Source organism: Castellaniella sp. FW104-7C03 (genome assembly GCF_040276085.1).
Lineage (GTDB): Bacteria > Pseudomonadota > Gammaproteobacteria > Burkholderiales > Burkholderiaceae_B > Castellaniella.
Genome location: NZ_JBELOK010000011.1, coordinates 1 through 57,671 on the forward strand (window position 1 = coordinate 1; position 57,671 = coordinate 57,671).

52 protein-coding genes and 1 tRNA gene (1 of these 53 running past the window's edge) are annotated in these 57,671 nt (G+C 58.3%); 37 read left to right on the forward strand and 16 right to left on the reverse strand.

Translation table 11 applies throughout. From position 1 onward, the window contains the following. Window positions 1–123: 123 nt before the first annotated feature. Together argG and ABS758_RS12885 are read right to left on the reverse strand one after the other, a co-directional pair. The gene (gene argG, locus ABS758_RS12880) at window positions 124–1,470 is read right to left on the reverse strand and encodes an argininosuccinate synthase (protein WP_350383511.1); all 1,347 of its coding nucleotides are present in this window, start codon (window positions 1,468–1,470) and stop codon (window positions 124–126) included. Between the two features lie 91 nt (window positions 1,471–1,561). Further along, window positions 1,562–2,791, reverse strand: coding sequence for an alpha/beta hydrolase (locus ABS758_RS12885; protein ID WP_350383509.1), 1,230 nt, complete (start codon window positions 2,789–2,791; stop codon window positions 1,562–1,564). Between the two features lie 134 nt (window positions 2,792–2,925). On the opposite strand from ABS758_RS12885, the gene ABS758_RS12890 reads away from it, so the two are divergent. From ABS758_RS12890 to ABS758_RS12905, 4 genes are all read left to right on the forward strand, one after another. Next, a tRNA-Ala gene (locus ABS758_RS12890) sits at window positions 2,926–3,001 on the forward strand. A 132-nt stretch (window positions 3,002–3,133) separates the two neighbouring features. Then, entirely contained in the window at window positions 3,134–3,385 is a 252-nt protein-coding gene (locus ABS758_RS12895) for a hypothetical protein (protein ID WP_350383506.1), read from the forward strand. 268 nt (window positions 3,386–3,653) lie between these two features. Then, window positions 3,654–4,049, forward strand: a complete 396-nt coding sequence (locus ABS758_RS12900) for an aspartate carbamoyltransferase (protein WP_350383505.1) — start codon at window positions 3,654–3,656, stop codon at window positions 4,047–4,049. A 172-nt stretch (window positions 4,050–4,221) separates the two neighbouring features. Further along, window positions 4,222–4,758 carry a Spy/CpxP family protein refolding chaperone gene (locus ABS758_RS12905; RefSeq protein ID WP_350383502.1) on the forward strand — a complete coding sequence of 179 codons (537 nt, stop codon included), beginning with the start codon at window positions 4,222–4,224 and terminating at the stop codon, window positions 4,756–4,758. Between the two features lie 89 nt (window positions 4,759–4,847). On the opposite strand, the gene ABS758_RS12910 is transcribed toward ABS758_RS12905, so the two are convergent. Next, window positions 4,848–5,444 carry a carbonic anhydrase gene (locus ABS758_RS12910; protein ID WP_350389099.1) on the reverse strand — a complete coding sequence of 199 codons (597 nt, stop codon included), beginning with the start codon at window positions 5,442–5,444 and terminating at the stop codon, window positions 4,848–4,850. Window positions 5,445–5,773: 329 nt separating this feature from the next. On the opposite strand from ABS758_RS12910, the gene ABS758_RS12915 reads away from it, so the two are divergent. Beyond that, a complete protein-coding gene (locus ABS758_RS12915; RefSeq protein WP_350383497.1) occupies window positions 5,774–6,613 on the forward strand; it encodes an undecaprenyl-diphosphate phosphatase in 840 nt (279 codons plus the stop codon). Between the two features lie 15 nt (window positions 6,614–6,628). Here the strand turns inward: ABS758_RS12915 and ABS758_RS12920 are convergent, their stop codons facing one another. Continuing rightward, window positions 6,629–7,552, reverse strand: coding sequence for a LysR substrate-binding domain-containing protein (locus ABS758_RS12920; protein WP_350383495.1), 924 nt, complete (start codon window positions 7,550–7,552; stop codon window positions 6,629–6,631). A 127-nt stretch (window positions 7,553–7,679) separates the two neighbouring features. Between ABS758_RS12920 and ABS758_RS12925 the strand changes: the two genes are divergently transcribed. From ABS758_RS12925 to ABS758_RS12940, 4 genes are all read left to right on the forward strand, one after another. Then, window positions 7,680–8,291, forward strand: a complete 612-nt coding sequence (locus ABS758_RS12925) for an FMN-dependent NADH-azoreductase (RefSeq protein WP_350383494.1) — start codon at window positions 7,680–7,682, stop codon at window positions 8,289–8,291. A gap of 304 nt (window positions 8,292–8,595) precedes the next feature. Beyond that, window positions 8,596–10,893: a nitric-oxide reductase large subunit gene (locus ABS758_RS12930; protein WP_350383491.1), complete on the forward strand. Its 2,298-nt coding sequence runs from the start codon at window positions 8,596–8,598 to the stop codon at window positions 10,891–10,893. A 160-nt stretch (window positions 10,894–11,053) separates the two neighbouring features. After that, window positions 11,054–14,128 (forward strand): site-specific DNA-methyltransferase, encoded by a 3,075-nt coding sequence (locus ABS758_RS12935; protein WP_350383489.1) that lies wholly within the window; start codon window positions 11,054–11,056, stop codon window positions 14,126–14,128. A 10-nt stretch (window positions 14,129–14,138) separates the two neighbouring features. Beyond that, window positions 14,139–17,012, forward strand: a complete 2,874-nt coding sequence (locus tag ABS758_RS12940) for a BPTD_3080 family restriction endonuclease (RefSeq protein WP_350383487.1) — start codon at window positions 14,139–14,141, stop codon at window positions 17,010–17,012. A gap of 7 nt (window positions 17,013–17,019) precedes the next feature. Here the strand turns inward: ABS758_RS12940 and ABS758_RS12945 are convergent, their stop codons facing one another. Continuing rightward, window positions 17,020–18,918 carry a sigma-54-dependent Fis family transcriptional regulator gene (locus ABS758_RS12945; protein ID WP_350383484.1) on the reverse strand — a complete coding sequence of 633 codons (1,899 nt, stop codon included), beginning with the start codon at window positions 18,916–18,918 and terminating at the stop codon, window positions 17,020–17,022. 357 nt (window positions 18,919–19,275) lie between these two features. Here ABS758_RS12945 and exaC point away from each other — a divergent pair, with 357 nt between their 5' ends. After that, the gene (gene exaC / locus ABS758_RS12950; RefSeq protein ID WP_350383482.1) at window positions 19,276–20,802 is read left to right on the forward strand and encodes an acetaldehyde dehydrogenase ExaC; all 1,527 of its coding nucleotides are present in this window, start codon (window positions 19,276–19,278) and stop codon (window positions 20,800–20,802) included. A gap of 108 nt (window positions 20,803–20,910) precedes the next feature. Here the strand turns inward: exaC and ABS758_RS12955 are convergent, their stop codons facing one another. Further along, entirely contained in the window at window positions 20,911–21,819 is a 909-nt protein-coding gene (locus ABS758_RS12955; protein WP_350383480.1) for a LysR family transcriptional regulator, read from the reverse strand. A gap of 113 nt (window positions 21,820–21,932) precedes the next feature. Here ABS758_RS12955 and ABS758_RS12960 point away from each other — a divergent pair, with 113 nt between their 5' ends. From ABS758_RS12960 to ABS758_RS12975, 4 genes are all read left to right on the forward strand, one after another. Further along, window positions 21,933–23,294, forward strand: a complete 1,362-nt coding sequence (locus tag ABS758_RS12960; protein WP_350383479.1) for an acyclic terpene utilization AtuA family protein — start codon at window positions 21,933–21,935, stop codon at window positions 23,292–23,294. A 3-nt stretch (window positions 23,295–23,297) separates the two neighbouring features. Next, entirely contained in the window at window positions 23,298–23,651 is a 354-nt protein-coding gene (locus ABS758_RS12965) for an AtuA-related protein (protein WP_350383477.1), read from the forward strand. Window positions 23,652–23,725: 74 nt separating this feature from the next. Beyond that, the gene (locus ABS758_RS12970; RefSeq protein ID WP_350383476.1) at window positions 23,726–24,715 is read left to right on the forward strand and encodes a TAXI family TRAP transporter solute-binding subunit; all 990 of its coding nucleotides are present in this window, start codon (window positions 23,726–23,728) and stop codon (window positions 24,713–24,715) included. 32 nt (window positions 24,716–24,747) lie between these two features. Then, complete coding sequence (locus tag ABS758_RS12975) at window positions 24,748–26,676, forward strand: TRAP transporter permease (RefSeq protein ID WP_350383474.1); 1,929 nt, start codon at window positions 24,748–24,750, stop codon at window positions 26,674–26,676. A gap of 7 nt (window positions 26,677–26,683) precedes the next feature. On the opposite strand, the gene ABS758_RS12980 is transcribed toward ABS758_RS12975, so the two are convergent. Further along, entirely contained in the window at window positions 26,684–27,505 is an 822-nt protein-coding gene (locus ABS758_RS12980; RefSeq protein ID WP_350383472.1) for an SDR family NAD(P)-dependent oxidoreductase, read from the reverse strand. A 274-nt stretch (window positions 27,506–27,779) separates the two neighbouring features. Between ABS758_RS12980 and ABS758_RS12985 the strand changes: the two genes are divergently transcribed. The 5 genes from ABS758_RS12985 (at window position 27,780) to ABS758_RS13005 (ending at window position 33,164) form a co-directional block, all read left to right on the forward strand. Then, window positions 27,780–28,745: a Bug family tripartite tricarboxylate transporter substrate binding protein gene (locus ABS758_RS12985; RefSeq protein ID WP_350383471.1), complete on the forward strand. Its 966-nt coding sequence runs from the start codon at window positions 27,780–27,782 to the stop codon at window positions 28,743–28,745. A gap of 55 nt (window positions 28,746–28,800) precedes the next feature. Then, complete coding sequence (locus ABS758_RS12990) at window positions 28,801–30,324, forward strand: tripartite tricarboxylate transporter permease (RefSeq protein WP_350383469.1); 1,524 nt, start codon at window positions 28,801–28,803, stop codon at window positions 30,322–30,324. A gap of 12 nt (window positions 30,325–30,336) precedes the next feature. Then, window positions 30,337–30,816, forward strand: a complete 480-nt coding sequence (locus tag ABS758_RS12995) for a tripartite tricarboxylate transporter TctB family protein (protein ID WP_350383467.1) — start codon at window positions 30,337–30,339, stop codon at window positions 30,814–30,816. A gap of 21 nt (window positions 30,817–30,837) precedes the next feature. Continuing rightward, window positions 30,838–32,004: a mandelate racemase/muconate lactonizing enzyme family protein gene (locus ABS758_RS13000; protein ID WP_492304518.1), complete on the forward strand. Its 1,167-nt coding sequence runs from the start codon at window positions 30,838–30,840 to the stop codon at window positions 32,002–32,004. Window positions 32,005–32,072: 68 nt separating this feature from the next. Continuing rightward, a complete protein-coding gene (locus ABS758_RS13005; protein WP_350383464.1) occupies window positions 32,073–33,164 on the forward strand; it encodes a tartrate dehydrogenase in 1,092 nt (363 codons plus the stop codon). A gap of 18 nt (window positions 33,165–33,182) precedes the next feature. On the opposite strand, the gene ABS758_RS13010 is transcribed toward ABS758_RS13005, so the two are convergent. Beyond that, window positions 33,183–34,112 (reverse strand): LysR family transcriptional regulator, encoded by a 930-nt coding sequence (locus tag ABS758_RS13010; protein WP_350383463.1) that lies wholly within the window; start codon window positions 34,110–34,112, stop codon window positions 33,183–33,185. A gap of 102 nt (window positions 34,113–34,214) precedes the next feature. On the opposite strand from ABS758_RS13010, the gene ABS758_RS13015 reads away from it, so the two are divergent. The 3 genes from ABS758_RS13015 (at window position 34,215) to ABS758_RS13025 (ending at window position 38,264) form a co-directional block, all read left to right on the forward strand. Next, a complete protein-coding gene (locus ABS758_RS13015) occupies window positions 34,215–35,291 on the forward strand; it encodes a tartrate dehydrogenase (protein WP_350383461.1) in 1,077 nt (358 codons plus the stop codon). Window positions 35,292–35,488: 197 nt separating this feature from the next. After that, complete coding sequence (locus ABS758_RS13020) at window positions 35,489–37,081, forward strand: methyl-accepting chemotaxis protein (protein ID WP_350383460.1); 1,593 nt, start codon at window positions 35,489–35,491, stop codon at window positions 37,079–37,081. Between the two features lie 130 nt (window positions 37,082–37,211). Further along, window positions 37,212–38,264, forward strand: a complete 1,053-nt coding sequence (locus ABS758_RS13025) for a PIG-L family deacetylase (protein ID WP_350383458.1) — start codon at window positions 37,212–37,214, stop codon at window positions 38,262–38,264. Here the strand turns inward: ABS758_RS13025 and trmD are convergent. From trmD to ABS758_RS13060, 7 genes are all read right to left on the reverse strand, one after another. Then, window positions 38,225–39,025, reverse strand: a complete 801-nt coding sequence (gene trmD / locus ABS758_RS13030) for a tRNA (guanosine(37)-N1)-methyltransferase TrmD (protein ID WP_350383456.1) — start codon at window positions 39,023–39,025, stop codon at window positions 38,225–38,227. The genes ABS758_RS13025 and trmD overlap by 40 nt on opposite strands. Before the next feature lie 14 nt (window positions 39,026–39,039). Next, on the reverse strand, window positions 39,040–39,660 hold the full coding sequence (rimM, locus tag ABS758_RS13035) for a ribosome maturation factor RimM (protein WP_350383454.1): 621 nt from the start codon (window positions 39,658–39,660) through the stop codon (window positions 39,040–39,042). A gap of 10 nt (window positions 39,661–39,670) precedes the next feature. Continuing rightward, window positions 39,671–39,931, reverse strand: coding sequence for a 30S ribosomal protein S16 (rpsP, locus tag ABS758_RS13040; protein ID WP_350383452.1), 261 nt, complete (start codon window positions 39,929–39,931; stop codon window positions 39,671–39,673). 127 nt (window positions 39,932–40,058) lie between these two features. Beyond that, the gene (locus ABS758_RS13045) at window positions 40,059–40,307 is read right to left on the reverse strand and encodes a sulfurtransferase TusA family protein (protein ID WP_350383449.1); all 249 of its coding nucleotides are present in this window, start codon (window positions 40,305–40,307) and stop codon (window positions 40,059–40,061) included. Continuing rightward, window positions 40,307–42,931, reverse strand: a complete 2,625-nt coding sequence (gene alaS, locus ABS758_RS13050) for an alanine--tRNA ligase (RefSeq protein WP_350383447.1) — start codon at window positions 42,929–42,931, stop codon at window positions 40,307–40,309. The genes ABS758_RS13045 and alaS overlap by 1 nt, the downstream gene beginning before the upstream one ends. A 69-nt stretch (window positions 42,932–43,000) precedes the next feature. Then, window positions 43,001–43,429, reverse strand: a complete 429-nt coding sequence (locus tag ABS758_RS13055) for a hemerythrin domain-containing protein (RefSeq protein WP_350383444.1) — start codon at window positions 43,427–43,429, stop codon at window positions 43,001–43,003. Window positions 43,430–43,566: 137 nt separating this feature from the next. Beyond that, on the reverse strand, window positions 43,567–44,322 hold the full coding sequence (locus ABS758_RS13060) for an RNA polymerase sigma factor FliA (RefSeq protein WP_350383442.1): 756 nt from the start codon (window positions 44,320–44,322) through the stop codon (window positions 43,567–43,569). Between the two features lie 173 nt (window positions 44,323–44,495). On the opposite strand from ABS758_RS13060, the gene ABS758_RS13065 reads away from it, so the two are divergent. The 6 genes from ABS758_RS13065 to ABS758_RS13090 all read left to right on the forward strand — a co-directional run bounded on the left by ABS758_RS13065 (window position 44,496) and on the right by ABS758_RS13090 (window position 48,839). Continuing rightward, on the forward strand, window positions 44,496–44,897 hold the full coding sequence (locus ABS758_RS13065) for a flagellar protein FlaG (RefSeq protein ID WP_350383441.1): 402 nt from the start codon (window positions 44,496–44,498) through the stop codon (window positions 44,895–44,897). Between the two features lie 80 nt (window positions 44,898–44,977). Continuing rightward, the gene (gene fliD / locus ABS758_RS13070) at window positions 44,978–46,351 is read left to right on the forward strand and encodes a flagellar filament capping protein FliD (RefSeq protein WP_350383438.1); all 1,374 of its coding nucleotides are present in this window, start codon (window positions 44,978–44,980) and stop codon (window positions 46,349–46,351) included. 9 nt (window positions 46,352–46,360) lie between these two features. Further along, window positions 46,361–46,798 (forward strand): flagellar export chaperone FliS, encoded by a 438-nt coding sequence (gene fliS, locus ABS758_RS13075; protein WP_350383520.1) that lies wholly within the window; start codon window positions 46,361–46,363, stop codon window positions 46,796–46,798. Between the two features lie 9 nt (window positions 46,799–46,807). Further along, the gene (locus ABS758_RS13080; protein ID WP_350383437.1) at window positions 46,808–47,143 is read left to right on the forward strand and encodes a flagellar protein FliT; all 336 of its coding nucleotides are present in this window, start codon (window positions 46,808–46,810) and stop codon (window positions 47,141–47,143) included. A gap of 3 nt (window positions 47,144–47,146) precedes the next feature. Then, a complete protein-coding gene (fliK, locus tag ABS758_RS13085) occupies window positions 47,147–48,514 on the forward strand; it encodes a flagellar hook-length control protein FliK (RefSeq protein WP_350383435.1) in 1,368 nt (455 codons plus the stop codon). Beyond that, window positions 48,486–48,839, forward strand: a complete 354-nt coding sequence (locus ABS758_RS13090) for an EscU/YscU/HrcU family type III secretion system export apparatus switch protein (protein ID WP_350389104.1) — start codon at window positions 48,486–48,488, stop codon at window positions 48,837–48,839. The genes fliK and ABS758_RS13090 overlap by 29 nt, the downstream gene beginning before the upstream one ends. Here the strand turns inward: ABS758_RS13090 and fliE are convergent. Continuing rightward, the gene (gene fliE, locus ABS758_RS13095) at window positions 48,836–49,171 is read right to left on the reverse strand and encodes a flagellar hook-basal body complex protein FliE (RefSeq protein WP_417251228.1); all 336 of its coding nucleotides are present in this window, start codon (window positions 49,169–49,171) and stop codon (window positions 48,836–48,838) included. The genes ABS758_RS13090 and fliE overlap by 4 nt on opposite strands. A gap of 314 nt (window positions 49,172–49,485) precedes the next feature. On the opposite strand from fliE, the gene fliF reads away from it, so the two are divergent. From fliF to fliN, 9 genes are all read left to right on the forward strand, one after another. After that, window positions 49,486–51,153: a flagellar basal-body MS-ring/collar protein FliF gene (fliF, locus tag ABS758_RS13100; RefSeq protein ID WP_350383428.1), complete on the forward strand. Its 1,668-nt coding sequence runs from the start codon at window positions 49,486–49,488 to the stop codon at window positions 51,151–51,153. Further along, window positions 51,140–52,141 (forward strand): flagellar motor switch protein FliG, encoded by a 1,002-nt coding sequence (fliG, locus tag ABS758_RS13105; RefSeq protein ID WP_350383427.1) that lies wholly within the window; start codon window positions 51,140–51,142, stop codon window positions 52,139–52,141. The genes fliF and fliG overlap by 14 nt, the downstream gene beginning before the upstream one ends. Next, the gene (locus tag ABS758_RS13110) at window positions 52,134–52,919 is read left to right on the forward strand and encodes a flagellar assembly protein FliH (protein WP_350383425.1); all 786 of its coding nucleotides are present in this window, start codon (window positions 52,134–52,136) and stop codon (window positions 52,917–52,919) included. Before fliG ends, ABS758_RS13110 begins: the two co-directional genes overlap by 8 nt. Beyond that, entirely contained in the window at window positions 52,906–54,369 is a 1,464-nt protein-coding gene (gene fliI / locus ABS758_RS13115) for a flagellar protein export ATPase FliI (RefSeq protein ID WP_350383424.1), read from the forward strand. Before ABS758_RS13110 ends, fliI begins: the two co-directional genes overlap by 14 nt. Continuing rightward, window positions 54,359–54,808, forward strand: coding sequence for a flagellar export protein FliJ (fliJ, locus tag ABS758_RS13120; protein WP_350383422.1), 450 nt, complete (start codon window positions 54,359–54,361; stop codon window positions 54,806–54,808). Before fliI ends, fliJ begins: the two co-directional genes overlap by 11 nt. Further along, the gene (locus ABS758_RS13125) at window positions 54,744–56,075 is read left to right on the forward strand and encodes a flagellar hook-length control protein FliK (protein WP_350383420.1); all 1,332 of its coding nucleotides are present in this window, start codon (window positions 54,744–54,746) and stop codon (window positions 56,073–56,075) included. Before fliJ ends, ABS758_RS13125 begins: the two co-directional genes overlap by 65 nt. Window positions 56,076–56,144: 69 nt before the next feature. Next, window positions 56,145–56,615 carry a flagellar basal body-associated FliL family protein gene (locus ABS758_RS13130; protein WP_350389101.1) on the forward strand — a complete coding sequence of 157 codons (471 nt, stop codon included), beginning with the start codon at window positions 56,145–56,147 and terminating at the stop codon, window positions 56,613–56,615. Further along, window positions 56,615–57,631, forward strand: a complete 1,017-nt coding sequence (gene fliM / locus ABS758_RS13135) for a flagellar motor switch protein FliM (RefSeq protein ID WP_350383415.1) — start codon at window positions 56,615–56,617, stop codon at window positions 57,629–57,631. Before ABS758_RS13130 ends, fliM begins: the two co-directional genes overlap by 1 nt. Continuing rightward, window positions 57,628–57,671, forward strand: partial view of a flagellar motor switch protein FliN gene (gene fliN / locus ABS758_RS13140; RefSeq protein WP_350383414.1) — the 5' end (the start) only. The gene runs 502 nt beyond the window's last position; the window shows 44 of its 546 coding nt (coding positions 1–44); its start codon is at window positions 57,628–57,630; its stop codon lies off the right edge, out of view. The genes fliM and fliN overlap by 4 nt, the downstream gene beginning before the upstream one ends.

Below are 57,671 nucleotides of genomic sequence, written 5' to 3' on the forward strand. Positions count from 1 at the left end.
CCTGAGTCCGGTTCAATACCGAAATCAGGCCTTGGCCACTTAACCCTCGACTGTCCAACTTTTGGGGGTCAGTTCAATACTGGCCTTTATTTATTGTTTTCCTGGTCCATCAACCAGCCTGGTTTACTGCTCTTTGCCTTTATCCTGGCGGATCTGAGGAATATCCGACTGGCCGGTCTTGGCCAGCAAACCCACCTGGGTATACGTAAACAGTTTTGCGCGGGTATCCACAATATCCAGATTGCGCATGGTCAGTTGCCCGATACGATCCAGAGGCGAGAACATGGACTCACCCTTTTCCATCGTCAGGCGATCCGGGTGATAGGTAAGATTGGCTGATTGCGTATTGAGGATCGTGTAATCGTTACCACGACGCAGCTCGAGGGCGACTTCGCCGGTAATGGCTCTAGCTACCCAGCGCTGGGCGGTTTCGCGCAACATGATGGCTTGGGGATCAAACCAACGGCCCTGATACAGCAAACGCCCCAGGCGCAAGCCATTGATGCGGTATTGCTCGATGGTGTCTTCGTTGTGGATGCCGGTTACCAGACGCTCGTAGGCGATGTGCAGCAAGGCCATGCCCGGGGCTTCGTAGATGCCACGGCTCTTGGCCTCGATGATGCGATTTTCGATCTGATCACTCATCCCCAGGCCATGACGCCCACCAATCCGGTTGGCCTCCAGCATGAGCTCAACGGCGTCGGAGTACTCGACGCCGTTGAGCGCCACCGGATGCCCTTCATCGAAGCGCACAGTGACTTCTTCGGCCTTTACCTCAACTTCGGGTTTCCAGAAGGCAAGTCCCATGATGGGCTGCACGATCCGCATGCCCGAATCCAGGTGTTCAAGATCCTTGGCCTCGTGGGTTGCGCCCAGCATGTTTGAATCGGTGGAATACGCTTTCTCGGCCGACATCTTGTAATCAAAGCCGTTTTCCTGCAGATACTGTGACATCTCGGCGCGCCCGCCAAGCTCGTCGATAAATTGCTGATCAAGCCACGGCTTATAGATCTTGAGCTCGGGGTTGGTGAGCAAACCATAGCGATAAAAGCGCTCGATATCGTTGCCCTTGAACGTGCTGCCGTCACCCCAGATATGCACGTCGTCTTCACGCATGGCCGACACCAGCATGGTGCCAGTAACCGCACGGCCAATCGGCGTGGTATTGAAGTAAGTAACGCCACCCGTCGAGATATGAAACGCATTGCACTGCAAGGCGGCAATGCCTTCAGACACCAGTTGCGCCCGGCAATCCACCAGCCGTGCCCCTTTGGCACCATAGCGCAACGCCTTACGAGGGATTTCGTCGTAATCCGGCTCATCGGGCTGGCCGAGGTTTGCCGTGTAGGCAAACGGGATTGCGCCCTTGTTCTTCATCCACAGCAAGGCAGCGCTGGTATCCAGCCCGCCCGAAAAGGCGATGCCGACCTTCTGCCCGACCGGCAGATTTTCGAGAATGGTTGTGCTCATGGGGATCCGGACAAATCAGTAAAAAAGAGACAAACGACCATTATACGGCCAGCCTGATGGTGAACCCGGGCAGCGGCTGCCCGAAACATCTTCAGGAGAATCGCTCGTCCAGCCAATCAAGCGCCACTGCCGCCGAGATCGCCGGGTTGGCATTTTGGCAATGCCCGTCGGCGCCTTCGGCTGCTGTAAAAATATGCGAGGTAGACGGCCCGCCTGTACCCTGCATAAATACACTCAGCTGACGCAGGGGCTCCGCCCCCTCACCTTCGCCGGCAAGCGCAAGACTTGGGCAGGCAATCTGACTCAAGGCCTGGCTATCCACCCGAAACTGGCGCAAATAACGATAGGTGTCTGCAAACCCCTCTTGCCCGAAGCGGCGCATCAAATTACCCGCCATCCCGCGGGTTTGCGCATCCATCACACTATCTGGGATCTGTGGCAGATCCGCCAGGCGAAAATCATCTGCCGCACTGAGCTCAGCAGGATCCACGCCCGCAAAAGACACCATATAGGCATGCAGATCGATAATGGGAGAATTGGCAATCAGGGCACTGAAACGAGGCTCGTGTGCCGCAATACGGGTTGCAAAGTACCCACCAAAGCTGATGCCCATCAGGGCCAATCGGCCTGCGTATGCCCCAGGTACGGCCGTCACGTAATCGGCCACCTGCCGGCCCACCTGTTCAAAATCCGGGGCAAAGTGGCTGCCATCATGAAAACGCCAGGCATCCATCTGTCCCGGCCCGGTAAACAGCAGCAAATCGTAGCCACGCTCGAATGCGGCAGCGCCGTACATGATCCAGGATTCTTCAAGTGTGCCATCAAAGCCACTGACGATTGCAAGCATCCTGGCAGGGGTAACACCCCCCTCTGGCTGATGGATATGGTACGCGGGTAATGCCAGCCCCTGGTAATGAAACCAAAGTTCTGTGCCGTGAATCCCGGCGGCCCGCAAATAAGCCATAAAACAGCGCCGGCTGGATAAGCCCAGCGCCCGGTGCCGGTCGTCTTCGATCGGTGTGTAGTATTCCGCCGCCCGATAACTGTTGCAGGCCTCGAGGTATTGGTCTCGCGCACTGATGGCATGCCCGCGCGCCGCACGGCCCTCTGCATCGGCCTGGTGGCGTTTGCCGGATGCCTCGAAGGCATCCACCCAGGCAGCCGGCCGGGCACTGCCAATTTTCTGAGCCAAGGCCAGGCACTCGCCCACCGACGCCCCGCCATAGCGGGCCGAGCCCAGCTGACGCATCAGCTGGTAATCCATTTCGGGGTTTACAAACCCCTGTACCCGCGTACGTCCACGCTCAAGATTATCAGCCATGGCGTCCATCCCCCAAGGGTTAGAGACAGTGATTGTCGGCCAGTATAACGGCCCTGTTTTCAAGACACTATATTCAATTTGAGGCCTATCCAACGTAGTGACAAGCCACATTTATGCTAGAATTTCCGTCTTTCGGGGACGTAGCTCAGCTGGGAGAGCGTCGCGTTCGCAATGCGAAGGTCGGGAGTTCGATCCTCCTCGTCTCCACCAAGTATTCATGCGGGTTTCCGCGCCATTGGGCCACCTGAACAGGCGGCCCAATTTATTATTTTTGGCACTAATTGGCACAACGACCTATACCCTAACGCAGCCGCCTTGGCTGCTTCCAGTTAGGAGTTTAGGATGGCTACCATCACACCGCGCGGCCCCCACCAATGGCGCTCAGATCCGCCGGAAGGGCTTCCCCGTCCGATCCAAGACCTTCGAGACCTACAAGGAGGCGAAAGCGTGGGCTACACGCGTTCGCTGGCGTCAGTATCCCACCTGGATTTTCAGGAATTCGCGGATGAGCGCCGGGACGAAGACATAGCGCCCTCGACAATCCGGCGGGATCTCTCCGTTATACAAGCCATGCACCAAACCTTGGATGCCTAGGATAGAATCGATTGGGGACATCGGCATTGCTCCATTAAACGTGTTCTTCGTAAAAACAAGTCTAATGAATGTCGCTGTCCCCCGTTCATGATGTAGAGCCCATGAATACCGCCTCGCCCTTAAATCTATGGTGTCATCTATGCGATTTGCCCTCCTCATCCTTCCAGTAACACTGTTATGCGGCCTCAGCGCACCATTTAATTCTTCAGTAGCGAGCGCCGCAGATCCAAGTCGCCAGGCAGAGGTATCGGCACGAGGAGCGGAAGTCATGCCATTCGACCTGAAGGCAACGACCCACCTGTTTACCAAAACCAGTAATGGCGGTGTCCAACAAGTCGTCGCCAAAAATCCGAAGAACCGCACGCAAACCAAACTGATTCGCGAACATTTACATGACATCGCCGATCAGTTCAGAAACGGAGATTTTTCTGCGCCGATGCACATACACGGAATGGGGATGTCAGGATTGGCACAACTTAAAAAAGCCAAGCCAGGGGAAATCAGCATTAATTACAAGGATCTGCCCAACGGCGGTGAAGTTCAATATTCAAGCGCGAATGTATCTTTAGTGTCTGCGCTACATCATTGGTTTGATGCCCAGTTATCCGACCACGGCGCCGACGCAAAGCAGGGTCATGCGCATCATGGAATGGGGCACGAATAATCCTTGCGCGAACAGGACCAAGTCATGGATCAAATGCGTCTGCCATAGCCTGCGACATCTACGCTGCCTATTGTCATTTCGATAAAAACGCTATCAATTTGACGTGCGTCAATAGAGGCAGCACTTTCGAGCGATAGATTGTGAGTTGTATCGCCAAACGAAAGGAAATGACATGAAAAAGTACACAGTGCTTGTTTTTGCCGCGAGTCTGCTGTTGGTCACGTCCGCATGGTCTCAGCCATATAGTGGTCGTGCGGGAATGATGGGTGGGGCTCAAGGTTCTGGTGGTTACGGTGCAGGCATGATGGGTGGGGAACACGGGCCTGGCGGCTATGGCATGGGGCCGGGAATGATGGGCGGCTTCGGAATGGGCCAAGGTATGTTGGGTGGTGGCTATGGTCCGCAAAATTGCAGCATTGACGGGCTCGATCTTACGAGCGAACAGCGCACGAAGATCGAGGCGATCCGTGATGAACTTGGCCGCAAGCAGTGGGACCTCATGGGCAAAATGCGCGAATTAAGCTTAAATTCGAGTAACGCTACTGTGAACGGGAAATTCGATGAACAAGCCGCGCGCAAAAAGTATGACGAGAGGGAGGGTGTGCGTAAACAAATGTTTGAAAGTTCACTTGACTTGCGTAAGCAGATCGAGGCCGTACTCACCGACCAGCAGCGTCAAAAGCTGTGTGATCCCCACCGTAGTCAGTAGATTTATGCAAGGCAGCTGCCGTCTCACGTGAGAGCGGTAAACCGCTTGATTTTTCAGGCGGTTTTTTTCATCTGACGTAAGTGGCGTAATCAGGTGATGGCCTCGACCCGCCCCGTATCCAGGTGATAAAGCCCCCCGACAACCTTGAGCTTCCCGGCCTGCACCGCCCTGTCAAGAATAGGCGTGGCCTCCTGCAGGCGACGCACGTTTTGCCTGATATTTTCGATGGTTGCTGCATGCAGCAAGGTGCCGCCTTTGGGCGTCTGGCTCGCGGCAGCGCGTACGGCGGGCATCAGCTCGGTGACAATGTTCTGGATATGGCCGGGAAATTCGGCCTGCTTCTCGTACGCATCGACCGCCGCACTCACCGCGCCACAACGGGTGTGCCCAAGCACCATGATGGCCGGCACCTTCAAAACCGCAACACCGTACTCCAGGCTCGCCAAAATATCGCTGCTGACGTAGTTGCCGGCTACACGTGACACAAACAGGTCACCTCTTTCTTCATCAAAACAGAACTCCGGGCTCACCCGCGAATCTGCACAGCTCAGGATACTGGCATAAGGATTCTGCCCGCCCGCCAATGCCTGACGTGTTGAGGCGAAGTCCCGGTTTTTGGTCTTGCCCGAGGTGTATCGCTGGTTTCCTTCGAACAAACGCTTGATGGCCTGATCGGGAGAAAGCACGTTTCCCGGCTTTGGAGGGGATTTTGCGTACGCGTGTGCATATCCCGTGGACATGCCCAGCAATGAAAACGCAGCAATTGCGCCAAGGGCAGCACGCCGGGATCGCGATTCTGGTGCCCCATCCACAGAACGACGGCCTGCACATAATTCACACATTTCCATCTCCCCAACCTTTAGATTGATCGCGGTACGTTACTGTCTAGATGCAAATGTGGCAATCGAAATTTGTACCCCCGCCCGACGGCTTACACCTCGTCAAGTACACGCGGCAAAGCGTCATAGAACCACAGTACACTGTTTGCTTTATTGATCAGGGAACGTGCGCCATCATGGGTAGTACAAGCGTCTGGCTGGAAGCCACCATCCTCGGCTTGGTTCAGGGCCTTACCGAGTTTTTGCCGATTTCCTCCAGTGCCCACCTGCGCATCCTGGGGCCGCTACTACCTTCGGGGGGAGACCCAGGCGCCGCTTTTACTGCTATCACACAGATAGGCACCGAAATGGCCGTGCTGCTGTATTTTCGCCATGACATCCTACGCATCCTGAAGGCCTGGCTAGCGTCACTCACCCCCACCGGGCCGCGCGGCAACCCGGATGCCCGCATGGGCTGGCTGATCATCATCGGCACGCTACCCATCGCCGTACTGGGCTTGTTGTTCAAGGATGCGATTGAAGGCAGCCTGCGCAATCTGTACATCACAGGTACGGTGCTTGCCCTGTTTGCGGTGATTCTGGGCATGGCCGATTACATCGGCCGCAAGCAGCGTCCTCTAGATCAACTCAGCTGGGGCCACGGCCTGTTGTTTGGCTTGGCGCAGGCCATGGCGCTGATCCCCGGAGTGTCCCGCTCAGGCGGCACCATCACCGCTGGCTTGCTATTGGGCTACACCCGAGAAGCAGCCGCACGATATTCATTTTTACTGGCTCTGCCAGCCGTCTTTGCAGCCGGTTTCTATCAGCTGTTTCGCAGTTGGGGGCAAGTCGGGCCCATCGGAGCCGGGCCCACCGCCTGGGCCACGTTGGTGGCGTTTTTTGTTGGGTACGGCGTGATCGTGGCCTTTTTGCGATTTATCTCCACTCACAGCTTCATGCCCTTTGTGGTTTATCGCATCGTACTGGGCGCTGCTGTCATAGCGCTGCTTGCAGGCGGCGTTTTAAGCCCGCTATAACGAAGCCTCGGCCACCTATACCAACCCGGCGGGCGCATCGCCCAGATCTTCTACCAGCACCTCGCCCATGTAGTCCAAAAACGAACGCACTGCCGGCGACATGCCACGGCGCGACAGGTACGCAGCATGCACGATGCCAGAGCGAAGCGACCACTCGGGCAGAACCTGCTCCAGACGGCCCTGGGCAATGCCCTCGCGACACATGTAGTCGGGCATAAAACCGACACCAATACCTTCCTCGATGGCATAACGCAGCGTTACCAAGTCGTCTACGATATAGGCCGCAGCGCAATCAATCTCTTGGTGTGCCCCCTGCGGGCCATCCAAAGAAAAATGAATCCTGCCGGCCTGCGCTGACATCCCCACCGCGTCAAAGCGTTTCAGATCGGCGGGCTGCTCGGGACGGCCCACATTTTGAAGCAGTTTGGGGCTTGCTATCAGCCAGGTACTACCCCGACCCAGCCGCTTGATGATTGCGCTACCGCTGTCATCCAGGCTAAGCCGCACACGCAACGCGACGTCCACACGCTCACTAACCAGATCAACCACGCGATTGGTCACCTCCAGATTCAGTTTGACGTGCGGGCAGCGCTTCAGGTACGCCGGGATCAGTGGCCCTACCACTGTCTGTGCAAGCGTCACGGGACAGGACACCCGCAGAACGCCGCGCGGCTCGGCCACGATTCGGGAAATCTCCGCATAGGCTTGGTCGGCGGTGTCTCGCACAGCAATGCAATGGCGGATGAACTGCTCACCCGCCAGCGTCAAGGACAGCTTGCGTGTCGTGCGGTTCAACAGCCGCACGCCCAGTTCGGCCTCGAGCCGTCCAATCCGCCTGGACAGGCGCGAAGTTGGCAGCTCCAGCGCGCGGGCCGCACCTGAAAAGCTGCCACGTTCCACGACTTCAGCAAAGTAGCGCATGTCATTCAAGTCATGCATGGTGGATTCACCTCATAAATAGAATACTGTTTGTTCTTTGAAACGGATTATCAATCATTCAAGCTTAATGGAAAATAGGGCTAATCACATACCGAACCGATATTTTTCATCCATTCAAGGCATCCCAATGAAATTATTGCTGCACATCGACTCCAGTATCACTGGCCCGGAATCCGTCTCCCGCCGCCTGTCTCGCGACATCGTGGCGCAACAACAGGCCTGGCATTCTGGCCTCCAGGTTGATTACCTGGATCTGGCGGCCCAGGCGCCCAACCCGCTGTCGCTGGATGCACTCGGCTTCCGCATGCCCGATTCGGCTGGTACGGTCACCGAGGCCCAGCGCCTCGAAAACGAGGTCTCCGAAGCACTGGTCAGCCAACTGATCGCAGCAGATATCGTCGTCATCGGCGCACCTATGTACAACTTCACCATTCCCGCCCAGCTCAAGGCCTGGCTGGATCGCATCGCCCAGGCTGGGCGCACCTTCAAATACACCGAAACCGGCCCGGTGGGCCTGCTGGGTGACAAAACCGTCATCCTGGCACTGAGCCGCGGCGGCATTTATTCCGCCAATCCCGCCATGGAACACCAGGAAAGCTATCTCAAATCGATATTCGGCTTCATGGGTGTCACCGATATCCGCACGGTACGCGCTGAAGGTATGAACATGGGACAGGAGCACCGCGAACGCGGCCTGGCACAGGCTCAGTCCGACATTCAGGCTTTGATAGCAGCCTGACCCCGATCAAGACAGGCGGGATGCATCAATGGTTATTCAGCCATCCCACCCTCTGCCTTAAACCATCTTGCAAACCTTGATAATTGACACCAAGCGACCAGGAAGCACTATTCTGGATGTTCAGACGGGCTACGATCCATTGGACAAACATGATGGACGATCAGAAATAGGCTTGAAACCGCTCATCTCGTTGTAGCAAGGGTTACAGCTTGCGCCGCCCCAAAGCGTATAGGGCTTATTTGACGCTCCTGTAGACGTACCGAACGCAACGCATAGGATGGACGTCAATCTACAAGGAGCTTGCGTGAGCACAGCGACGGCAGAGTCTTTGGGGGACGATACGAAGCCCCTTTCACCGTGGTGGGTACGGTGGTTCATCATTGTTTTTGTCATTGGGGCAGCGGTACTGGTTGCCATGACCGTGCTGGGCTACAAGCACGCGCCTCCAATCCCGCAATCAGTCGTATCCAGCGACGGCACCGCACTCTTCACCCGCGCCGATATTGAAAACGGGCAAGGTGTGTTTCTGCGTTACGGACTGATGGATAACGGTTCCATCTGGGGCCACGGCGGCTATCTGGGGATTGATTACTCCGCTGAGGCACTGCACCAGATGAGTCTTCAAACCGCCGAAGCACTGGCGCAGCAGCAGTACGACAAGCCTATGGCTGCCCTTGACGCCACCCAACGGGCAGGCGTGCAAGGCCAGGTAGCGCAATTGCTGAAAACCAACCGCTACGACGCCGCTACACAGGTGCTCACCCTCACACCACCAGAAGTGGCCGCATGGAAGGCGCAGCTTGGCTACTGGACCAATTATTTCAAGGATCCCGAGAACAACGGCGGGCTCTCGCCCAACTGGATCACTGACCCGCAGCAGTTGCGTCAGTTCACCGCATTTGTCACTTGGGCTGCATGGGCTTCAGTGGCCAATCGGCCAGGTGAGGGCTATTCCTACACCATGAACTTCCCATACGATCCGTCGGTGGGTAATGTACCGGCGGGCGATGCAACCTTCTGGAGTGCGCTCAGTCTCGTGGTATTCCTGATCGGTCTGGGCGCGGCCCTGCTGGCCTCTGGCCGTTTTGAATACCTGGGCTGGATCAGCGCCGGCAAAATCGAACCGCGCGTCACACCGGGCGTGTCCACCAAAGGGCAACGCGCGCTGGTCAAGTTCTTTGTCATCGTCGCTGCCGTCTGGCTGTTTCAGACGCTGGTGGGTGGCGCTACTGCGCACTATCGCATCGAACCAGGCGGCTTCTACGGCATTCCGCTAGAACGCATCTTTCCAAGCAACCTGATGCGCACCTGGCACCTGCAAAGTGCCGTCATGTGGATTGCCACCTCGTACGTGGCCGCCGCCCTGTTCCTGGGCAGCACGCTGCGCAAGCAGGTACCCGAAGCCCTCACACACTGGGCCAATCTGCTGTTTGCCGCCTTCCTCATCGTCATCGTCGGCAGCCTGGTGGGCGAATGGGCCGGCATGCTGCAATGGTTTGGCAGCTGGTGGTTCTGGCTTGGCAACCAGGGCTGGGAATACCTGGAACTCGGCCGTCTGTGGCAGTACGTTCTGGTGATCGGCCTGGTGGTGTGGTTTGCCGTACTGTGGTGGCTTGCGCGGCCGCGCGACAACGCCTCGGTCGAGGCCAGACCCGTTGTGCGCATGTTCCTGCTGGCAGCGCTGTCAATCCCCTTGTTCTATCTGCCGGCGCTGTTCTACGGTGCGCACACCAACTTCACGGTGGTGGACACCTGGCGCTTCTGGATCATCCACCTGTGGGTCGAAGGCTTCTTCGAGTTCTTCGCCACCACCGTAGTAGCCATCGTGTTCTACCAGCTTGGGCTGGCACGGGTTAACACCGCGCTGCGCGTCATCTACCTGGATGCCATCCTGTTTTTCCTGGGCGGGCTGGTGGGTACCGGCCACCACTGGTACTTTAACGGCCACTCAAGCTTCAACATGGCGGCATCCGCGCTGGTCTCGGTGCTCGAAGTTGTGCCACTTACGCTACTCACCCTGGATGCCTGGGGCTTTATCAAAACCGCACGCGGTGGCGATCAAAATACCCCTCGTGCCAAGATCGCACACGATCACAAGTGGACGCTGTTCTTCCTGATTGCCGTCGGTTTCTGGAACTTCCTCGGTGCCGGTGTGTTCGGCTTCCTCGTCAACCTGCCCATCGTCAGCTATTTCGAGACCGGCACGCAACTGACCCCCAACCATGGTCACGCATCGCTGATGGGTGTATTTGGCATGCTGGCCATTGCGCTGATGGTGTTTGTCTTGCGCCAAACTGCCTCTGACCGCGACTGGCCGGGCATCGAGCGCTGGGTCAAATACACCTTCTGGGGTGCCAATATCGGCCTCATGATGATGGTGGCCTTCAGTCTGTTTCCCAGCGGCCTGCGCCAGGTGTGGGATGTGACACAACACGGCTACTGGCACGCACGCAGCATGGCGTTCATCCACCAGCCAACAGCCCTGATCATCGAGTGGCTGCGCCTGCCGGGCGACCTGGTGTTCATCATCTTCGGCTCCATCCCGCTCACTATCGCGGCATTCAAGGCCTGGGCGGGGGTGCGGCGCCAGGAGGCCGATTGATGGTGATTATCTAGCGGGCACCCTCTAGTAAGGCTTGGGCTGGCACTTCCAATGTGCCAGCCCAAGCCCCGTATAGGGATAGCCATCTGCTAGACTTCACAGGTAACAAAATATGCCGTAAATATCCAAGGGCATAAGCCCTATCAGGAGTCAGCCTGCCGTGCCTGCCAAACCACACGCTTCAGCCAATGCAAAGACCGGTGATCAGGACGATTTTTCGCTGGAAACACAGCAGGTACCCGATACGCCCAGCAAACCACCGAAGCCCATCAGCCGCAAGACAAAATTGGCACCCCGTAATAGCCGGGCTACTGGCGACGACGCCCAGATCCTATCCTACCGGCACGCCGACAAGCGCGTGAACAACCCGGAGGTAGGCATGGTCACACCGGCAACGGATCCCGAAGCAGGCAAAACAAAATGGGCGTACGACCCCCATCTGGATCCTGCCCTGAGTTTTGACCCACAGCGCAGCCAGATTGAAACCCTGATCGATGACGCGCTGGCCTCGGGTGACACAGCCCAGATGCGTGCAGCCTTGGAAGAACTGAAACGCCTGCAAAGCCCTTACCTGAACTGGGCAGGTAAAGCCGAACGCACCAGCTTTGATATCGATATCGTCAGCCTGCACGTGCACGAGCGCATCGACCCAGCCAGTATCCTGACGGCCGTGCGCAAGGCAATGGGCACGAAAACCACAAGCAAACAGGCCACCAAAGCTGTGCAGCCTGGGCTATTTGATGCGCCGTTTGAGAGCCTGCCGTTGCGCGATGCCATCGATTTCTACCGCCACGAGCGCGGCTGGGCCAACCGATTGATCTCCGGCGACAGCCTGTTGGTGATGAACAGCCTGCTGCAAAAGGAAAACATGGCCGGCCGGGTGCAGATGATCTATATCGACCCGCCCTACGGCATCAAGTACGGCAGCAACTTCCAGCCCTTTGTCGGCAAGCGGGATGTCAAGGATCGCAAGGACGAAGACCTGACCCAAGAGCCGGAAATGATCAAAGCCTTCCGGGATACCTGGGAGTTAGGGGTTCACTCGTATTTGACGTACCTGCGGGATCGCCTGTTACTGGCGCGTGAACTATTGAATGAAACAGGCAGCGTGTTCGTGCAGATTTCGGATGAGAACCTGCACCATGTAAGAGAATTAATGGACGAGGTATTCAAACCCGAAAATTTTGTTGCCCAAATAACTGTTCAAAAGACATCTGGTCAAACATCAACCTATTTATCCGGTACCGTTGATTATCTTCTTTGGTATGGACTAGAAAAGAGGGTCACTAAATACAATCCCCCACTTTCTTTAAAAGAAATGGGAGGTGTTGGCGGTAGTATGTACCAATTTATTCAACTATCAAACGGTAGTTGCAGACGCCTCAACTCCTCAGAGATAGAGCACCCAAAATCACTGGAACGAGACAGCCTGATATTTCGACTTGGTGACACAACCTCACAGCGACAAGGCCGAAGCGCCGGCCCTGGTTCAGCCATGTATTTTCCAGTGCACGTGGACGGACAAAACTACTTTCCTCCGATGTCCAGAGGCTGGACTTCCACCGCTGACGGCATGAGTAGGCTTGCAAAGGCGGGGCGCCTCAATCCACAGGGAGAGCGGCTCGCTTATAAGCGATATTTAAACGACTTCCTTGCCTACCCATTGGGTAACAATTGGGTGGACACAGCCGGAGCAACTGATCGACTCTATGTTGTTCAAACTGCAGACAAAGTCATCGAACGATGCCTCCTGATGACCACCGACCCCGGCGATCTGGTGCTGGATCCCACCTGCGGTTCAGGCACCACTGCATTCGTTGCCGAAAAATGGGGCCGCCGCTGGATCACCTGTGATACCTCACGCGTGGCAGTGACGCTGGCCAAACAGCGGCTGATGACGGCCAGCTACGATTACTACGACCTCAAATACCCTCAGGAAGGCCTGAAAGGCGGCTTCATCTACAAGACAGTGCCGCACATCACCTTGAAGTCGATTGCCAACAACCCTGAAATCGATACCATCTACGAACAAAAACACCCGGCTATCGAATCTGCGCTGGAAAAACTGAACCAGGCCCTGCAACATGCCAAGGCCCCTGCTTTTACCGTTACCGAAGGTGGCCGCAAAGGCCAGACACTGGATTTTTCAAAGGGCGACACCCTGCTTGAATGGGAAGTGCCTTTCGACTACCCAAAAAACTGGCCAGCCAACGCGCAGGATGCCCTGGCAGCCTTTCACTCATGCCGGCAGGCGATGCAAACCCAAATGGACACCAGCATCGCCGCACATGCCGACCAGGAAACGCTCTACGACCAACCGGCCATTGCGCGAGACAAACTACGCATCACCGGCCCCTTTACGGTAGAGGCTGTCCCCTTCCCCAGCGTCAAATCGCTGGATGAAGCAGACGGCCCAGCCGAAGCTGACACTAGCATCGCCCGCACGGGCGAATCCGGCCGTCAACATCAATGGCGCGATGAGCTGCTCAAAGCCGGCATTCGCGGCAAAGGCGGCCAAAAACTGAACTTTGCCGATCTGGAACCCCTGCCTACAGACGATGGTATGCAACACCTGCATGCCACCGGCCACCTGGATTCGGGCGAGCGCGTGGTGGTGAGCTTTGGCCCGGAATACGGCGCACTGGAACAGCGCCAGGTAACCAACGCGCTCACCCAGGCGGGCAATCTGTTTCCTTTACCCAAGATGATTGTATTTTGCGCCTTTGCCTTCGATCCGGAGGCCGCCAAGGATATTGATGCCCTGCGCGGCATCACGGCACTAAAAGCACAAATGAATACCGACTTGCTGACTGACGACCTGCGCAAGGCACGGGCCCACAACCAAAGTTTCTGGCTGATGGGCCAGCCCGAAGTGGAAGTACGCAAAACCAAAAACGATCAATACGTGGTGGAGGTTCACGGCTTTGACTACTTTGATACCGTCAAAGGCGAATTGATCTCAGGCGGCAAGAAAAAGATCGCGATGTGGGCACTGGATACGAATTACGACGAGCGCAGCCTGTTTCCACACCAAGTGTTCTTTCCCATGGCTGGGCGAGGCGAAGGCTGGGAGAAACTGAAGAAAAACATCCGGGCAGAACTGGACGAATCCCGGCTGGATGCCTTCCACGGCACGGTCAGCCTGCCTTTCGAGGCCGGAGACAACCGCAAGATCGCGGTCAAGATCGTAGACGACCGCGGCATCGAATCACTGAAAGTTATCCCGTTGGGTTAAGGGAAGAATCGTGGCACAGCCTTCCCTGATCATCAGCTCTCCCTTTGAGGCTCCCACGCATCACTGGGTCCGTGAGTCTGACAACAAGCTCAAGCTAAACACGGGCCGCCGGCCGGCAGGATACGAAATCTTTGATACCCGCAACAACACGGTTCGTGGGGTAGAACTGGATCTGGTCAACCGCATCCGCGAACGCGTAACCGCCTGGCGGCAGGCAGATTACCCCGGTGTGACGGCCATTACCCGCCAATTGCTGGAACACTGGCACGACAACGGCGCGCGGCAATACACGTTTTATTTTTGCCAGCTGGAAGCCATTGAAACACTGATCTGGCACGTCGAAGCGCCGACAGAATACCAACAGGGAATCGCCATCCCCGGAGATGGCGGTGCCTGGGAACGCCTATGCAGCAAGATGGCAACCGGCACAGGCAAAACAACGGTAATGGCCATGATCATCGCTTGGCAGGTGTTAAATGCCCTGGCCTACCCCAAGCGCAATAAAGATTTTTCGCGTGCCATCTTTATTGTGGCACCGGGCCTGACGGTTAAAGAACGGCTGCAGGTACTGCAACCTGGGCACCCAGAAAACTACTACGACCAATTTGCTATCTGCCCCAACGAGGCCTTGCGCCAGAAGCTTAATCAGGCGGTTTTGCTGATCGATAACTGGCACAGCCTGATGCCACTTAAGGATGTCACCCGATCCATCGTAAAAAAGGGCGCCGAAAGCGATGAGGCCTACGTGTGCCGTATCCTGGGGGCCTTGGCGAGCTTCAAGGATATTGCGGTCATCAACGACGAGGCCCATCACGCCTACCGCATCCGGCCCGAGACCAAAGTCAGCAAGAAAGACGCAGAGATGCTGGGCATCAACCTGGACGATGCCACCCGCTGGATTGAAGGGCTTGACCGCATCCACAAAACACGGCGCATCAGCCACTGCTTTGATCTATCTGCCACCCCCTTTGCGCCCACCGGGAAAACCAGCACCGAAACCGCCCTATTTGATTGGGTGGTCTCCGATTTTGGCCTGAACGATGCGATTGAATCGGGATTGGTCAAAACCCCACGCGTCGTCATCCGCGACAACGCCTTGCCCAATGCCAAAACCTACCGCAGCAAGCTATATCATCTGTACCGCGAACCCGAGGTTCAGGAAGATCTGAACCGGCGCGGGGCTGAGCCTCATGAAGCTCTGCCCCAACTGGTGCAACAGGCCTACACATTGCTGGGGGCAGACTGGCGTGAAACCCGAGCCGCGTGGCAAGCGGCTGGCCATGTCTCTCCACCCGTCATACTGACTGTCTGCAACCGCACGGAAACAGCCGCCCGGCTTGAGCACTATTTTCGCCAGGGCGATGCCCACTGGCCCGATCTGCAGGCCCCCACCCGCACGCTAAGGGTGGACTCCAAGGTGCTGAACAAGGCAGAAAGTGGGGAATCGGCCACAGCGGACAAAGCCTACGAAGAAGTTTTGCACGACATCCTTGAAGCCGCCGATATCCCGGAGTTCATCAAAGCACGCCTGCGCCCGCTGAAAAAAGAAGAACTGCTACGCGCAATTATCGATAACGTGGGTAAACGCGGCACAGCGGGTCAGGATCTGCAAAATGTCATTTCCGTAGCCATGCTGTCTGAAGGCTGGGATGCCAAGAACGTCACCCATATCATGGGCCTGCGGGCCTTTACCAGCCAGTTATTATGCGAGCAAGTGATTGGTCGGGGATTGCGGCGTGTGTCATATGACACCGAGCCGGCGCAATGTCCGGACGGCCAGGTGCGCGATCTGTTTCGGCCAGAGTTTGTCAACGTCTTTGGCGTCCCTCTGTCGATTTTCCAGGATGTAGACGACAGCGGCGAGGCTCCGCCGCCACCCAAACCCAGTATTCAGGTCGAATCACTTCCAGATCGTGCAAGTCTGGAGATCAGCTGGCCCAACGTGCTACGTGTGGACACCGTCATCCATCAAGCACTCACACTCGACTGGGACAACCACAGCGCCTTGCGGCTGACCATCGACCCTGTTCGCATTCCTGTCAGCGCCGACCTTGCCCCTGCCCTGGGCGGCGCAACGGATATGTCCAAGATTGTGCCGATCGATCTGGAAAAAATCCCCGAGGGGTTTCGCCAGCAGCGACTGTTATTTATGGCAGCCCGCAAAGCGATGGAAAGCCTGGGCGGTAGATTTTCCGGGGGACGCGAACTGCTGGTTCAGCAATTGGTGCGCCTGGTAGAGCGGTTTTTTAATTCAGATCACCTAAACATTCCATCGCTGTTTCACCAGGAGCCGCTACGTAAACGCATCCTGATTGCGCTTTCCATGGATACGATCGTCCAGCACATAGCGGCTTTGATCGAACAGCACAACAGCCAACAGCTCGAACCTGTGTTCGATCCGGAGTTTCCGATCGGATCTACCCGGCTGATGCGCACCTGGTACACCACCAAGCCATGCCTTGAGACCGTGAAATCGCAGATCAGCCACGCTGTAGCGGACAGTACCTGGGAAGACTATGCTGCCAAGCGCCTGGAGGCCAGCACAGAAGTTTCGGCCTACGCCAAGAATGACCACCTGGGCTTCCAGATCTATTACCTGTGGCGCGGCAGCAAACGCAAATATGTGCCTGACTACCTGGTGCGTCTTGCCAACGGCAAAATGCTGGTACTGGAAATCAAGGGTGAGGATTCCGAGCAAAACCGCAAGAAGCGGCTGGCGCTGGACGCATGGGTCCAAGCCATCAACACACGGGGTGGCTTTGGCGTGTGGTGCTGGGATGTGGTGATGGGCGAGCCCGCACAGATGGACGATGTGATCAACCACCACGCATCCTCGCCCCGTTATTCGGAACCCATAGGAAAGCCCACGAGCCAAAGGCAGTGATAAAGAACTAGCCCTTAAGCTTGCGATACAAGGTGCTGCGATGAATGCCGAGGCGCCGGGCCGCCTCGGTGACATTGCCGGCACAATCGTGCAAGGTTTGGTAAATGGCAGACTGCTCCAGCTCGCTCAACCGGCCAGTTGTGCCAACGGCCCCTGGCACCGGAGACGATGATGGTGATGCAGAGAACGGGATCGGCACGGCGGGAGCATCAGCCTTCATGGCCGGGTCATGCGACGCATCCGCGGCCCAATCACGCGAGGATCGCAGGCACATCGAGGCAACAGCCTGGGGCAGTTGCTGCGGCAGCAACGGGCCATCCTGGGGACACTGGCAACGCAGACGTCGCAACAGGCTGTTTAACTCGCGATAATTGCCCGGCCAGGAATAGCCTGCCAGTATCTCAAGCGTCTGGGTAGCCAAGGCCCCGCCCAGGCCCGCGTACTGATTGGCGATGAAGTGCGATAAATCGGGGCGCTGCCGCAAGGGTGGCAGCGTGATCGGGATGCCTTGCAAGCGATAGTAAAGATCCGCGCGAAACAGCCCCTCGGTCACCCGACTGGGCAAATCCTGGTGGCTGGCGCTAACCAGATTGAAATCAAGTGCAATGCGCTTTTCAGAACCCAACGGCTGCACCTCACGCTCTTGCAGAACGCGCAACAGCCGCGTTTGCAGGCCCAACGGCATATCGCCGATCTCATCCAGAAACAGGGTGCCTTCGTGCGCCTGGCGCAGCAGGCCACGGGCGCCTTCACGCCGCGCACCCGTAAAAGCGCCTGGCTCGTAGCCAAAGAGCTCGGATTCGATCAGGTGCTCGGGTAAGGCGGCGCAATTGACGGCCACGAATGTCCCCGCATGATACTGGCTTCGGGCGTGAATATGCCGTGCCATCACTTCCTTGCCCGTACCGGTTTCGCCATGCAACAAGACGGCCAACTGGCTGTCGACGGCGCGAACCGCTTGCGCAAGCAACGGACGGCTGATGGTATCGGGCTCCGGAAGCGCGTCTGCCGACCGCTGCAAGGCAACTGGTTTGGCCGGCCGCTGTCTGAAGAGGTGACCTGGTTGGATGCCAGACAGCAGACGCCCGGAGAGCATCAGGCCATCGTGGCGATGCAATAAGGTGCCGCCGGAATGCAAGTCACCCTCTATCCATTGGGCACATGGCGTGCCCAGCAGCCGCCAGTCGGTGCCCAGGACATACAGGGCGGCTTCATTGGCACCCGCGATGCACTGCTTATCGTCCAGCAGCAAGATGGCGGTTGACTTGCCTCGGGTGTGTGGCTCGCCCACGTGAAACTCAAGCCGCTGCAACGGGCTCTCAAGCATCATCAGGTTGCTGATGCCGGTAGCAAGCTGCTGCACCAAGGCCAAGGCATAGCCACACAGTACGTTGGCTGGGCTGGAAAGGTCGAGGACACCAAGGATGCTGCCGGTGGCCGAGAGGATGGGGGCCGCATGACAACTGAGTACCTGATTACGGGCAAGAAAATGCTCTGTGCCGTGAATGCGGACGGCACGACCATCGTACAGCGCTGTGCCGATCGCATTTGTGCCGCGCTGGGACTCGGCCCAATTGACGCCAGGCCGCAGGGCAACACGCTGCGCCTTATCGAGAAAATTGGGATTGCCCTGCTCGTGCAGGATGAGGCCATCAGGTGCTGCCAGGATCGCAATGCCATTGTTGGCCTGCGCCAGTGCACCCAATGCGCCCAGGCTGGATTCTGCGTGCCGCAGCAAGGCCTGATTGGCTTCGATCTGAAAGGTGAGATCCGCCCGCGACAATGGGTTGGGATCAGCCAGCAGATACGGATCGAGCTTGGCGCAGCGTGCCCAGGATCGATGGATTAAAGAGGACGCATCAATCTGGGCGCCTGCGGCGAGGGTAAGCGGCATTGAATGCGGCATGACTGTCTCTCCATCCGAGCCTGTGCCGACAACGGTGCAGAATGCAACACGCACGTCGCACAAACCACGGGCAAGTGTCGCAAAATGCGACAGTTCGCTGTTTTTAAACGTATTTTTAAACCAGTATGCCATTGCAACGGCCATAAGAAAAGCTTGGATCCAAAGATGGGAAAACCATAGCGGCCTCCTCTATCGTGGAGGGGAACCACACGTCATGCCGAAGGCGGCCAGACCCGGGCGACGAGCACCTGACGGGCATGTTGGCATCAATATTGCTTGGTACTCCATAAGCATCAACACAGATGCCCTGATGAATCGGCATTTGCCTCAACGATGCCATTACCCAAGGAGACAGCAATGAACATGACCGACCTGAAGCATTTCGGGATAGACCTGGACTTTCCCTATAAGAAGCATTACGAGAACTACATCGGCGGGCGCTGGGTGGCACCTGTCAGCAAACAGTATTTCGACAATCTATCGCCCATCACCGGGCAAGTGTTCTGCGAGGTACCCAGATCCGGGGCCGACGACATCGAGCTGGCCCTGGACGCCGCTCACGCAGCGCGCAAGGCCTGGGGCGAAACCTCGGTGGCTGACCGTGCCGGAGTGCTATTGCGCATGGCCGACCGCATGGAACAGAACCTGGGCCTGCTGGCCGCAGCGGAAACCATCGACAATGGCAAGCCCATCCGTGAAACCCTGAACGCCGATATCCCCCTGGCCATCGACCACCTGCGCTATTTTGCCGGCTGCATCCGCGCCCAGGAAGGCGGGATCTCCGAGATCGACAAGAACACGGTGGCCTATCACTTCCATGAGCCCATGGGCGTAGTGGGACAGATCATCCCCTGGAACTTCCCACTGCTGATGGCCGCCTGGAAGCTTGGCCCCGCCCTAGCTGCCGGTAACTGCGTGGTGCTCAAGCCAGCCGAGCAAACCCCGGCATCGATCCTGGTATTGATGGAGCTGGTGGGTGATCTGCTGCCCCCGGGCGTACTCAATATCGTCAACGGCTTTGGCAAGGAAGCCGGGCAGGCGCTGGCAACCAGCAAACGCATCAACAAGATTGCCTTTACAGGCTCTACCCCCACGGGCCAACACATCCTGCACGCAGCGGCCGACAACCTGATCCCCAGCACAGTAGAGTTGGGTGGCAAGAGCCCGAACATCTTCTTTGCCAGCGTCATGGATCAGGACGACGCATTTTTTGACAAGACACTGGAAGGCTTCAGTATGTTTGCCCTGAACCAGGGCGAGATCTGCACCTGCCCCTCGCGTATTCTGGTGCAGGAATCCATTTACGAACGCTTTATCGAACGGGCAGTCAAGCGAGTGAAAGCCATGAAGACCGGTCACCCGCTGGAAGCATCCACCATGCTGGGCGCCCAGGTGTCTCAGGCACAAATGAACAAGATCCTGGGCTATATCGATATCGGACGCGATGAAGGCGCGCAATGCCTGACAGGCGGCAGCCGCAACGTACCAGGCGCCGGTCTCGACGAGGGCTTTTACGTCAAGCCCACCCTGCTCTTTGGCAACAACAGCATGCGGATCTTTCAAGAGGAGATCTTCGGCCCCGTCGCCTCGGTGACAACCTTTAAAGACGAGGACGAAGCCATCGCGATCGCGAACGACACGTACTACGGCCTGGGGGCGGGAGTCTGGTCGCGCGATGGCTCGCAGGCCTATCGCGTAGGCCGCGAAGTACAGGCCGGACGAGTCTGGACGAACTGCTACAACCTCTACCCCGCCCACGCGGCCTTTGGCGGCTACAAACAATCCGGCATTGGGCGCGAAACCCACAAAATGGCGCTGGGCGCCTACCAGCAAACCAAATGCCTGCTGGTAAGCTATGACCCGAACGCATTGGGTTTCTTCTAACGTCTATGACAATTCAGGCCCGCTAAAGCCCGGGCCTCGCAACGTCAGGCGCGCAAGGGCTTACAGACAAAAACCTGTAAGCCCTTGTTGCCGCGGGCGGGTGCAGCATCACGCAAACTCACCACCCAAAGCCCCTTTGGCAGCGATCAGGGCGGTAATAAAAGCAGCAGCAGCTGGCGACGGCGCCTTTCTTTTGGCCGTAATCAGGCCCAGTTGACGATTAAGATCGGTACTGGCCACGGGCCGGTGCTCAAGATCAGCGCAGGGCGCCGCCGACACGGTGGAAAGCGGCAAAATCGCCACCCCCAGCCCCGCCCGAACCATCCCGATGGCGGTTGATAGATACGCCACCTCACAGACAACCTCGACATCCAAACCAGCGACTTCCAACGCGCGATGCAGCACCTCGCGAACGCTGGTGCCCTGGCCGGTGAGCACATGAGGATACCGGGCAAGTTTCTCCAGCGTTGGGCGCCGAGTGACCTCCAAAGGATGGCCCGCCGGGAAAAAGACGTGCATCCGGTCTTCAAGCAAAGCCTGAAATTGCAAGGCACGATCACGACTCACCCATGGGCCCAGGCCCAGATCGGCTTCTTCGTCCCGCACCAGGGCCTGCAATCGGGTGGCAGGGACATCGGCAATACGGATTTCGATGCCTGGGTGCCGGGCATGAAACGTTCGGATCAAACCCGGCAACCAGGCTGCCGCAATTGAGGGCAATGCAGCGATTGTCAGCCGGCCGCGCTGCAGCCCGGCCAGATCGTGTGCCTGCTCGACCGCGCTCTGGAACTCATCCAGAATTCTTTGCAAAGGCACAATCATATTGCGGCCGGCCGGAGTCAAGGTAACGCGACGGCGGTCCCGGTCGAAGAGCTTGACACCCAACTCTTCTTCGAGCTGCCGGATCTGCACGGTGAGTGCCGGCTGTGACACATGCAGCGTGGTTGCCGCCTGGGTGAAGCTACCCGATTGTGCCGCCTGCAAAAACGCACGAATGTGCCGGAATCCTTGTTTCATTCGATTTTCAAATTACTGAGATACAGAAATTTCAATTCTATTATTAAACAACCCGACCTAAGATGAATCTTCATGCCGCCAAGAATCTATAACAGGCATTGCAGGAGACAACCTTGTATCTGATCGGAAGTGGCGCTGGTTTTTCCGGCGATCGAACCGATGCCGCTCAGGCTGTGGTGGCATCCATCATTGCGTCAGGTCATCCGGGCGCCGTGATCTTTGAGACGCTCGGCGAGCGCACGCTGGCACTGGGGCAAGTGGCCAAGCGCAGCAATAAAGACAAAGGCTACGAGCCTTTACTGGCAGACATCGTCACGCCCATTTTGGCAGATTGCTTGCGTGCGGGCATAGCCATCGTCGGCAACTTTGGCGCGGCCAACCCGCAGGCGGCGGCACGCCTGATCCAGCAGATCGCCCGGGATCAAGGATTCACAGACACCAGGATCGCCGTGATCACGGGCGACGACCTCCTCGACGGGCTCGATCTCACAGGCCTGGAAATCTGGGAGGGCGACACTGCACTGCACAGTGACACCGGGCAGATCGTCTCTGCCAATGTTTACATTGGCGCCCGCTCGATTGCCGACGCCCTGCGCGCCGGCGCCCAGATTGTGGTGGCCGGGCGGGTCGCCGATCCAGCCTTGGTGGTGGGCCCGGCCATGGCTCACTACGGGTGGGCCTGGGATGATTGGGATCGCCTGGCCCAGGCCACGCTGGCCGGCCACCTGCTGGAATGCGGGGCACAAGTAACCGGCGGCTACTTTGCAGATCCCGGTTACAAGGATGTCCCCTCCCCGGCCACCATAGGCTACCCCATTGCGGAAATCCAGGCCGATGCCTCGTTTGTCATCACCAAGGCGGGGAATACCGGCGGGCTGGTCGACCTGCGCACCGTCAAAGAACAGATTCTCTACGAGATCCACGATCCTGCCGCCTACCTGACTCCTGATGTTGTACTGGACATCACAGACGTCACCCTCGAGCCAACCAGCCCCAACCGGGTGGCCGTTCGCGGTGCACACGGCCAGCCTCGTCCGGACACCCTGAAAATGACCGTCGGCTTCACAGGCGACTGGCTGGGCGAAGGAGAAATCTCATATGCGGGCCCCAACGCGATGGCCCGGGCCCGGCTTGCCGCCGAGATCCTTGAAGCACGCCTGCACAACAAGGGCCTGGATGTGCGCCGGCGTTTTGACCTGATTGGTGCGGTCAGCGTGTTTGACAGCGAAGACGGAGCCCTCAGGCAGCAGGCATGCCCGCCGTTTTCAGAAGACATCCGGATGCGGCTTGCGGTCAGTGCGGACACAAAGCACGCGGTTGAGCTGGCGCTGCAAGAAGTATCAGCCCTCTATTGCACCGGCCCGGCAGGCGGTGGCGGCATCCGCACACGAACCCAGAACCGGATCCGCACGGTGTCCTACCTGGTACCGCGCACCAAAGTACACACCAGCCATTATTTTTTGGCGGAGGCCTGAGAGATGCCTAAAACCTTGACGCCATTACACCAGCTTGCCCATGCTCGCGCGGGTGACAAAGGCAATCGTCTGAACATCAGCCTGATTGCCTACAGCCCCGAGATCTGGCCAACGCTGGTAGAGGAAGTCACAGACACTTGCGTGGCCCAGCTGTTTGCAACACGTGGCGTCACGCGCGTGCAACGCTTTCTGCTGCCAAACCTGCACGCCATGAACTTCGTGCTGGACGATGTCCTGGAGGGTGGCGTCAATGGCAGCCTCAACCTCGACACCCATGGCAAGACGCTTTCATTCTGTTTGCTAAGCCACCAGATCTTTGCGCCTGAACACATTCGGGGGGTGCCAGAACCCCGCTGAACCCGCATTGTTCTGGCTGTTGGATCCGCCATTCTTCACTGCCATTGTGGCTACATAATCACAGGAGACATGTCATGAAAGAAACCCACTCTATCCGCCGCCGCACCCTATTAAAAACTGGCGCCGCAGCTGTTTCACTGGGTATGTTCCCTCTGGTCGCAAGTGCCCAGAAAAAGCGGCTGCTGATCGGCACCACTTCATCTTCATCCAGCCAATACGGCTACTTCGTCGCGGTTTCGCAGCTGCTCAACCAGAAAGTCCCCACCCTCGATACTTCGGTAACCGAAACCGGTGCCACGATGGACAACCTGCGCCGCATGGCACGCAATCAGGTGGATTTCGGCCTGGTAACCACAAACGTGATGTATAACGCCAACGCAGGCACCGGCGCCTTCGAGGGCAAGCCTCAAGCCGCACGCCTGCTCTGGATCTACTCGATTGCGCCGCAAAACGTGGTGGTGCGTAAAGATGCCGGCGTCGAAAACCTCCAGGGCCTGAACGGAAAAAAATTCAATACGGGCCTGAAGGGTTCGGCAACAGAAAAAACCGCAGATTCCGTGCTGGCTTTGCTGGGTGTCAAGCCGGAGGTGGTGCGCGGATCCACCGGCGAGATCGTGGATGCGGTCAAGGATAATCGCGTCATCGGCTACGTGAAATCCGGCGCCGGCCTGAAGCTGGATGCCTCTTCACAAGAAATCGCTGCCTTCACACCCATCAATGTGCTTAGCCTGTCTTCGGCCGAACACGACAAAATCGCCCAGGCGATGCCCGAGTTGTCTTTGGTTGACGTACCCGCCGACGAAGCATCGGGTGTGGGTGCCTACACCACCTGGGGCTTTGGCCTGGGTGTTGCGGCAGCCGCCAGCATGAACGAAGAGACGGCCTACAAGATTGTCAAGGCGATCTGCGAGGATAAAACCAAGCAGGCCGCCGCCCTGGCCGACGTGGCAGGCGCAGACATCGCAGCAATGACGCTTAAATATGCATCCTCGCCCCTGCACCCGGGTGCAGTTCGTTACTTCAAAGAACTCGGGCTCGACGTGCCCGCCAAACTGATCGGTTAATCGGGCGTTTCATCCGCCAGGAGAGCAAACCAATGGATACTCTGCGCACCCGAAGTGCCTCGCTGCTAACGCTAGTACTCAGCCTTTTTGTCTTGTGGACAGCAGCATTCGGAGCGCAGAGCTCTCTGGTACAACGCTCGCTTTTTCTGGCACTTGTCATCCTGGTCGCCCTGCTGAAATTTCCCTTGTTCAAGGATTCCCGGTGGCGCCCACTCGGGCAACTGCTGGATATTGTGCTGGGCGTGGCCTCGGCTGGCAGTTGCCTGTGGGTGACGTTCAATGCAGACCGCATCATGAACAGCCTGCCAACCGCAGGCCCGCTCGAAATTGCGCTAACCGCTGTGCTTGTCATCACAGTGCTGGATCTCTCCCGCCGGGCCATCGGCCTGATCTTCCCGACAATCGTACTGATTGGCCTGGCGTATGCCGCCTTCGGGCAATATATTCCGGGATCTCTGGGCCACCGCGGGTTTGATATCTACTTCATGACAGAAGTCCTGCTCCTGGGCGATATCGGTATCTGGGGAACCCTCCTGGGAGTCGCATCCACCATCATCGCCGTGTTTGTGCTGTTTGGCGCATTTCTGTTGCACTCCGGGGGCGGCGCTGCCTTTATGGATATGGCGGTGCGTGTCAGCGGCCGCTCGGTGGGCGGCGCTGCCAAAATTGCCACGGTGGCTTCGGGCCTCTTTGGTATGGTCAGTGGCAGTGCTGTGGGTAACGTAGCCACCACGGGTGCCTTCACAATCCCATTGATGAAACGCCTGGGCTACCCGGCAGCATTGGCAGGTGCCGTCGAGGCCGTCGCCTCAACCGGCGGGCAGCTGGCGCCTCCGATCATGGGCGCGGCCGCCTTCATCATGGCCGAAATCATCGGCAGCAACTACCTCACCATCGCAGCAGCAGCCGTACTGCCTGCTTTCCTTTTTTACTTTGGTGTTTTCGCCACCGTCCATATCACGGCACAACAAGAACACCTGGGCCACGTGCCCGAAGACCAGATCCCGCGATGGTCAGCCATCCTCACCATCGACCGTCTGGCCCCCATCGTGCTCTCGCTGGGTGGGCTTACCCTGGGCATTTTGCGCGGAAATTCCCTGCCAACCGCGGCGTTTTACGGCATTATCGGGGCGATTGTCGGGATGCTGGTGTCCGGGCTCGCCGTGCAGATGCGCGGCGGTAAAAAAGCCAGCAGCGATACGCCTTCAGCTTCGCCCCTGGCCAAAACCATGGTCACACAAATCCGCGCAGCCCTGGATGAAGGCGCCACCGGCCTGATTATCGTGGGAATCTTGCTGGCGGGCGCACAGATCCTGGTCTCCATGATCAACATGACAGGCGTGGGGGTCACCCTTTCGTCCATGATCGTGGGTGATGGCAGTGCATCCCTGCTTTGGATCGGCCTGATTGTGGCCATTGTGTGCATGATTCTGGGAATGGGGATCCCCACGACTGCTGCCTACGTGCTGGTGGCGGCCACCCTGGCTCCCGCCTTGATGGAGGCGGGTGTCTCGGCGATCACTGCACATATGTTTGTCTTCTACTACGCCACCTTGTCGGTGATTACACCACCCGTGTGCGTGGGGGTATTTGTGGCAGCAGGCCTGGCCGGCGAAAAATGGGGGCTGGTTGCAAAACGTGCCGTCATGCTGGGCGCCGTCACCTATGTCATTCCGTTTCTGTTTCTGCTGTACCCCAGCATGCTGACTCCAGGCCTTGAAACCGGTTATCTGGAAGCAGCACTGAGCGGTATGGTGTTTGTGGCAGCCTTTGCCTACCTGTTCGGAGGCGCCCGCGTAACCCCATGGCGTGCAGTGGATACCCTGTGCTGGCTAAGCGTTGCCATCCTGGCCACCATACCCACCTGGGTAGGCCTGGTGGCAGCCACGGCCGGCCTGGCCATCCTGATTCGCCTGCGGCGAGCGCCACCTCAAGCAATGGTGACGGCCGAGGCTACGTAAGTTGGCACTAACGGGTGGCGCAGGTCAGGCCGCCATCCACCACCATCTGTGTGCCGGTGATGTAACGGCTTTGATCAGAAGCCAGAAACAGCACTGCCCAGGCCACATCCCAGGCGTCGCCCATGCGCCCCATGGGCACCTGCTGCTCGCGGGTTTTGACAAAGCCCTTATAGTCTCCGCCAGCGTACTTATCCGCCAGGCGGGAAACCAGGGGCGTATGCATCAAGCCGGGCACAACACAATTGATGCGCACGTTTTCGTGGGCATGGATGACTGCCGTGGTAGCGCTCATTTGCATCAATGCGGCCTTGGCGGCCGCATAGCCCACCTGAGGCTTGCCAATGTAGCGTAGCCCAGCCACCGAAGACACATTCACAATCGCCCCCCCTCCCTGTGCTGCCATCAGGGGGATCACTTTTTTCATGGTGAGAAACGCGGCATTCAGATTAACCTGCAGCTGCCCGGCCCAGACCTCCTCGGACAGCGTCACGGGATCACCGGGTTCAGAGCGCCCGACGTTATTGATCAGCACGTCGATGCGCCCCCAACGAGCCAGGCATGCTTGCACCATGGCGTCCACGTCCTCGGACGAGGTGACATCCCGACGCTCGACATAGGCAACGCCACCCCGCGATTCAATTTCACGCTGGGTCTCGCGCGCCGCCTCCAGATGGAGGTCGACACCAAAAACCTTGGCGCCGCGCTGTGCACACAACGCGGCCGTGGCCTTGCCATTGCCCCACCCTTCACCGATGGAGCCACAGCCTGTCAGGAGCACTACCTTGTCTGTCAGGCTAAGGGGATTTTGTTCAAGAGAGATATCGTTCATGATGATCCATATGAATGAGTCGGCGCAGCTGCGTGTCACAGCCCATTGTAGGCATTGCCGACCAGATTTGCGGCCGCAGGCATTCATCTGCAGTCCTCGCTTTCACTTTTAAGTTTCAGTTAAACAAGCTTTGCATGACAGGCCTAATCATCAACAAACAGTTGATTAGAATGATATGCAGCAGGCTGCTGAAACGGTGACAGCCATGCATATAAAATCGGCCGAAACATCCGGCTCCTCCGGAACCTTTCGGTCCACACGAGGAGACATACAGATGAAGAAACCCATCCGTACCTTTGCCGGTCTCACCCTGGCCATGGCGGCTGTCGGATTCTCCGCCCCCAGTCAGGCCGAATTTCCTGACAAACCCCTAACCTACATCATGGCCTTCAACCCGGGTGGCGAGTCCGACATCACCGCCCGCATTCAAGAGCAGCCCCTAGAGAAAGTGCTCGGTCAGGAAGTCAATATTGTCTACAAAATTGGGGGTGGTGGCTCGGTGGGCTGGTCCGAGCTCATCCACTCAAAACCCGATGGCTACACCTTTGCCGGACACAACCTGCCCCATATTGTGTTGCAACCACTGGAACGCGGCGATGCGGGCTTCAAGACGCTTGATCTAAAAAGCATCTACTTCTTTGAAAGCACTCCCGACCTTCTGGTGGTGCGTCAGGACAGCCCCTTTAAAACGCTGCAGGATCTCATCGATTACGCCAAGAAAAACCCCCCTGGCGTAGTTACAGTGGGAGGCAGCGGTTCATCCAGCGCCAATGATCTGGGCACCGCGATGCTGAACAAAGCCGCCGGCATCAAACTCACCTACATCCCCTTTAGTGGCAGCGGCGCAGCCGTCCCCGCTCTGCTCGGCGGTCACGTCACAGCCCTCATGACATACTCCACCATGGGTGTGCAGTACAAGGACAAGTTCCGCCCGCTGGCGATTGCCTCCGAAGAACGCATGGGGGTTTTGGGTGATGTCCCCACGTTCAAAGAGCTGGGATTCGATGTAGTTGAAGGTGCCTATCGCGGCGTTGCCGCACCTCCGGGCACCCCGGACGACCGCGTCAAGGTGCTGGCCGATGCGTTCGAAAAGGTCATGAAGGACCCTGAAGTCAAACAAAAGATGGATGAAAACGGCTTCAAGATCGAGTACATGGGCCCCGAGGCATCACTCGAACTCGTCAAGAAAAAAATGGTTGAGTACAAGGCGTTGATGAAGGAGCTCGGCCGTCTCAAGTAGGCTTGGCAATCAACAAAACGTCCATATTCCCGCCACTTTCATGCACAGGTGATCCATGACTGAAGCCATCTGGCTAGGCCTCATCCATCTTTTGTCCTTCGAAAACCTTGCACTGATTGTGGCGGGTACTGTGGCCGGCATGGTCATTGGCGCCCTGCCTGGCCTTACCGCTACCATGGCCGTGGCCTTGCTCGTGCCCTTTACCTTTAGCATGGAACCCATTGGCGGCCTGGTTTTGCTGGGCTCCATCTATATGGGGGCCATTTATGGCGGCTGTTTCAGCGCTATCCTGATCAACACCCCGGGCACTCCCAGCTCGATTGGCACCACATTCGACGGTTACCCCATGGCCCGGCAAGGCCGCGGCGAAGAAGCTGTGATCGGTGCCACCGTGGGCTCGGCCATTGGCGGTGTATTTGGTGTTATCTGCCTGATTTTTTTAAGCCCCTTGCTGGCCGATATCGCCCTGCGCTTTGGCCCGGCAGAGTATTTCTGGGTGGGGGTCTTTGGCATCACCATCATTTCAAGCCTGTCCTCGGGTGCGTTTTTAAAAGGCATGACAGGTGCCGCATTTGGTGTTTTGATCTCCACCATCGGCATCGCACCGGTGGGCGGCGATGTGCGCTTTACGTTTGGCTCGCCCGCCATGCAGGCCGGTGTGGACCTAATCGTGATTCTGATCGGGCTGTTTTGTATCCCCGAGCTCCTCAATCTGGTTTTTCATTCTTCGAGTGGTAAAAACAGCATCGATTATCGGCGTGCCAAAGGGGTACTGGGCACAACTGTCCGGCGTGTTTTTGCCATGCCAGGCAATTTGCTGCGGTCTTCCATCATCGGCACGGTCGTGGGCATTTTGCCGGGCGCGGGTGGCAGTATCGCCAATCTGGTGTCCTACAACGAAGCCAAACGGGCTTCCAAAACCCCCGAAGAATTTGGTACCGGCAAGCTTGAGGGGGTGGTGGCCACCGAAACCGCCAACAACGCCGTGGTGGGCGGCGGCCTGATCCCCCTGCTGACGCTCGGTATCCCGGGAGCCCCGCCAGACGCCATTATTTATGGCGCCCTGATGATGCAGGGCCTGCGCCCGGGGCCGCAGCTTTTCTCAGAGCACGCAGACATCACCTACACGTTTATGCTGGGCGTAGGGCTATCAGCATTGGTCATGGTGCCCGTTGGCCTGTACGGCGGCCGGCTGCTGGCACGCTTTGTGTCGCGCCTGCCGGTGCGTTATCTGGTACCTGGCATCGCTATCCTGACCATCGTGGGTTCTTATGCGATTCGCAATAATTTTCTGGATGTCATCCTGATGCTGGGCTTCGGTGTTGCGGGGTACGTCCTGCGCTACTTTGGTTTCAGCGCGGCGCCCATCGTGCTGGGGCTGATTCTGGGCCCGATCATGGAAACCGGGCTGGTTCAAGCCAACCTGATGGGTGCGGGCTACGCACACTCCTGGTATGCGCTCTTTGTGAATCCGCTGTCCTGGATTCTGATTGGCCTGTCGGTATTTTCCTTCTTGTGGCCATATTTTGGCCCCATACGGGCACGGCTGCGCCGGCCCGACACCCGATCTTCCCTCTAAAGAGGCATAATCATGAGCCCACTGCTTCGCGACCGCCTGGGATCACTGCTGATGCTTGCCTTCGTGGCAACGTTATGGGTGCAGCGTGACTACACCAGCCCCTTTGGCGGCATGTTTCCCGACACCATGATGGCCTTCATGGCCTTCTTCATCGCGCTGACCCTGATCCTGTCGTTTACGCCCTGGCCGGCCATGCCAGAGGACCAACCCGGGGCCTCCGAAGTTGATGCCCCCACATCACCCGGCCTGCAGCAGGTATTGGTGGTGATTGTCCTGCTTGCACTCTGGACGGGCTTGTATCGTCCCGCGGGTTTTGCGCTTACCGGCACCCTGGGCTTTGCCGCCATCGCCTGGTACCTGGGCGACCGCCACGCAGGCGCACGGGGCATCATAAGGGCGCTGGGTCTGGGTGCACTGGTCAGTTTCGTCGTATACATGGTGTTCGACTACTTCCTGCTGGTACCCCTGCCCCCTGGTTTCTTGTTCGAATAACCCTACCGGACTCTTGATCTCATGACCATCCGCATCACTGATGTTCGCGAAAGCACTCGCCCCATCTCATCGCCCATTCGTAACGCCTATATCGATTTTTCCGCCATGACCATCAGCCTGGTGGCCATACACACCAGCGTGATACGCGACGGCAAGCCGGTCATCGGCTACGGCTTCAACTCCAACGGCCGTTACGGCCAGGGCGGCCTGATCCGCGATCGCTTCGCTCCACGCCTGTTGGCGGCAGATCCCGCTACGCTGCTCAACGAGGCTGGCGACAATCTCGACCCGCATCGGGCATGGGCGGCGATGATGTCCAACGAAAAGCCCGGTGGCCACGGAGAACGCTCTGTTGCCGTCGGCACACTGGATATGGCGCTTTGGGATGCCTGCGCAAAGATTGCGGGCGAGCCCCTGTTTCACCTGCTGGCCAAAGCACACGGGCTTGAGCCAGACCCCCGCGTTTTTGTGTATGCCGCCGGTGGTTATTACTACCCAGGCAAGAACCTCGACGCCCTGAAGGCGGAGATGCGCAGCTATCTGGATCGCGGCTACACCGTGGTCAAAATGAAAATCGGTGGAGCCTCTCTCGAAGACGACCGGGCCCGCATCGAAGCCGTACTAAAGGAAATTGGCTCAGAAGCCCAGCTGGCGGTGGATGCCAACGGCCGGTTTGATCTCGAAACCGCGATTGCCTACGCACGGATGCTGAGCGACTATCCGCTGTACTGGTACGAAGAAGCCGGTGATCCCCTGGATTACCGCCTGCAGGCGGTACTGGGCCAATACTATCCCGGGCGCATGGCTACCGGCGAAAACCTGTTCAGCCACCAGGATGCCCGCAATCTTCTACGCCATGGCGGGATGCGCCCCGACCGCGACATCCTGCAGTTTGATTGCGCCCTCAGCTACGGCCTGGTCGAATACCTGCGCACCCTGGAGGTCATCAAACAGCACGGCTGGTCCCCCCGCCAATGCATCCCCCACGGAGGCCACCAGATGTCACTGAACATCGCGGCAGGCCTGGGGCTGGGCGGCAATGAGTCCTATCCCGACCTGTTTCAGCCCTACGGTGGATTTCCTGACAGCGTCAGGGTCTCGGAGGGCTACATCACAATGCCAGAGCTGCCAGGCATCGGCTTCGAAGGAAAATCCGATCTCTACCGGGAAATGCAGGCGCTGGCTTAAACATCACGCCTGGTACAGCCGCACAGGCCCTGCCGGGCTACACTGCACCGCATCTCATGGAGACCCAAATGAAACCCTTACGTATTGCCGTCATCCCAGGCGACGGTATCGGCCAGGAAGTGATGCCCGAAGCCCTGCGGGCACTTGATGCACTCTCAAGCAAGCATGGCCTGAACCTGCAGTTTCAGCACTTCGACTGGGCTTGTGCACAATACTGGCAAGCACACGGCACCATGATGCCCGAAGACTGGTTCGAGCAAACCCGCCACTTTGACGCCATCCTGTTTGGTGCGGTGGGTTGGCCAGATACCGTGCCCGATCACGTGTCGCTGTGGGGCTCATTGCTTAAGTTTCGCCGCGGTTTCGATCAATACATCAATTTGCGTCCTGTGCGCCTGATGCCTGGCGTACCCTCACCTCTGGCCGGCAGGGCTCCCGGCGACATCGACTTCATGGTGGTGCGCGAAAACACCGAAGGCGAGTACACCGATCTTGGCGGCCGGATCTACCAGGGTACGGATCGCGAAATCGTCATTCAGGAATCCGTGTTTTCACGCCACGGAATCGACCGCGTACTTCGATTTGCCTTCGAACTCGCAAAAAGGCGCCCACGCCATCACGTCAGCTCGGCCACCAAATCCAATGGCATCGCCATCAGCATGCCTTACTGGGATGAGCGCCTGGCCGCTATGGCTGCCAAGTACCCGGACATCACCTGGGACAAACACCACATCGACATCTTGTGCGCCCGGTTTGTATTGCAGCCCGATCGCTTTGATGTGGTGGTGGCTTCCAATCTGTTTGGCGACATTTTGTCCGACCTCGGGCCCGCCTGCACTGGCACGATTGGCATTGCCCCGTCGGCGAACCTTAATCCGGAGCGTACCTATCCCTCGCTATTCGAGCCCGTCCATGGCTCTGCACCGGACATCTACGGAAAAAATATTGCCAACCCGGTGGGCATGATCTGGTCGGCGGCGATGATGCTGGAGTTTTTCGGCGAGCAGGCACCTGCGTGCCTGGAAGCTGCACAGTCGCTGATGACGGCCATCGAGCATGTCCTGGAAAACGGCCCATGCACACCCGACCTGGGCGGAGCCGCCAACACCACACAGGTTGGCCAGGCAATTGCAGCGCACATCAGCTCTGCCAAGCCCTGACACATCTCTGCAGGCAGATCAGGATGCGCGCACCCCGTGCACCTCGCTTAGCGCAGCCGCCAGATAATCCACAAAGACACGCACACGCGTGGAAAACTGGTGGCGTTGCGCATAAACAGCGTAGATATCTGCGTCGGGTGTGGCGTAATCCGGCAGCACCACACGCAAGCGTCCATCTTGCAGATACTCCTGGATGTCCCATTCTGCCCGCATCAGAATCCCGTGATGATCCAGCGCCCACTTGACGGCAATCTCCCCGTCATTGGTCGCCAGGGGTCCATGGATACGGATAGTTTCGGCCTTGCCGGCCACGGCACGCCGGTTGCTTAACCGCCAGACACCATAGGCTTCATCCCCCTGCCGGATACCAATACAACAATGCCTGGCGAGGTCGCGGGGTGTCTCCGGCACGCCATGCCGGGCCAGATAGGCCGGTGTGGCGCACAGCAGCCGACGATTGGGCGCCAGCCATTTGGCCACCACCCGGCCATCAGGGGGTTCGCCAAACCGGACGCAAACATCGTAGGCATCCTCGGTTAAAAGCGGCGGAGACACTGATAGCTGCAGCTGGACGGACACCTCAGGATAGGCGGTGATAAAGGACGAGATCACTGGCGCCACGTGACTACGCCCAAAACCAAGTGTTGCATTGACCCGCAACAGACCGGTGGGCCGTTGCTGGGCACCACCCAGCAAGTTGCTTAATGTGTCCACTTCCTCAAGGATCCGGCGGGCATGTTGCAGATACACTTCGCCTTCGGGCGTCAGCAACATGCGGCGAGTGGTCCGGGTAACCAATGGCACCCCTGCACGGCGTTCCATCTGCGCCAAGCGTTTGCTGACAGCTGCAGGCGTCAACCCAAGCTCTCGTGCAGCCGCACTGAGGCTGCCCGCACTGGCCAATGCAGAGAAAAAACCAAAATCTGCTGCCTGAACAATTTCACTCATGACCTCACCTATGAATCATAGTTAAGCATGCTATGTAGGAAACCATCATTTATCAACCCATGGTTAGGCAAAAATAGAGACTTTGATATTCAGGAAAGCACCATGAGAAATTACCGTATCGCAACCATCCCAGGGGATGGAATCGGCAAAGAAGTCATCCCCGCGGGCCGTCAGCTGCTACAGGTGCTTGCCGGCGCAGACGGACAGTTCTCTGTTGAGTTCACGGATTTTGACTGGGGGGCGGACTACTACCGGGCGCATGGCGTGATGATGCCCGATGACGGCCTGGAAGCCCTGCGTGACAAGGACGCCATTTTGTTTGGCTCTGCCGGAGACCCCCATATTCCCGACCACATTACCCTATGGGGGCTCAGGCTAAAAATCTGCCAGGGGCTGGACCAATACGCCAATGTTCGCCCGACACGGATACTCCCGGGCATCGATGCACCCCTAAAGCGCTGCACCCCTCAGGATCTGGATTGGGTAATCGTGCGCGAAAACTCGGAGGGCGAATACTCGGGCGTCGGTGGCAGGGTTCACCAGGGGCAAGCACTGGAAATCGCCACCGATCTGTCCATCCTCACACGTGCGGGTGTCGAGCGCATCATGCGTTTCGCATTTCGCCTGGCGCAGTCACGGCCACGCCGACTCCTTACAGTGATCAGCAAAAGCAACGCACAGCGCCATGCCATGGTGATGTGGGATGAGATCGCCCACCAGATCGCACAGGAATTCCCGGAGGTTACCTGGGACAAAGAGCTGGTAGACGCCGCCACCGCACGTATGGTTAACCGCCCTGCCTCATTGGACACCATTGTGGCCACAAACCTTCACGCGGATATTCTCAGCGACCTGGCCGCTGCCCTGGCCGGCAGCCTGGGCATCGCACCCACTGGCAACATTGATCCCGAGCGCCGCTACCCCTCGATGTTTGAACCGATTCACGGCTCAGCCTTTGACATCATGGGCAAAGGCCTGGCCAACCCGATCGGCACGTTCTGGTCTGTGGTGATGCTGCTGGAACACTTGGGCGAGCATCAGGCCGCAGCAAAAACCATGCGGGCCATCGAAACCGTCACGGCCAACCCTGCACTGCACACTCAGGATCTTGGCGGGCACGCCACCACCCGGGAAGTGACAGAAGCCATCTGTCTGCTGGTATCGGCGCCTGTTACTTAAGGTTGACAGTTCAGCAGATAGCACGCGCCTATACAAACCTTTTAAGCCAGGTTTTATGTGTTTTATGCAACATCGCAGGCCCGCGGATGTAATAACTTTATATAGCGATTGGCGCCTTTGTATTTTTACGACACAATGGACACATCGTCATACAAATCAGGCTGTTCGCCGTTATTTGCAATCAAAAGGGCTCTCCCATGCGTGCATTTAAAATCGCTACCCGGCTCGCGTTGGGTTTCAGTCTCGTTCTTTTGCTGTTACTGATTATCGCTGCTGTCAGCATCTGGCGTATGCAGGGCAGCAGCAGCCAAATGCGCAGCATCATCGAGTCTGGTCTAAGCACCGAACGCTACATCGCCGAGTGGGAAAAAAACACGGCAATGAACGCCTTGCGCACCACCACAGTGGCACAAATCACAAACGCCACACTGGCTGACAGCATTAAAAAAGACATGAAGGCCACCAGCGCGAAAATCTCCGTGCTGCAAAAGCAGGTTGAGGCCAACATCAATGATCCCGAAGCCCGTGAGCTGTTCGGCATTGTCCAGGCAAAGCGCTCCGAATACATTACCGCACGCACCGCCGCCATCAAAAACCAGGAATCCGGCAACGAAGCAGCTGCCCGCCAGTTTTACGATCACGATCTGGCCAATTACCTGAGTGCCTACGTAGGCAGTGTCAGCAATTTGCTGACATACCAAAGGCAACTGATTGACCGCCACGCCCAGGAGCTGGATCGCAGCAACCAGCTGGGCATGGTCCTGGCTGCCAGTATTACTTTGCTGGCTTTGGTACTGGGGCTATTGTTTGCATGGCGAGTCACCCGATCCATTACAGGCCCTCTGCGCTCCACTGTGCTGCTGGCACAATCCGTGGCCAACCGGGATCTCAGCCAGCAGATCCAGCCCCAGGGAAAAGACGAAATCACCGAGCTCGAACACGCCTTGCAGCACATGTCTCAAGGGCTGCACAGCACAGTCAGCGAGCTGCGTTCGGGCGCCATGTCTATTGCTACAGCCGCCGCACAAATTTCCAGTGGCAACCTGGATCTGTCGTCCCGTACTGAAGAACAGGCCAGCTCTCTCACAGAAACGGCCTCCACCATGGAGGAGATCACCGCCACGGTACGCCAAAATGCAGACAACGCCCAACAGGCCAATAGTCTGGCCACTTCGGCCACCCAGACAGCCACCCACGGGGGGGCGCTTGTCACAGAGCTCGTGTCCACCATGAGCAAAATCAATGCACAATCACAGCAGATTGTGGACATTATTGGCGTTATTGATTCCATCGCCTTCCAAACCAATATCCTGGCACTGAATGCGGCTGTCGAAGCTGCACGCGCCGGAGAACAGGGGCGTGGCTTTGCGGTGGTGGCCTCCGAAGTCCGTGCACTGGCACAACGTTCTGCTGGCGCAGCCCGCGAAATCAAGTCTCTCATCGATACCTCGGTGGCGGCCATCACCACGGGCAACCAGCAAGCCAGCAATGCCGGGGCCTCCATGCAGGACATCGTCCATGCCATTCATCGCGTCACCGACATCATGAACGAAATCAGTTCAGCCAATCGCGAACAAACTCACGGCATCGAGGAAATCAACACGGCCATCACGCAAATGGATGATGTCACCCGCCAGAACGCCAGCTTGGTAGAACAATCTGCAGCCGCTGCAACCAGCCTGCAAGGACAGGCGGATACCTTGGCCAATCTGGTGGCCACCTTCAGGCTGGCTGCAAACACTGAACCTCGCTCACGTCGGCCACATGTTGCGCTTTTAGCGCAGTCCTGAACACACCTGCCCTGCCGGCCCTCCAATACTTCGGGGGCCAGGCGGCGGCGCCCATACACCTGACAACGATGGCTACACCATCATCACACATCACTATAATTCAGCCTCTCGCCTGAGCAGATCCTTCAACATGAAAGCAATTGCGCGGCGGGCAGCACTCAGGATACCAGGCTGGTTGTGCCTGGTTATTCTTGGCCTGTGCAGCCCGGCATGGGCCATGGCATCAGGTGCCAGGCTGCCCATCCGCCAGCCCCACACCACAGCCCTTCTTCAGCCGGCCTCATCCAGGCCAGTGGCCTGCACACACGGCAAGACTCTCAGCGTCGTGGCCCACCCGGATGATGACTTGCTTTTCATGAACCCGGATCAGAACGACGCCATCCAGCATAAACAGTGCGTGATGGTCCTGTATCTGACAGCGGGCGACCGAGGAGAAGGCCTGCCTTATTTGCAAGCCCGCGAGCGGGGCCTGATGGCCGCTTATGCGGCAATGGCCCGGGTAGCCAACCATTGGCAGACAGACGGCTGGCTGGTCGGTGGGCATACTGTGGTTCGCCACACCCTGAAGGCAACCCCCCGGGTGCAGCTGATCATGTTGCGTATTCCCGACCCCTGGCTGGGGCATGGTTGGGGCAGCCTGACGCCGCTTAGCCAACTGGAGTCTGTGGCACATACAGGCGTACTCACCTATGCCCCGTATCCGACGCACTTTGATCGCAACAGCTTGATTCAGTGGTTATCGGCCGTTATCCAGGCCGTACAACCCAATGACATCCGCCTGATGGACGGCTCGATCACGATCCCCTATACCCAGCTGTGCTGGCGCTGCCGCGGACACGACCACCCCGATCACATTGCCAGTGCACGTCTGGTACAGGCGGCAATACAAGCCATGCCGGGCCCTTATCGGTCACAGCGATACCTGGGCTACCCCAGCCAGGAGCGCCCTGGTAATTTAAACGCCAGCCAAAAGGCTCTTAAAACCGCTGTTTTCTTGCGCTATATGGCTAACGACCCGCGTTACTGCGCCCGCCAATCGAAATGTTCGCGCCCACGCGGCCCCGAGGCTGCATGGGTGTGGCGACAATATCGACTGGATGATGATGCGGCTGGCCCCATGCCCAAACTGCTGCTGGCAAGCCCTCAGACGTCTTTATCGGCGTCGGCCAAATCACCCGACTGAATACGCTTGAGTACAGCCTGATCTGCGCGGGTGAGTTCTCCGCGCTGCTGTGCCGCCTGCAGCAAATCCGGACGGTGCCTGGAAGTAATTGCCAGCGAAGCCTCACGCCGCCAAGCGGCAATATGGGCATGATGGCCAGACAGCAAAACCTCGGGTGTTTCGATCCCACGCCAGAGTTCAGGCCGGGTGTAATGGGGACTATCCAGCAAGCCGCTAAGCGCTGGATTAAAGGAATCCTGCTCAGCCGAGGCAGCATCGTGCAAGACACCAGGCAACAGGCGCACGATACTGTCAATCAGTACCATGGCACCCAGCTCGCCACCCGAGAGCACAAAATCACCCAAAGAGATTTCCTGATCGACATACGCATCAATAAAGCGCTGATCAATGCCTTCGTAGCGGCCGCAAACAAAAATCGCACCGGTACTGGTTGCCATCTGAGAAGCCAAACCTTGCTGATGCACCTGACCAGCCGGAGACAGCAGCACCACTGGCGCCAAAGCGCCAGTATCGGCCTCTGCCTGCTGGCGAGCTGCCCGGACGGCGTCAATGGCCAGTGCCAGAGGCTCGGCCATCATCACCATGCCCGGGCCACCGCCAAACGGACGGTCATCCACAGTCCGGTGGACGTCTTGCGTGAAATCGCGGGGGTTCCAGGTGTGTAACGACCATTGCCCGCGCTGATGAGCGCGGCCACTGACGCCGTACTGGCAAACAGCTGCAAACATGTCCGGAAACAGCGTAATGATGTCAAAGCGCATAACGGCCCGGCGCCTTAAAAATCAAGCGGCCAATTGCTGATCAGCTTGCGGTTGGGGAGATCGACCTGCTGAACATGCGCTGCCACAAAGGGAACCAGCACATGGCGCAAGCGGCCACGGGCATCGTGCGCCGGCTGAAAATCTCCGGCATCATCATAAGCACCACACGCCACTTGCAGCACAGCGTGAGCCGAGTTATCGAAGATTTGGTCGATCTGCCCCATCAGGACAGACTCTCCCGAATCAGACTGCGCGTAAAAGTCACAGCCGATAAGGTCGATCCAGTAGTATTCGTCTGCCTGGGCATCTGGAAACGCCGCACGCGGCACCCAAACAGTGTATCCGCGCAATTGTTCGGCAGCGGTACGGTTGGCCAGGCCAAGCAGCTGTGCCACGCAGTGGTCGCCCTGCTGCCGAAACACTTGTACCTGCCATTGGACAGGACGCGAAAAGGCACCAGACTCGAGTGGCGAGTTTGGTGCCTTTAACCACCAGACCGGTGCATTTTGCAATGCCTGGGCCTGTGGTGAGTAGGGCTGGATATTAACCCAGCCCTGGATGCCGTGTGCCGAAGCCACCCGGCCAACCTCGATGAGGTCCTGGGGGATGGCTGCGTCAGAAGAGGATTCTGGCATGTCGGCCGAATCAGGCGGCCGTGGCCACCTTGGCGGAGTATTCCTTGACCAGGCGATCAACCGTACCCGACAGCTGGGCACCGTTGGACACCCAATGCTGGATGCGATCCAGAGAGATGCGCAGTTTTTCCTGGCCTTCATTGGCTACGGGGTTGTAAAAACCCACGCGCTCGATGAAACGGCCATCGCGGCGATTGCGCGAATCGGCAGCAACGACATTGTAGAAGGGACGCTTCTTCGAGCCGCCGCGGGCCAGACGAATCACAACCATTGATAATCCTTTGATAAACCGGTGTAAAACACAAAATTTTAGCACTATGACACTGAATATCGCAATGAGTCTTTGCGTTCAGGCCCATAGCGGACGATGAAAAACAACAGGCTATGCCTGCAAATGATTAACGCCGCTGCACATAGTGCAGCATGACGGTGTCATCCTGAGCAACCTGAGCCAGCAACGGGTTGCCTGTTTGCTGGCAAAACGCCTGGAAATCCCGGGCAGCATGAGGGTCGGTGGTAAGTACCGCCAACACTTGTCCGCTGGATAAATGTGCCAGCGCCTTTTTGGTGCGCAGGATGGGCAGGGGACAATTGAGCCCCTTGGCATCCACCTGCTGATCAGGCACTGGCAAAGATGTATCAGACATTACGCGGCCTGCAAACGGGAAGCCAGCCACGTTGCCACGCCGGCAACCGCAGCATCCAGTGCGGGCACATCCGTACCCCCACCCATGGCCATATCAGGCCGCCCGCCACCTTTGCCACCCACCTGCTTGGCAACTGCGCCCACCAGATCACCGGCCTTGACACGAGAAGTGAGCTCGGGGCTGACGCCTGCCACCAGGCTGATTTTGTCGTCGGTGACTGCCGCCAGCAAAATCACGGCATTGGAAAGCCGGGACTTGAGCTGATCAACCATGCTGCGCAAGGCCTTGGGATCCACACCATTGAGACGGGTAGCCAGCAATTTGACCCCGGCGACGTCTACCGCCTGGCCTGCCAGATCGGCACCTGCTGCGGATGCCAGCTTATCCTGAAGACGCTCGAGCTCGCGCTCGAGGTGACGGGATTGCTGCTGCAAGGCCTGGATACGCTCGGGCACCGCGCTGGTTTGGGTTTTAAGCAGGCTGGCTGCGTGGCTTAGCACATCTTGCGTATCTTGCACCCAGGCCAGCGCATTGCGGCCGGTGATCGCCTCGACCCGGCGAATCCCCGCCGCCACCCCGCTTTCAGAGGTGATCTTGAACAGGCCAATATCACCAGTGCGTGAAACATGGGTACCCCCGCAAAGCTCGCGAGAAAACCCAATATCCAGTACGCGAACGACATCACCGTATTTTTCACCAAAAAGCGCCATAGCGCCGGCAGCGACGGCTTCGTCGTAGCCCAGCAAACGCGTTTGTACTGCCTGATTGGCCAGAACCTGCGTATTGACGATGGCTTCTACTTGGGCGATTTCGTCGGTGCTCAGTGGCGCATCGTGGGCGAAGTCGAAACGGGTTTTGTCTGGATCCACCAAAGAACCCCGCTGCTGGACGTGCTCACCCAGCACCTGACGCAAGGCCTTGTGCATCAAGTGTGTGGCGGAGTGGTTGCGCATGGTGTCGGCACGGCGCTGGCCATCTACCTGTGTTTGCACGACATCCCCCACGGACAGTGTCCCTTCGAGGACGGTGCCATGGTGACCAAACACAGTACTTTGGATTTTTTGTGTATCTGCGACCTGAAAACGGGCCGCCGCGTTGTGCATGACGCCAGTATCACCCACCTGGCCACCCGACTCGGCATAAAACGGTGTGGCATCCAGCACCACTACGGCATCCTGCCCCTGGGCAATCGAATCGACCAAGGTGCCATCAATATATAAACCAGTGATGGTGGCCTGGCCTTCGAGGTGCTCGTAGCCATCAAAGCGGGTATCCACGCCATCGTAGCTGAGGTCGGTCGCAGCCTTGAACTTGCCTGCGGCACGAGCCTGCTCGCGCTGGTGCGCCATGGCGGTTTCGAAGCCGTCAAGATCCACCTGAATTTTGCGCTCGCGGCAGATATCGGCAGTGAGATCCACCGGAAAACCGTAGGTGTCGTACAAGGTGAACAGCGTTTGACCATCCAGTGCCTGCCCCGGGGGCAGGGCTGAAAGCGCAGACTCGAGAATCCGCATGCCGTTCTCGAGGGTTTCGCCAAAACGTTCTTCTTCCTGGCGCAGCACTTGCTCGACGCGTGCCTGCTGGGCGGAGAGCTCTGGATAAGCAGCACCCATTTGCTCGACCAGATCGGCTACCAGCCGGTGGAAAAACACCCCTTTTTGCCCCAGCTTGTGACCATGACGCAAGGCACGACGGATGATGCGGCGCAGCACGTAGCCTCGCCCCTCGTTGCCCGGAATCACACCATCCACCACCAAAAAGCTGCAGGCACGGATGTGATCGGCAATCACCTTGAGCGAATTGTCGGCAAGATCGCTGGTGCCGGTTTCACGGGCGGCGGCGCGAATCAGGTGCTGAAACAAATCGATGTCGTAGTTGGAATGGACGTGTTGCAGCACCGCTGCAATGCGCTCGAGCCCCATGCCGGTATCTACACAAGGCTTGGGTAGCGGGTGCATGGTGCCCTGGGCGTCACGCTCGAACTGCATGAACACCAGGTTCCAGATTTCGATGTAACGATCACCGTCTTCTTCGGGAGAGCCCGGCGGGCCGCCCCAGATATCGTCGCCATGGTCGTAAAAGATCTCGGAGCACGGCCCACAGGGGCCGGTATCGGCCATCTGCCAGAAATTATCCGAGGCATAGCGCGCGCCTTTGTTGTCGCCAATGCGAATAATGCGCTCGGGGGGAACCCCCACCTGCTGGGCCCAGATATCATAGGCTTCGTCGTCTTCGTGGTAGACAGTGACCCAGAGCTTTTCTTTGGGCAAACCATAGACGTCGGTAAGCAGCGACCATGCGTACCGGATCGCATCCTGCTTGAAATAATCGCCAAAGCTGAAATTGCCCAACATCTCGAAAAAAGTATGGTGACGGGCGGTATACCCGACATTTTCGAGATCGTTGTGCTTGCCACCCGCCCGAACGCAGCGTTGGGCGGTGGTTGCACGATGGTAGGGCCGACTGTCTTTGCCGGTAAAGACGTCCTTGAACTGCACCATACCTGCATTGGTAAACAGCAAGGTTGGGTCGTTGGCCGGCACCAGGGGCGAGGACGGTACGACCTGATGCCCCTTGGATTCAAAAAAGGACAGGAACTTCTGACGGATTTCGGAGGTTTTCATTCGTTAGGCCGCAAGGGGAAACTAGCCGGCCATTATAGAATGGCTTTCCGGGAAACGCTGCGGCAATGCTTATGCGTAGCTATGTTCTTCCATCGCCTCGATTGCTGGATAGAACTCACGGTTTTCGCGCACCATCCGTGTATGGATGTTTTTAAGGACAACATTGGCCTCAGCCTTGAACTCTTCAGGCTTTTTGCTCAGCAGCGTGGCATTGCTCCAGCGACGCGCAAAATTGATGAATGCATTGGCAATGCCCGGCATGTCATTTTGATAGGTGCGGCTCATGTTGGCCATGGCAACGTCGCCGCTACGCTCCAGGGACGGATACAAAATACGGTCTTCGATCGCCAGATGCTGTGTGATCACCTGTGACAGCGCCTTGAGCTCGTGTGCAATATCCACGGCATACTCAGCCACCCCCTGATGTGACAGCTTGCGCAGTACGGCAATACCGCTGAGGATTTCGACGTGATGGCTTTTGAAACGATCAATATTCATGGAAGAACTTCCTTCTGGACGGCTAAGTGTGACTGCTTATTTCATAAGATGTATTTTATATAAATCTTTTGCAGCGCACAAGATAGTCAGTGGCAGAATTCAGGTTTTAATGCTGTCTTTAGCGGTCAGGCATAGTTTCAAAGCAGATTTTCGAGGTCATCCCCGCCGGATTCGGGCTCCCAGGAGTGGCTGGACAGCCAGGCGCGAATCCGAGCAACCGCCTGAGAACGCAACTGCGAGACCCGCCCCTCGGTAACCTGGAGCACTGCTGCAATCTCTTTTTGATTAAGGTCTTGTTCAAATTGCAGCGACAACAGTAATTGCTCGCGTTCTGGCAGGTTTTCGATGGCCGACACCAAGGCACCACGCAGGCCCTCACGCACCAGCCAATGAAGCGGATTGGTATCCGATGCACCGTGCCCGGCCGTATTGATTGCGGCGTCTGTATCCATGCCCTCACGGTGCTGAACGAGGTCTTCGATCATCAACACCTGCATGCCCCGGGCGTCTTCCAGCAGAGCCTGGTAGGCGGCCAAGGTAATGCCCATATGATCAGCGATCTCAGTTTCTGTGGGCGCGCGCAGCAACTGGTGATGCAGTACGTGGATGGCTTCTTCGATGGTTCTGGCCTTGGTGCGCACACTGCGGGGCAGCCAGTCCTGGCTGCGCAACTCGTCCAGCATGGCCCCCCGGATGCGGGTGATCGCATAGGTTTCAAACTGGGCATCCGCCTGTTGCTGGTAACGACGCACGGCATCCAGCAGCCCCATCATGCCTGCTTGCATCAGATCATCAAGCTCTACGTTGGCAGGCAAACGCCCGACAAGCGACAAAGCCTGCCGGCGCACAAGCGGTGCATATTGGGCGATCAGCTGATCCTCAGAGACAGACATCGCGCGTGTAAGGGGCCGTACTCATAATTAATGTAAGTATGCACCAAGTTGGCGCCCTAAACTTTTCGACCATCCTGCCGTTATGCCCTTTGAGAAAGCCTATTCAACTAGCCCCGGGGCCACATAGGGGTATTTGCCTGGTTCAAGTAGACATCTTCCGTAAAGGAACGCACATGATCAATTCCATCGGCAGTCAGTTAACCCCCGCCAGCCTGGGCCTGGCACCTGTGGCCCCCAACCAGATTGCCGGCAAGCCAGCGGTCACCCCCGCTGCCGCCCCCGACAATACCCAATCGTCATCCGGCCACACCAATCAGCAGGATGCCGCGCTAAAAGGCAATCCGCCCGCGCCGCCTTCTTCGCTCGAAAAAGCGCTGGAAGTCGTAAACGACAGCCTCACGGCGTGGTCTACCGGCATGCGTTTTGACGTAGACAAAGATACCCAGCAGTTGGTGATCTCCATCATCGACAGCGCCAGCGGCGACGTCATCAAAAAAATTCCCTCCGAAGCCATGTTGCGCATTGCAAAAATGATTGTGCAACTGCAGGGCTCCGGGGTAGACACCAAAGCCTGAACAAAAACTGAATCTCACCCTTGTCGCTGGTTTTGCCCAGAGCCGAACCAGCGCATAATGGATAAAACGGAGTACTTACCATGGCAACTGTTTCCTCTCTCGGCTTGTCCGGGCTGCCACTTACCGACCTGCTTAACAACCTGCAAAAAAACGAAAACCAGGTGCTGGCGGTTATCAGCGACCGCAAGGCCGTTGCGCAGGCCAGGCTCACAGCCTATGGCAAGCTCAAGGATGCCATCGCGTCGTTTCAAAAATCAGCTGAAACCGTTGGCAAAACTGATACGTTTGGTGCAATCGCTGCCAAATCCAGTTCTGAAGCCATCTCAGTCAGCAGCACCAACAAGGCCATTGCAGGGCAGTATTCCATCCAGGTGTCCCAACTGGCTACCTCCCAAACACTGGTTTTTGCAGGCCAAGCCGATCGCACCAGCGCCATTGGTACGGACGGCACCTTGTCGATCACTCTGCAAGACGGCACCACCAAGTCACTGGATCTCACCGGCCAGGACACCTCGCTCAACGGCCTGGCAAATGCCATCAACAACGATAAAGACATCGGCGTCAACGCCACCGTCATCAACGACGGCAGCGGCACCCCTTATCGCCTGTTACTGACCAGTCGCGAAACCGGTGCGCAAAACGCGGTCAGCAACATCTCGGTTGCCAACAACGCCACCCTCGATAGCTTCCTGCAGTACGCCGGTACCGATGCAGCCAATGTCACCCAGGGCCAGGCGGCCCAGGATGCCCTGCTGAACATCAATGGCGTAGACATCACCAGCGCCACCAACACCGTCGAAAACGTGATCGACGGCGTCACCCTGACACTCAATCAAACCACGACAACCGCAGCCACGGTCTCACTGTCAAAAGACGATTCTGTTGCCAAAAAGGCCATACAGGATTTCGTCAGCTCGTATAACAGCCTGTTGGGTACACTCAAGTCGCTCACGTCCTATAACGTTGATAGCCAGACTTCATCGGCACTGACCGGCGACTCCGTCGCGCGTTCAGTGCAAACCCGCATGCGGGATGCCATTTTGGGCGGCTTTGACGCCTCCCAGGGCACCAACCTGTCTCAGATCGGCATCACCACCGACCCCAAAACCGGCGAGCTCCAGATCGACGACACAAAGCTCAGCGCAGCCCTGGCCGACAACACGTCAGGTGTTACTTCTTTGTTTACCAGCGATACCGGTATTGGCAAGCGGGTCAGCGATACCGCCGATACCTTTACCAAAACCGGTGGCATGCTTAGCAGCGCCCAGGACGGCCTCACCAAAACCGTTGCCGACATCCAGGAGCAATACGAAGCCACCGCCGATCGTATCGAACAACGCATGAGCACCTACCGCACACAATTTACTCAGCTTGATGCGATGGTGTCGCAAATGAACTCCCTCAGCAGCTACCTCACACAACAGCTCAGTGCGCTCGGCACTGCCAAGAAATAAAGCACCATGATGACCTACGCCCCACGATCCCGGTCAGCACGCGCCACCGGGTCTTACGCCACCATCGGACTCGAAACCGAGGTACTCAGTGCCTCACCTGAGAGACTGATTTCGTTGCTGTTCCGGGGGGCACTCACCTCCTTGACGCAGGCCCGCCATTATTTTCAGGCTGGCAACATCGCGGCCCGGGGCAAGGCCATCTCCAAGGCAATTGATATTGTTGACTCGGGCCTGAAGGCAGGGGTGGATACCGAGCGTGGCGGCGAGGTCGCCAAATTATTGATTGCCTCGTACGAAATCATTGTGCGAGACCTGATGCTGGCCAACCTGCACAGCGACACCGAAAAACTTGCATCTGCTGAAAAGCAGCTTGGCGACCTGGCCCAGGCCTGGTACACGGCGGTTGACCCCCAGTTTCAGCCCTCCTCCACTCGCGACCCTCAATAGGCACCCTGATTGAACGCAAGCAAGGATACTCTGCTGGAGCACTATCAGGCCATCGCCGACATCTCGGCGCGGATGCGTACGCTTGCGCAATCCAAGCAATGGGATGATCTTCTCTCCCTGGGCCAGCAGTACCACCAGGCAGTCGACAAGCTCCGGCTTCTAGGGCCCCTAGACACCGAAGACCGCGCAGCACGCCGGGATCTTCTGGTGCGCATCCTCGACGACGACGCACAGATCCGCAAACTGGTTGCCCCCGAGCTCGATCGCCTGGGGCACCTGCTGGGCACCATCAAACGCCAACGGACCGTATTGCAAACTTATTACAGTACTGTCCGTCCTCAATAAGCCATGAGCATCGGGGCTCCCTCCAATCTTGGCACCCTGCTTATCCAGCGCCTGGACGCGGCACTGGGCGCTACGCTTGGGCAGCAAGCCAATGTGGTGTCAGGAGCCGGCCCCCAGGCAGTACCGCAACCCGGCAGCCCCGAAAACCCCAACGCCTTACGCAACACCGTTCAGCGCGACCCCCAACAATCGGTTGATCAAGCCAACGCAGAAGGGCAACGACGCGCAGCCGTGGGCAAAGCCACGCGCGAGATGCAGCTGGACAACCTGCTGGGGCGCGCAACAACATTTCGCGGTGCCACGCAGTCGGCACCCACCACCCTGGGCCACGCGGCCCGTATCATTCTCGCGCTTTTAAACCAGTTTCCCGAAGGCCAGGCAGCCATCCAGGGCAAGGCGCCTCTACTACTGCCCGCCTCCGGCCGGCCGGCCGATGGCGCACCAAGCGCGCCAGCCAATCAAAGCCAGGGGGCACAGGGGGCCGCCAACACATCAGCAAACGCTGCCTCCGCCACTACCCGGCCAGCGGTAAGCGCCAATCAGGTGTGGGCACAACTGGCCACAGCACTAGATCAACCCGGCGCCTTGTCTGCACGGCTGTCTCAGGCATTATCCCAGTCTGTCCAAAACAGTGGCCTGTTTTACGAATCGCACCTGACACAAGTGGCTGCGGGAAAACTGCCCGCACAGCTGCTGCGGCAAGAACCACAAGGGCAAGTCCAGACGCAGGCCCAGCCCAGCTTGTCCCAAGGACAAACAGCTTCGGGGCCAGCCTCTGCGACACCCACATCGCTCAGCGCCCTGGTACAGCAAGCCCAAACATCAGGGCCCTCATCCCAGCAGCCCAACCTGCCCGGCACCCCTATTCCCACAGCGCCACCGGCAGCCCCCGCGTTGCCAAGCCCGGCTGCCGCATCCGCCCATGCATTATTGGCCGCCAGCATCGACCCCCAAGTTCAGCAGATAGTGCGCCAACAACTGGATGTCCTGGCCCAGCAAGCCTTTGCCTGGCGGGGAGAAGCCTGGCCTGGTACCGACATGCACTGGGAAGTTGCCCGGCGCCAGCCAGGCGATGGCCAACAACCCGGCACGGACGCCGAGTTCTGGTCTACCGGGATCACGATACGTCTACCTGTGCTGGGCGAAGTGAAGGCGCGGATCAATCTTTCAGGGGATCAACTGCTGATGCGGTTGACCGCACCGGATTCTGCGCCACGCCTCAGCGAGGCTTTAGAGCTGCTGAGATCCAGGTTATTGGCACACGGCCTGCAAGCCAGCCAGTTGTCTATCCACAGCCAGGATCCTGCCCCGGATGCTTTGCCGCCAGATCCTGTTTTGGATGATGAACCAGATGAAACCCCGGCAATCTGACCTCTCTCAACGGCCCAGCGCTGTTGCTGTGGCCTATGACCCCAAGGACAATGCTCCTCGGGTGGTTGCCAAGGGCTACGGCAATCTGGCAGAAACCATCATCCGTACTGCACGCGACAACGGCCTGTACGTGCACGAGTCTCCCGAGCTTGTGGGGCTTTTAATGCAGGTAGATCTGGATGCACATATCCCGCCCCAGCTTTATGTGGCCATTGCCGAACTGCTGGCATGGCTGTATGCGCTGGATAACGGAGAAGACGGGGTGATCAAAAAAGCCGAGGCAGACGTTGCCCGGCCAGGCCAGGCAGCTGCCTCAGCGCCTTAAATCGCCATATTGGCAATTTCTTTATAGGCTTCTACCAGGCGATTACGTACTTGCACGCTGGCCTGGAAAGACAAACCAGCCTTTTGCAGGTCGATCATGACATTGCTCAGCGACACGCTTGGGTCACCAAGCTCGAAGGCGCGTGCCTGGGCGTTAGCTGCATTTTGCGCATGCGATACCCGATCAAGGGAGCGGGCAAGCTCAGTGGCAAAACCACCTGATGCCTGAGCAGGGCCGGACTGAGGCTGAACGGAAAGCCCCTGGGACGCACGGGCAACTGAGCGCATCTGGGACAAGAGGTTTTCGACGCTGGCCAAAGCTTGGGAATTGATCATGGAAACCAAACCAACAAGGCGCCCACACAAAAGGCAGGCTGTTCAGAGAATGTATCAGCGTTGTAATATACGCGCTTGGAAGTTAAGGATTGCCATCAATAGTGGCCTGTTGTCGGGGTAGTTTGTGCGATTCAGCGTATCAGGCTAACTAAGCCCCAAAATCCACGCTTTTCAGGGCTTGCCCACAAGACGATTAACGCCATAATGGCGGCGGTCCCTTCGATACACTGCCGCATCAGCATGCACATCATCCAGACACATTTCTCCTGGCCCGGGCATCGCCTGATGGCACTCACTGTTACTGTTTTCCGATGAATCCCATTGCCGACTGGACAAGCAAAAGCCCCGTGTTCGCACGGGTAGCAGCATTGCCACGCCCGGTGCTTCTGGGCTTGGGCGCTGCACTACTGGCCCTGGTCGTCGTGGCGTCCATGTGGATGCGTGAGGCAGACTACAAAACACTGTTTTCCAACGTCGAATCGCGAGATGGCGGCGCCATTGTTTCCGTCCTGAACCAACGCAACATCCCCTATAAATTTGCAGACAACGGCGCCACCATTTTGGTGCCGGCCGACCAGGTCTATACGCTGCGCCTGCAATTGGCCGAGCAAGGCCTGCCGCGCGGTGGTAGTGTGGGGTTCGAGCTGCTGGACAAACCCCAGTTTGGGGCCAGCCAATTTACAGAACAAATCACCTATCAGCGGGCCCTCGAAGGAGAACTCGCCCGGTCGGTTGAAGCGCTGCAAAGTGTTAAATCTGCCCGCGTTCACCTGGCCATCCCCCGCCAGTCGCTGTTTGTCCGCGATCGTGAAGCACCCACTGCTTCGGTGCTGGTTACCCTATTCCCCTCACGCAGCCTCAGCGAGTCGCAAGTCTCGGCCATTACCTGGCTGGTGTCCTCCAGCGTCCCCAATCTCAACGCTGAAAACGTCTCAATCGTCGATCAAAACGGCCACCTGCTGTCCAATCCGGGCAACGAGGCGGGCACCGACAGCACACGCCGCAACTTCGTCACTGACATCGAACAACGCACAACCCAGCGAATCCTGACCCTGCTCAATCCGATTGTGGGCCCAGGCAATGTGCGTGCCCAAGTCAGCGCCTCGGTAGACTTCTCCCAGCGCGAACAAACCTCCGAAGTCTATCGACCCAACGAAACACCGGGTACGGCGGCCATTCGCAGCAAGCAAACCAGCGACTCCGCTCAAAACGGCGCGCGCTCGCCGGAAGGCGTACCTGGTGCGCTCAGCAATCAAGCACCTGCCAATGCCACCGCCCCCATCCAGACACCCGCTGCTCCGGGCAACGCGGCAAACCCAGCCGCGCAAACGGCCGGCCAGGCCAATGCCCCGGCCGTGCCCAATGGCACGCCAGTCACAAGTTCCAACCGGGGGTCCGTGCGCAACGATGCTACCATCAACTACGAGGTGGATCGCACGATCAGCCACGTCAAGCACGAACTCGGCACCCTCGAACGCTTGTCTGTGGCAGTGGTTGTCAACTATCGCGACAAGGATGGCAAGCCCGCACCCTTGGACGCCTCCGACATGGACAACATCAACGCCTTGGTCAGACAGGCGATGGGCTACTCGACAGAGCGTGGCGACACACTGAGCGTGGTCAATAGTGAATTCACCAATCAAGAGCCCTCCCTGAAGGTCTGGGAGAACCCGACCTATCAAGCGCTGGCGCTGCAGATCGGCAAGGTGCTGCTGATTCTGGCGTTGCTGTTCTTCCTTTGGCGCTCGGTGGTTCGGCCGATCGTGCAGGGCTACGCTAATGCCCAGGTTGAGCGCGTGAAAGGCGAAGCTCATCTGGAAACCATGCGTGAACAGCGGCGACAAGAAGAGCTGCGCGAATCCGAGCTGAACCGCTACGAAGAAAACCTCGAAACTGCACGCGAACTTGCCCAACGTGACCCGCGTGCTGTTGCCATGGTGATGAGATCCTGGATGAATCCGAAAAATGCCAAATCCTGACGCTGATCTTGACCGTTGCGCAATCCTCATGATGTCTCTGGGTGAGGATGCCGCAGCCGAAGTCTTTAAATACCTGTCCTCGCGTGAAGTACAGCAGGTTGGTTCAGCCATGGCCAATCTCAAACAGGTTACTCGTGCGGATGTCGACAATGTCCTCGAAGATTTCCGGCGCGAGGCTGATCAGTTCATGGCCGTCACCCTGGGGTCGGATGATTACATCCGCTCTGTACTCACCAAGGCCCTGGGCACCGATCGTGCAGCAGGTCTGATCGAGGATATTCTCGAGGCGGGCGAAGGTACCGGCTCAGGTATCGACGCCCTGAACTGGCTGGAGCCTGCCAACGTGGCAGAGCTCATCGCCGACGAACACCCCCAGATCATCGCAACCATCCTGGTACACCTCGAGCGCGATCGCTCATCAGCCATCCTGGCGCTGCTCAACGAACGTTTGCGCAACGATGTGATGATGCGGATCGCTACGTTCGGTGGCGTGCAGCCGGCTGCCCTGCACGAACTCACCGAAGTGCTCAATCAGGTACTCTCCGGCCAGGGGGCCAAGCGCTCGAAGATGGGTGGCGTGCGCACTGCGGCCGAAATCCTGAACTTCATGAACACCACCGAGGAAGAAGCCGTCGTCAGCAGCCTGCGCGAAGTCGACGCCGACCTCGCCCAGCGCATCGTCGACGAAATGTTTGTGTTCGACAACCTGGCCGATGTCGAAGACGCCGCTATCCAGCTGATCCTCAAAGAAATCGACACCGCCTCGCTAACTATTGCACTCAAGGGTGCCGGCGAAGAACTCAGCGCCAAATTCTTCAAGAACATGTCCAACCGGGCTGCTGAAATCCTGCGCGATGATCTCGAGGCACAAGGCCCCGTGCGGATATCGCGCGTGGAGGCCGAGCAAAAAGCCATTCTTATGGTGGCGCGCAAACTGGCCGATGCCGGCCAGATCAACCTGAGCATGGGCAACGACCAATATGTCTGACAAGCCCTCTTCCGATCTCCAGGCGCGTGCCCGCTGGCAGCGCTGGGAGATGGATTCCCTGGAGGCCTTGCGCACGCAACAGAAACGACGTGCCAGCGATGCGCCGCCCGTCCAGGCCGAAGCACTGAAAAGACGTGCACAGGCCTTGGCACAGGCGCGCAAAGAGGGCCTGGAAAAGGGATACCAGGAAGGCTTCGAAAAGGGCCTGGCAGACGGCCACGCACAAGGGCTTGCCGCCGGACACACCGAAGGCCATGCCACCGGGCTGGCCGCTGGCCGCGTCGAAGGCCAGGCTCAAGGCTATGAGTCCGGGCGTACCGAAGGCAGCGCCGTGCTGCAAGAAAACGCCGCGCGGCTGGATGCATTGGCACAAACCTGTGCCCATGCCCTGAATCAGCTCGAAGAAGAAGTCGGCCAGTCTCTGATCCAATTGGCTACGCGGATCGCCGAGCAGGTGCTGCAGGATCAGCTGCGCGAGCACCCTGATCACATCCTGGCTGTCGTACAAGAGGTTTTGCAGGCGCGGCCAGAACCCAGCGCCCCCCTCAATTTGCGTCTGCACCCGGATGACCTTGCCCTGGTCAGCCCCTTTCTGCAGCAAAACCCCGAAATCAGCCACTACCGGCTGATCGCCGACGAGCACCTGACGCGAGGTGGCTGCGTCGCCGAGACCGCCCTGGGTTCAGTGGATGCCACTCTTGAGATGCGCTGGCAACGCATCATTGCATCGCTGGGACAAGCCGCCCCTGCCCAGCCCTCTGGCCATGGTAGCCGCTGACACCCCCCTGGACACACCGGGCGCCCGCTGGCGCGCCCAGCTTGGCGTGTGTCTGGATCGCATCGAAGCACGGCAGGCCACAAGGCGTCAAGGCCGCGTGACGCGGGCCACAGGGCTTGTGCTCGAAGCCACTGGTCTGCAACTGCCCGTAGGGGCTGCCTGCCAGGTGCAGGTATCCCCAGGCCGAAACCTTTGGGCAGACGCCGAGGTTGTTGGCTTCCACTCGGATACCCTGTACCTGATGCCCCAGGGAGACATCACGGGCCTGCGACCCGGCGCACGGGTAGTGCCGGCCGAAACCCTGTTGCTCGATCCCGTCCGCCTGCCCACAACCTATCAAGAAGCCCCCTACGCGCCCGGCGCAGACCAGGCAAGACACCTGCCCGTGGGGCTGGCACTATTGGGCCGGGTACTCGACGGCGCCGGCCGGCCTCTGGATGGCAAGCCTCTGCCAACTGATCTTGATATGGCGCCCCTGAGCGCCATCCAGATCAATCCACTGACGCGGGCCCCTGTAGATACTGTGCTGGATGTGGGAGTGCGGGCCATCAATGGCCTGCTGACGATCGGCCGCGGCCAGCGCATGGGCCTGTTTGCAGGCTCTGGCGTAGGCAAGAGCGTGCTACTGGGCATGATGGCCCGTTACACCCAGGCAGATGTCATCGTGGTGGGGCTTATTGGCGAGCGTGGCCGCGAAGTAAAGGAATTCATCGAACTCAATCTGGGGGCAGAAGGCCTGGCCCGATCTGTGGTGGTGGCAGCGCCCGCCGATGTCTCGCCACTGCTGCGGCTACAAGGTGCGGTGTACGCCACCCGGCTGGCCGAGTTTTTCCGCGACCGTGGCAAGCATGTCTTGCTGATCATGGACTCTCTGACGCGCTACGCCATGGCCCAGCGCGAGATTGCCCTGGCCATCGGAGAGCCACCTGCCACCAAAGGCTACCCACCTTCGGTGTTTGCAAAACTGCCTGCCCTGGTAGAAAGAGCGGGCAATGGCGCACCACAAGACGGCTACGAGGCAGGGTCGATCACGGCTTTTTACACAGTACTCACCGAAGGTGATGACCAGCAGGACCCCATTGCAGACTCCGCCCGGGCAATTCTGGACGGGCATATTGTGCTGTCGCGCACACTGGCCGAATCGGGACACTACCCTGCCATCGACATCGAGGCATCCATCTCTCGTGTGATGTCGGCAATTGTGCCCGCCAGCCAGTTTCGCTGCGTGCATCAATTCAAGCGGATGGTGTCGCGTTACCAGCGCAACCGCGACCTCATCGCAGTAGGTGCCTACACTGCAGGCAACGACCCTGAAATCGACCAGGCCATCGAACGCTATCCCTGGCTGGAGGGTTACCTGCAACAAGGTATCGATACACGGATCGATTACCCCACCGCGGTGGCTGCGCTGGGCGGCGTAATGGGCCAGGAGATTTCGCATGAATCATGAGACTCCGCTGGATGTGCTGATCAACCTCGCACAAGAGAAACTGGAAGATGCCGGGCGCGCACTGGCCAATCTCGGCACACAACGTCGTGAGGCACAAAACCAGCTCAATACGCTGGATCACTATCGCTCCGACTACACCCGGCGTCTGCAGGACACCACCGAAAGCGGTGTAACTGCCTCGAATTACCATAACTTTAGGCACTTTATCACCACATTGGATGAGGCCATTTCGCAGCAAAATAGGATCATTGCCCAGATCGACTCACGAATCGACACCGGGCGTCAGCAGTGGCACCACGAAAAACGCCAATTAAATTCCTACGAAACATTAAAAGCCCGTCAGACCCGGCAACTGCAACTCCGAGAGCAGCGCCGTGACCAGCGAGCCAGCGACGAAGCTGCAGCCAGTCTTTACCGACGGCTACGCCAGACCCACTGAATCCGTCATTGCCATGAACATGCCTGTGCTTCCTGCCATCTCCGCCAGTCCGGCTCCCGCCGACACCGCAGCGCGTCCGGCCGACACCGCCACAAACAACGCGCCCGCGTTCTCCAATGTGCTGTCGGGCCAGCAGCAACGGCACAGCACCAGCACCAAAGAGCAATCCAAGACCACAGAATCACACCAGCCGGGCGCTCACGAAGCTGCCGCTGAGACAGCCAAGCAACACGATGCCCTGGGCCCTGACGAAACCTTGGCGCTGATCCTCGACAGCACGGGCTTGCCCATGATGCAGCTGCCGGTACAGCCTTCTGCGTTGGCGCGATTCAGCAACCAGGGCCACGGAAGCAGCACGGGTACTACTGATACCCCCGCCAAGCGCACCAGCAGCCTGATCACCCCTGCAGGCCTGGCACTGCCAGACGATGCAAGCAACGCCCTTGCGGCCAGCCCCGCAAACAGCCGGCCGGAAACCGCACATGCGGCTTTGCAAGACCCCGACTTCATAAAAGATAAACCGCTGACGGCTCCCAACACGGATGCCCGGCACGCCTCTTCTGGCAAACAAAGTGTAGTGGCCGGCTTGGTTGCACCCGCACAGGCCGCCAATACCGCCAGTATCCGGGCTGCTTCAGCCGACGCCCTCGTTGGCCGCCAATCTGCCAGCCACACCAGCGCCGACACGCTGCTTCGGCACGGGCCAGCGCTTCCGGCAGTATTTTCCGCTTCCCACACCCTGGACACCACAAACGCCCTGGCAGCCGCACAGCCCCCCCTGATGCCCGCGGCCTCTGGCCTGCCCCAGCAAATTACTGTGGCCACTCCTTTCAACAGCCCGCAATGGCCGCAAGACGTAAGCCGGCAGCTGTTCAATCTGGTTCAATCGGGCGTCACAGGCTCGGGTCACACGGTTCAGATGCAACTCAATCCCCCAGAACTCGGCCCCGTGCGCATCACCCTGCACCTCGGAGATGCCGGCACCCAGGCCTCGTTTGTCTCGCCGCACGCCAATGTCCGTCAGGCCCTCGAAAACGCCTTGCCCCAGCTTGCACAACAGATGGCGCAAGCGGGCGTGTCTCTGGGCCAAACCAGCGTCAGCGACCAGCCCAGGCAGCAGTATGCCGAATCTTCTGACAACAACAAACCCAAGGATGGCACCGTGTTCAGCCTGGATGGCAGCAGCGATACCAGTGTTATCACCGGCACCAGCCCCATACCACGCGCCGTGAACCGCCCCAACGCGATCGTCGATACCTTCGCCTGATCGCACGCCACCCGGTACTCACCCATTACAATGCAGCTCTCTACCTCCGCGACCCCATAACCCGGAATCATGCTCAGGCTACTTAAATTTATCCTCCTGCTCATTATTATCATTGGCGCCTCTGTGGGCGGCACCATGCTGTTCATGAACAGAAACAGCCCGAGCACTCCCGCAGCCAACATGGCCGCAACCGTTGTGCCTGCGCCCGCTGCGCCTGTGGTGGTCGCGCCGATCTTCGCAGAGCTCGAACCATTCACTGTCACGCTCTATGGCGAGATGCGAAACCGCATCCTGTATACCGCGATTACCTTGCGACTGGCCGACGAAGCCTCCCGCAAACAGATCGAGGATTACATGCCCGAAGTACGCGACAGAATCCTGAAGGTCTTGTCTTCACAACCGCTGGCCCAGGTGCAAACGCCCGAGGGCAGGCAGGCGCTTAGCAGCGCCCTGAAGGTCGGGCTCTCCAAAACCTTCGCGCCGCAACTGCCGGCGCCACAAATTTCCGACGTGCTCTTCACAGCGTTCGTGGTGCAGTAATGCCTTACCAAAGCATGCTCTCACAGGATGAAGTCGATGCCCTGCTGGCTGGGGTAACCGGCGAGGAATCCTCCTCCCCACAGGCGGCAGCCGAGCCACAGGACGGTGTTCGTCCCTACGACCTCAGCTCTCCCGACCGCGTGGTGCGCCACCGCATGCAAACCCTCGAGCTCATCAACGAGCGATTTGCGCGTCGACTGAGATCCATGTTTTTCGGCTTCATGCGACGCAACGCCGACATCACCGTCAATGCGATCAAGATCCTGAAATATTCAGACTTCGAACGCAATCTGCCGGTTCCCAGCAACCTCAATATGGTGGGACTCAAACCACTGCGTGGTGTGGGGCTGTTTACGTTTGATCCCAACCTGGTATTTCTGGTCATCGACAGCCTGTTTGGTGGGCACGGCCGCTACAACACCCGCATCGAAGGCCGCGATTTCACCAACACCGAGCAGCGGATCATCCGGCGATTGCTCAACCTCACCCTCGACTGCTATGGCGAGGCCTGGGAAAACATCTACCCGATCCAGTCCGAGTACATTCGCTCGGAGATGCACACCAAGTTTGCCAATATTGGTTCGGGCAACGACGTGGTGGTACTCTCGACATTCAACATCGAGCTTGGCTCAACAGGTGGCAAGCTGAATATTTGCCTGCCCTATTCCATGCTTGAACCCATCCGCGACATCCTGACGCGACCCTTGCAGCAATCGGCCACTGACGCCATCGACCAGCGCTGGACACAGCAGCTGTCGCGCGAAGTCCGCAGCGCAGAGGTCGAGCTCAGCGTCGAGTTTGCCCGTATCGAAACCTCCATAGCCAAGCTCCTGCACCTGTCGGTGGGTGATGTTCTGCCTGTCGAAGTCCAACCCAATGTCACGGCCCGTGTCGGCGGTGTTCCGGTGCTCGACTGCACATATGGCACCTTTAACAGCCGTTATGCCCTTCGTGTACACAAGATCCTTGCGGCACCGGGGGATTCCGAAAAACTGCTAGCCCGCACCCAGAAATGAGCGATATCAAAGACGACGACACCCAGGAGCCCCAACAGCC

What these genes read in the sequence shown, in the direction of transcription:
- argG (WP_350383511.1), bottom strand. Translation starts at nt 1,470, where the DNA reads ATGAGCACAACCATTCTCGAAAATCTGCCGGTCGGGCAGAAGGTCGGC.
- ABS758_RS12885 (WP_350383509.1), bottom strand. Translation starts at nt 2,791, where the DNA reads ATGGCTGATAATCTTGAGCGTGGACGTACGCGGGTACAGGGGTTTGTA.
- ABS758_RS12895 (WP_350383506.1), top strand. Translation starts at nt 3,134, where the DNA reads ATGGCTACCATCACACCGCGCGGCCCCCACCAATGGCGCTCAGATCCG.
- ABS758_RS12900 (WP_350383505.1), top strand. Translation starts at nt 3,654, where the DNA reads ATGCCATTCGACCTGAAGGCAACGACCCACCTGTTTACCAAAACCAGT.
- ABS758_RS12905 (WP_350383502.1), top strand. Translation starts at nt 4,222, where the DNA reads ATGAAAAAGTACACAGTGCTTGTTTTTGCCGCGAGTCTGCTGTTGGTC.
- ABS758_RS12915 (WP_350383497.1), top strand. Translation starts at nt 5,774, where the DNA reads ATGGGTAGTACAAGCGTCTGGCTGGAAGCCACCATCCTCGGCTTGGTT.
- ABS758_RS12920 (WP_350383495.1), bottom strand. Translation starts at nt 7,552, where the DNA reads ATGCATGACTTGAATGACATGCGCTACTTTGCTGAAGTCGTGGAACGT.
- ABS758_RS12925 (WP_350383494.1), top strand. Translation starts at nt 7,680, where the DNA reads ATGAAATTATTGCTGCACATCGACTCCAGTATCACTGGCCCGGAATCC.
- ABS758_RS12945 (WP_350383484.1), bottom strand. Translation starts at nt 18,918, where the DNA reads ATGCCGCATTCAATGCCGCTTACCCTCGCCGCAGGCGCCCAGATTGAT.
- exaC (WP_350383482.1), top strand. Translation starts at nt 19,276, where the DNA reads ATGAACATGACCGACCTGAAGCATTTCGGGATAGACCTGGACTTTCCC.
- ABS758_RS12955 (WP_350383480.1), bottom strand. Translation starts at nt 21,819, where the DNA reads ATGAAACAAGGATTCCGGCACATTCGTGCGTTTTTGCAGGCGGCACAA.
- ABS758_RS12965 (WP_350383477.1), top strand. Translation starts at nt 23,298, where the DNA reads ATGCCTAAAACCTTGACGCCATTACACCAGCTTGCCCATGCTCGCGCG.
- ABS758_RS12970 (WP_350383476.1), top strand. Translation starts at nt 23,726, where the DNA reads ATGAAAGAAACCCACTCTATCCGCCGCCGCACCCTATTAAAAACTGGC.
- ABS758_RS12975 (WP_350383474.1), top strand. Translation starts at nt 24,748, where the DNA reads ATGGATACTCTGCGCACCCGAAGTGCCTCGCTGCTAACGCTAGTACTC.
- ABS758_RS12980 (WP_350383472.1), bottom strand. Translation starts at nt 27,505, where the DNA reads ATGAACGATATCTCTCTTGAACAAAATCCCCTTAGCCTGACAGACAAG.
- ABS758_RS12985 (WP_350383471.1), top strand. Translation starts at nt 27,780, where the DNA reads ATGAAGAAACCCATCCGTACCTTTGCCGGTCTCACCCTGGCCATGGCG.
- ABS758_RS12990 (WP_350383469.1), top strand. Translation starts at nt 28,801, where the DNA reads ATGACTGAAGCCATCTGGCTAGGCCTCATCCATCTTTTGTCCTTCGAA.
- ABS758_RS12995 (WP_350383467.1), top strand. Translation starts at nt 30,337, where the DNA reads ATGAGCCCACTGCTTCGCGACCGCCTGGGATCACTGCTGATGCTTGCC.
- ABS758_RS13000 (WP_492304518.1), top strand. Translation starts at nt 30,838, where the DNA reads ATGACCATCCGCATCACTGATGTTCGCGAAAGCACTCGCCCCATCTCA.
- ABS758_RS13005 (WP_350383464.1), top strand. Translation starts at nt 32,073, where the DNA reads ATGAAACCCTTACGTATTGCCGTCATCCCAGGCGACGGTATCGGCCAG.
- ABS758_RS13010 (WP_350383463.1), bottom strand. Translation starts at nt 34,112, where the DNA reads ATGAGTGAAATTGTTCAGGCAGCAGATTTTGGTTTTTTCTCTGCATTG.
- ABS758_RS13015 (WP_350383461.1), top strand. Translation starts at nt 34,215, where the DNA reads ATGAGAAATTACCGTATCGCAACCATCCCAGGGGATGGAATCGGCAAA.
- ABS758_RS13020 (WP_350383460.1), top strand. Translation starts at nt 35,489, where the DNA reads ATGCGTGCATTTAAAATCGCTACCCGGCTCGCGTTGGGTTTCAGTCTC.
- ABS758_RS13025 (WP_350383458.1), top strand. Translation starts at nt 37,212, where the DNA reads ATGAAAGCAATTGCGCGGCGGGCAGCACTCAGGATACCAGGCTGGTTG.
- trmD (WP_350383456.1), bottom strand. Translation starts at nt 39,025, where the DNA reads ATGCGCTTTGACATCATTACGCTGTTTCCGGACATGTTTGCAGCTGTT.
- rimM (WP_350383454.1), bottom strand. Translation starts at nt 39,660, where the DNA reads ATGCCAGAATCCTCTTCTGACGCAGCCATCCCCCAGGACCTCATCGAG.
- rpsP (WP_350383452.1), bottom strand. Translation starts at nt 39,931, where the DNA reads ATGGTTGTGATTCGTCTGGCCCGCGGCGGCTCGAAGAAGCGTCCCTTC.
- ABS758_RS13045 (WP_350383449.1), bottom strand. Translation starts at nt 40,307, where the DNA reads ATGTCTGATACATCTTTGCCAGTGCCTGATCAGCAGGTGGATGCCAAG.
- alaS (WP_350383447.1), bottom strand. Translation starts at nt 42,931, where the DNA reads ATGAAAACCTCCGAAATCCGTCAGAAGTTCCTGTCCTTTTTTGAATCC.
- ABS758_RS13055 (WP_350383444.1), bottom strand. Translation starts at nt 43,429, where the DNA reads ATGAATATTGATCGTTTCAAAAGCCATCACGTCGAAATCCTCAGCGGT.
- ABS758_RS13060 (WP_350383442.1), bottom strand. Translation starts at nt 44,322, where the DNA reads ATGTCTGTCTCTGAGGATCAGCTGATCGCCCAATATGCACCGCTTGTG.
- ABS758_RS13065 (WP_350383441.1), top strand. Translation starts at nt 44,496, where the DNA reads ATGATCAATTCCATCGGCAGTCAGTTAACCCCCGCCAGCCTGGGCCTG.
- fliD (WP_350383438.1), top strand. Translation starts at nt 44,978, where the DNA reads ATGGCAACTGTTTCCTCTCTCGGCTTGTCCGGGCTGCCACTTACCGAC.
- fliS (WP_350383520.1), top strand. Translation starts at nt 46,361, where the DNA reads ATGACCTACGCCCCACGATCCCGGTCAGCACGCGCCACCGGGTCTTAC.
- fliK (WP_350383435.1), top strand. Translation starts at nt 47,147, where the DNA reads ATGAGCATCGGGGCTCCCTCCAATCTTGGCACCCTGCTTATCCAGCGC.
- ABS758_RS13090 (WP_350389104.1), top strand. Translation starts at nt 48,486, where the DNA reads ATGAACCAGATGAAACCCCGGCAATCTGACCTCTCTCAACGGCCCAGC.
- fliF (WP_350383428.1), top strand. Translation starts at nt 49,486, where the DNA reads ATGAATCCCATTGCCGACTGGACAAGCAAAAGCCCCGTGTTCGCACGG.
- fliG (WP_350383427.1), top strand. Translation starts at nt 51,140, where the DNA reads ATGCCAAATCCTGACGCTGATCTTGACCGTTGCGCAATCCTCATGATG.
- ABS758_RS13110 (WP_350383425.1), top strand. Translation starts at nt 52,134, where the DNA reads ATGTCTGACAAGCCCTCTTCCGATCTCCAGGCGCGTGCCCGCTGGCAG.
- fliI (WP_350383424.1), top strand. Translation starts at nt 52,906, where the DNA reads ATGGTAGCCGCTGACACCCCCCTGGACACACCGGGCGCCCGCTGGCGC.
- fliJ (WP_350383422.1), top strand. Translation starts at nt 54,359, where the DNA reads ATGAATCATGAGACTCCGCTGGATGTGCTGATCAACCTCGCACAAGAG.
- ABS758_RS13130 (WP_350389101.1), top strand. Translation starts at nt 56,145, where the DNA reads ATGCTCAGGCTACTTAAATTTATCCTCCTGCTCATTATTATCATTGGC.
- fliM (WP_350383415.1), top strand. Translation starts at nt 56,615, where the DNA reads ATGCCTTACCAAAGCATGCTCTCACAGGATGAAGTCGATGCCCTGCTG.